Origin of the sequence: Streptomyces sp. NPDC050564 (assembly GCF_044457265.1) — a bacterium.
GTDB lineage: Bacteria > Actinomycetota > Actinomycetes > Streptomycetales > Streptomycetaceae > Streptomyces.
The window spans coordinates 55541-110985 of the sequence record NZ_JBITGS010000019.1 but is presented as its reverse complement, the minus strand read 5'-3'; the positions used below and the strand labels follow the sequence as shown (position 1 = coordinate 110985).

51 protein-coding genes, 1 tRNA gene and 3 pseudogenes (2 of these 55 running past the window's edge) are annotated in these 55445 nt (G+C 70.2%); 27 read left to right on the top strand and 28 right to left on the bottom strand.

Annotation, left to right across the window (positions count from 1 at the left end; all coding sequences use genetic code 11):
• Together ACIBK0_RS28675 and ACIBK0_RS28670 are read left to right on the top strand one after the other, a co-directional pair.
• On the top strand, window positions 1-448 hold the 3' portion of the coding sequence (locus ACIBK0_RS28675; RefSeq protein WP_399086041.1) for a YbjN domain-containing protein. The gene continues 53 nt to the left of window position 1, outside the view; 448 of the gene's 501 nt are visible here — the last part of the coding sequence; the start codon falls outside the window, past its left edge; it ends in the stop codon at window positions 446-448.
• Window positions 449-574: 126 nt separating this feature from the next.
• Window positions 575-2308, top strand: a complete 1734-nt coding sequence (locus ACIBK0_RS28670) for a glycosyl hydrolase family 28-related protein (protein ID WP_399086038.1) — start codon at window positions 575-577, stop codon at window positions 2306-2308.
• On the opposite strand, the gene ACIBK0_RS28665 is transcribed toward ACIBK0_RS28670, so the two are convergent.
• Window positions 2287-3099, bottom strand: coding sequence for an AraC family transcriptional regulator (locus ACIBK0_RS28665; protein ID WP_399086035.1), 813 nt, complete (start codon window positions 3097-3099; stop codon window positions 2287-2289). The genes ACIBK0_RS28670 and ACIBK0_RS28665 overlap by 22 nt on opposite strands.
• Before the next feature lie 49 nt (window positions 3100-3148).
• Here ACIBK0_RS28665 and ACIBK0_RS28660 point away from each other — a divergent pair, with 49 nt between their 5' ends.
• A complete protein-coding gene (locus ACIBK0_RS28660; protein WP_399086032.1) occupies window positions 3149-3583 on the top strand; it encodes a DUF2000 family protein in 435 nt (144 codons plus the stop codon).
• Here the strand turns inward: ACIBK0_RS28660 and ACIBK0_RS28655 are convergent.
• Window positions 3580-4872 carry an MDR family MFS transporter gene (locus ACIBK0_RS28655; protein WP_399086029.1) on the bottom strand — a complete coding sequence of 431 codons (1293 nt, stop codon included), beginning with the start codon at window positions 4870-4872 and terminating at the stop codon, window positions 3580-3582. The two genes, ACIBK0_RS28660 and ACIBK0_RS28655, sit on opposite strands and share 4 nt — an antisense overlap.
• A 194-nt stretch (window positions 4873-5066) precedes the next feature.
• On the opposite strand from ACIBK0_RS28655, the gene ACIBK0_RS28650 reads away from it, so the two are divergent.
• Complete coding sequence (locus ACIBK0_RS28650; RefSeq protein WP_399086026.1) at window positions 5067-5828, top strand: phosphoglyceromutase; 762 nt, start codon at window positions 5067-5069, stop codon at window positions 5826-5828.
• 113 nt (window positions 5829-5941) lie between these two features.
• Here the strand turns inward: ACIBK0_RS28650 and ACIBK0_RS28645 are convergent, their stop codons facing one another.
• Complete coding sequence (locus ACIBK0_RS28645) at window positions 5942-6349, bottom strand: DUF5959 family protein (RefSeq protein ID WP_399086023.1); 408 nt, start codon at window positions 6347-6349, stop codon at window positions 5942-5944.
• 381 nt (window positions 6350-6730) lie between these two features.
• Between ACIBK0_RS28645 and ACIBK0_RS28640 the strand changes: the two genes are divergently transcribed.
• Both ACIBK0_RS28640 and ACIBK0_RS28635 read left to right on the top strand, forming a co-directional pair.
• Window positions 6731-7309: a GNAT family N-acetyltransferase gene (locus tag ACIBK0_RS28640; protein ID WP_399086020.1), complete on the top strand. Its 579-nt coding sequence runs from the start codon at window positions 6731-6733 to the stop codon at window positions 7307-7309.
• An 851-nt stretch (window positions 7310-8160) separates the two neighbouring features.
• On the top strand, window positions 8161-8949 hold the full coding sequence (locus tag ACIBK0_RS28635; protein ID WP_399086017.1) for an NAD-dependent epimerase/dehydratase family protein: 789 nt from the start codon (window positions 8161-8163) through the stop codon (window positions 8947-8949).
• 169 nt (window positions 8950-9118) lie between these two features.
• Here ACIBK0_RS28635 and ACIBK0_RS28630 read toward each other — a convergent pair whose 3' ends face one another.
• A complete protein-coding gene (locus ACIBK0_RS28630; RefSeq protein WP_399086014.1) occupies window positions 9119-9271 on the bottom strand; it encodes a hypothetical protein in 153 nt (50 codons plus the stop codon).
• Between the two features lie 142 nt (window positions 9272-9413).
• Window positions 9414-10103 (bottom strand): phosphate signaling complex protein PhoU, encoded by a 690-nt coding sequence (gene phoU / locus ACIBK0_RS28625; RefSeq protein WP_399086011.1) that lies wholly within the window; start codon window positions 10101-10103, stop codon window positions 9414-9416.
• Window positions 10104-10372: 269 nt separating this feature from the next.
• Here phoU and ACIBK0_RS28620 point away from each other — a divergent pair, with 269 nt between their 5' ends.
• Entirely contained in the window at window positions 10373-11650 is a 1278-nt protein-coding gene (locus ACIBK0_RS28620) for a sensor histidine kinase (RefSeq protein WP_399086008.1), read from the top strand.
• Window positions 11647-12327: a response regulator transcription factor gene (locus ACIBK0_RS28615; protein WP_009340348.1), complete on the top strand. Its 681-nt coding sequence runs from the start codon at window positions 11647-11649 to the stop codon at window positions 12325-12327. Before ACIBK0_RS28620 ends, ACIBK0_RS28615 begins: the two co-directional genes overlap by 4 nt.
• A gap of 97 nt (window positions 12328-12424) precedes the next feature.
• Here ACIBK0_RS28615 and ACIBK0_RS28610 read toward each other — a convergent pair whose 3' ends face one another.
• Window positions 12425-13102, bottom strand: coding sequence for a DUF461 domain-containing protein (locus ACIBK0_RS28610; protein ID WP_399086005.1), 678 nt, complete (start codon window positions 13100-13102; stop codon window positions 12425-12427).
• Window positions 13103-13889: 787 nt separating this feature from the next.
• Between ACIBK0_RS28610 and ACIBK0_RS28605 the strand changes: the two genes are divergently transcribed.
• From ACIBK0_RS28605 to ACIBK0_RS28580, 6 genes are all read left to right on the top strand, one after another.
• Window positions 13890-14372 (top strand): CarD family transcriptional regulator, encoded by a 483-nt coding sequence (locus ACIBK0_RS28605; protein ID WP_003953493.1) that lies wholly within the window; start codon window positions 13890-13892, stop codon window positions 14370-14372.
• A gap of 377 nt (window positions 14373-14749) precedes the next feature.
• Entirely contained in the window at window positions 14750-15502 is a 753-nt protein-coding gene (gene ispD, locus ACIBK0_RS28600; protein ID WP_399086002.1) for a 2-C-methyl-D-erythritol 4-phosphate cytidylyltransferase, read from the top strand.
• The gene (gene ispF / locus ACIBK0_RS28595; protein WP_399085999.1) at window positions 15492-15995 is read left to right on the top strand and encodes a 2-C-methyl-D-erythritol 2,4-cyclodiphosphate synthase; all 504 of its coding nucleotides are present in this window, start codon (window positions 15492-15494) and stop codon (window positions 15993-15995) included. Before ispD ends, ispF begins: the two co-directional genes overlap by 11 nt.
• Before the next feature lie 133 nt (window positions 15996-16128).
• Window positions 16129-17529 (top strand): cysteine--tRNA ligase, encoded by a 1401-nt coding sequence (gene cysS / locus ACIBK0_RS28590; RefSeq protein ID WP_399085996.1) that lies wholly within the window; start codon window positions 16129-16131, stop codon window positions 17527-17529.
• 101 nt (window positions 17530-17630) lie between these two features.
• A complete protein-coding gene (gene rlmB / locus ACIBK0_RS28585; protein ID WP_399085993.1) occupies window positions 17631-18572 on the top strand; it encodes a 23S rRNA (guanosine(2251)-2'-O)-methyltransferase RlmB in 942 nt (313 codons plus the stop codon).
• Window positions 18573-18730: 158 nt separating this feature from the next.
• Window positions 18731-20383, top strand: a complete 1653-nt coding sequence (locus tag ACIBK0_RS28580; RefSeq protein ID WP_399085990.1) for a DoxX family protein — start codon at window positions 18731-18733, stop codon at window positions 20381-20383.
• A gap of 264 nt (window positions 20384-20647) precedes the next feature.
• Here ACIBK0_RS28580 and ACIBK0_RS28575 read toward each other — a convergent pair whose 3' ends face one another.
• From ACIBK0_RS28575 to ACIBK0_RS28565, 3 genes are all read right to left on the bottom strand, one after another.
• The gene (locus ACIBK0_RS28575; RefSeq protein WP_399085987.1) at window positions 20648-21379 is read right to left on the bottom strand and encodes an NDP-sugar synthase; all 732 of its coding nucleotides are present in this window, start codon (window positions 21377-21379) and stop codon (window positions 20648-20650) included.
• A gap of 127 nt (window positions 21380-21506) precedes the next feature.
• Complete coding sequence (locus ACIBK0_RS28570; RefSeq protein ID WP_399085984.1) at window positions 21507-21956, bottom strand: hypothetical protein; 450 nt, start codon at window positions 21954-21956, stop codon at window positions 21507-21509.
• 264 nt (window positions 21957-22220) lie between these two features.
• Entirely contained in the window at window positions 22221-23357 is a 1137-nt protein-coding gene (locus tag ACIBK0_RS28565) for an ABC transporter ATP-binding protein (protein ID WP_399085981.1), read from the bottom strand.
• A 225-nt stretch (window positions 23358-23582) separates the two neighbouring features.
• Here ACIBK0_RS28565 and ACIBK0_RS28560 point away from each other — a divergent pair.
• Window positions 23583-23656 (top strand) — tRNA-Thr (locus ACIBK0_RS28560).
• Window positions 23657-23737: 81 nt separating this feature from the next.
• Here ACIBK0_RS28560 and ACIBK0_RS28555 read toward each other — a convergent pair.
• From ACIBK0_RS28555 to ACIBK0_RS28535, 5 genes and pseudogenes are all read right to left on the bottom strand, one after another.
• Window positions 23738-24194: pseudogene (locus tag ACIBK0_RS28555) on the bottom strand (tyrosine-type recombinase/integrase); the annotation flags it as partial.
• Between the two features lie 87 nt (window positions 24195-24281).
• Entirely contained in the window at window positions 24282-24788 is a 507-nt protein-coding gene (locus tag ACIBK0_RS28550) for a GNAT family N-acetyltransferase (protein WP_399085978.1), read from the bottom strand.
• A pseudogene (locus ACIBK0_RS28545) lies at window positions 24785-24919 on the bottom strand (phosphotyrosine protein phosphatase); the annotation flags it as partial. The gene ACIBK0_RS28550 and the pseudogene ACIBK0_RS28545, both read right to left, overlap by 4 nt.
• Window positions 24920-25055: 136 nt before the next feature.
• A complete protein-coding gene (locus tag ACIBK0_RS28540) occupies window positions 25056-25547 on the bottom strand; it encodes a GNAT family N-acetyltransferase (protein WP_399085975.1) in 492 nt (163 codons plus the stop codon).
• A gap of 9 nt (window positions 25548-25556) precedes the next feature.
• The gene (locus ACIBK0_RS28535; protein ID WP_399085972.1) at window positions 25557-26438 is read right to left on the bottom strand and encodes an aminoglycoside phosphotransferase family protein; all 882 of its coding nucleotides are present in this window, start codon (window positions 26436-26438) and stop codon (window positions 25557-25559) included.
• Window positions 26439-26472: 34 nt separating this feature from the next.
• Between ACIBK0_RS28535 and ACIBK0_RS28530 the strand changes: the two genes are divergently transcribed.
• The 3 genes from ACIBK0_RS28530 (at window position 26473) to ACIBK0_RS28520 (ending at window position 31292) form a co-directional block, all read left to right on the top strand.
• Window positions 26473-27126, top strand: coding sequence for a rhomboid-like protein (locus tag ACIBK0_RS28530; protein WP_399085969.1), 654 nt, complete (start codon window positions 26473-26475; stop codon window positions 27124-27126).
• 10 nt (window positions 27127-27136) lie between these two features.
• On the top strand, window positions 27137-28543 hold the full coding sequence (locus ACIBK0_RS28525; protein WP_399085966.1) for an NAD(P)/FAD-dependent oxidoreductase: 1407 nt from the start codon (window positions 27137-27139) through the stop codon (window positions 28541-28543).
• A gap of 115 nt (window positions 28544-28658) precedes the next feature.
• The gene (locus ACIBK0_RS28520) at window positions 28659-31292 is read left to right on the top strand and encodes a glycosyl hydrolase (protein WP_399085963.1); all 2634 of its coding nucleotides are present in this window, start codon (window positions 28659-28661) and stop codon (window positions 31290-31292) included.
• Between the two features lie 70 nt (window positions 31293-31362).
• Here the strand turns inward: ACIBK0_RS28520 and ACIBK0_RS28515 are convergent, their stop codons facing one another.
• The 3 genes from ACIBK0_RS28515 to ACIBK0_RS28505 are packed head-to-tail and all read right to left on the bottom strand — an operon-like array spanning window position 31363 to window position 35116.
• A complete protein-coding gene (locus tag ACIBK0_RS28515; protein ID WP_399085960.1) occupies window positions 31363-32862 on the bottom strand; it encodes an MFS transporter in 1500 nt (499 codons plus the stop codon).
• A gap of 41 nt (window positions 32863-32903) precedes the next feature.
• On the bottom strand, window positions 32904-33899 hold the full coding sequence (locus ACIBK0_RS28510) for a zinc-binding dehydrogenase (protein ID WP_399085956.1): 996 nt from the start codon (window positions 33897-33899) through the stop codon (window positions 32904-32906).
• Between the two features lie 50 nt (window positions 33900-33949).
• Complete coding sequence (locus ACIBK0_RS28505) at window positions 33950-35116, bottom strand: FAD-dependent oxidoreductase (protein WP_399085953.1); 1167 nt, start codon at window positions 35114-35116, stop codon at window positions 33950-33952.
• Window positions 35117-35239: 123 nt separating this feature from the next.
• On the opposite strand from ACIBK0_RS28505, the gene ACIBK0_RS28500 reads away from it, so the two are divergent.
• Complete coding sequence (locus tag ACIBK0_RS28500; protein WP_399085950.1) at window positions 35240-35959, top strand: pentapeptide repeat-containing protein; 720 nt, start codon at window positions 35240-35242, stop codon at window positions 35957-35959.
• Between the two features lie 306 nt (window positions 35960-36265).
• Here the strand turns inward: ACIBK0_RS28500 and ACIBK0_RS28495 are convergent, their stop codons facing one another.
• Entirely contained in the window at window positions 36266-36766 is a 501-nt protein-coding gene (locus ACIBK0_RS28495) for a hypothetical protein (protein WP_399085947.1), read from the bottom strand.
• An 88-nt stretch (window positions 36767-36854) separates the two neighbouring features.
• On the opposite strand from ACIBK0_RS28495, the gene ACIBK0_RS28490 reads away from it, so the two are divergent.
• Complete coding sequence (locus tag ACIBK0_RS28490; protein ID WP_399085944.1) at window positions 36855-38270, top strand: M1 family metallopeptidase; 1416 nt, start codon at window positions 36855-36857, stop codon at window positions 38268-38270.
• A gap of 34 nt (window positions 38271-38304) precedes the next feature.
• Here the strand turns inward: ACIBK0_RS28490 and ACIBK0_RS28485 are convergent, their stop codons facing one another.
• The 3 genes and pseudogenes from ACIBK0_RS28485 to ACIBK0_RS28475 form a co-directional block, all read right to left on the bottom strand.
• Window positions 38305-39864: a M4 family metallopeptidase gene (locus tag ACIBK0_RS28485; protein WP_399086341.1), complete on the bottom strand. Its 1560-nt coding sequence runs from the start codon at window positions 39862-39864 to the stop codon at window positions 38305-38307.
• A 463-nt stretch (window positions 39865-40327) separates the two neighbouring features.
• A pseudogene (locus ACIBK0_RS28480) lies at window positions 40328-40491 on the bottom strand (DNA mismatch repair protein MutT); the annotation flags it as partial.
• Window positions 40492-40775: 284 nt separating this feature from the next.
• The gene (locus ACIBK0_RS28475) at window positions 40776-41351 is read right to left on the bottom strand and encodes a TerD family protein (RefSeq protein WP_399085941.1); all 576 of its coding nucleotides are present in this window, start codon (window positions 41349-41351) and stop codon (window positions 40776-40778) included.
• A gap of 227 nt (window positions 41352-41578) precedes the next feature.
• On the opposite strand from ACIBK0_RS28475, the gene arfB reads away from it, so the two are divergent.
• On the top strand, window positions 41579-42007 hold the full coding sequence (arfB, locus tag ACIBK0_RS28470; protein WP_399085939.1) for an alternative ribosome rescue aminoacyl-tRNA hydrolase ArfB: 429 nt from the start codon (window positions 41579-41581) through the stop codon (window positions 42005-42007).
• A gap of 118 nt (window positions 42008-42125) precedes the next feature.
• Window positions 42126-43031: a sigma-70 family RNA polymerase sigma factor gene (locus tag ACIBK0_RS28465; protein WP_399086338.1), complete on the top strand. Its 906-nt coding sequence runs from the start codon at window positions 42126-42128 to the stop codon at window positions 43029-43031.
• 6 nt (window positions 43032-43037) lie between these two features.
• Here ACIBK0_RS28465 and ACIBK0_RS28460 read toward each other — a convergent pair whose 3' ends face one another.
• Window positions 43038-43520, bottom strand: a complete 483-nt coding sequence (locus tag ACIBK0_RS28460; RefSeq protein ID WP_399086335.1) for a flavin reductase family protein — start codon at window positions 43518-43520, stop codon at window positions 43038-43040.
• Between the two features lie 448 nt (window positions 43521-43968).
• Here ACIBK0_RS28460 and cdgB point away from each other — a divergent pair, with 448 nt between their 5' ends.
• Complete coding sequence (gene cdgB, locus ACIBK0_RS28455) at window positions 43969-45675, top strand: diguanylate cyclase CdgB (RefSeq protein ID WP_399085936.1); 1707 nt, start codon at window positions 43969-43971, stop codon at window positions 45673-45675.
• 117 nt (window positions 45676-45792) lie between these two features.
• Window positions 45793-46779: a carbohydrate-binding protein gene (locus ACIBK0_RS28450; protein WP_399085933.1), complete on the top strand. Its 987-nt coding sequence runs from the start codon at window positions 45793-45795 to the stop codon at window positions 46777-46779.
• A 15-nt stretch (window positions 46780-46794) separates the two neighbouring features.
• On the opposite strand, the gene ACIBK0_RS28445 is transcribed toward ACIBK0_RS28450, so the two are convergent.
• From ACIBK0_RS28445 to ACIBK0_RS28435, 3 genes are all read right to left on the bottom strand, one after another.
• Window positions 46795-47724, bottom strand: coding sequence for a 1-phosphofructokinase family hexose kinase (locus ACIBK0_RS28445; RefSeq protein WP_399085930.1), 930 nt, complete (start codon window positions 47722-47724; stop codon window positions 46795-46797).
• A 185-nt stretch (window positions 47725-47909) separates the two neighbouring features.
• The gene (gene nagA, locus ACIBK0_RS28440; protein WP_399085926.1) at window positions 47910-49055 is read right to left on the bottom strand and encodes an N-acetylglucosamine-6-phosphate deacetylase; all 1146 of its coding nucleotides are present in this window, start codon (window positions 49053-49055) and stop codon (window positions 47910-47912) included.
• A complete protein-coding gene (locus ACIBK0_RS28435; protein WP_399085923.1) occupies window positions 49055-50005 on the bottom strand; it encodes an ROK family protein in 951 nt (316 codons plus the stop codon). The genes nagA and ACIBK0_RS28435 overlap by 1 nt, the downstream gene beginning before the upstream one ends.
• A gap of 167 nt (window positions 50006-50172) precedes the next feature.
• On the opposite strand from ACIBK0_RS28435, the gene ACIBK0_RS28430 reads away from it, so the two are divergent.
• The 3 genes from ACIBK0_RS28430 to otsB all read left to right on the top strand — a co-directional run bounded on the left by ACIBK0_RS28430 (window position 50173) and on the right by otsB (window position 52822).
• Window positions 50173-51438 carry an ABC transporter substrate-binding protein gene (locus ACIBK0_RS28430; protein WP_399085920.1) on the top strand — a complete coding sequence of 422 codons (1266 nt, stop codon included), beginning with the start codon at window positions 50173-50175 and terminating at the stop codon, window positions 51436-51438.
• A gap of 32 nt (window positions 51439-51470) precedes the next feature.
• Window positions 51471-51698 (top strand): DUF3263 domain-containing protein, encoded by a 228-nt coding sequence (locus ACIBK0_RS28425; RefSeq protein WP_399085917.1) that lies wholly within the window; start codon window positions 51471-51473, stop codon window positions 51696-51698.
• Between the two features lie 260 nt (window positions 51699-51958).
• Window positions 51959-52822 (top strand): trehalose-phosphatase, encoded by an 864-nt coding sequence (otsB, locus tag ACIBK0_RS28420; protein ID WP_399085914.1) that lies wholly within the window; start codon window positions 51959-51961, stop codon window positions 52820-52822.
• Here otsB and ACIBK0_RS28415 read toward each other — a convergent pair.
• The 3 genes from ACIBK0_RS28415 to ACIBK0_RS28405 form a co-directional block, all read right to left on the bottom strand.
• Window positions 52810-52980 carry a hypothetical protein gene (locus tag ACIBK0_RS28415; RefSeq protein ID WP_399085911.1) on the bottom strand — a complete coding sequence of 57 codons (171 nt, stop codon included), beginning with the start codon at window positions 52978-52980 and terminating at the stop codon, window positions 52810-52812. The genes otsB and ACIBK0_RS28415 overlap by 13 nt on opposite strands.
• A 103-nt stretch (window positions 52981-53083) precedes the next feature.
• Window positions 53084-54472 carry a trehalose-6-phosphate synthase gene (locus ACIBK0_RS28410; RefSeq protein WP_399085908.1) on the bottom strand — a complete coding sequence of 463 codons (1389 nt, stop codon included), beginning with the start codon at window positions 54470-54472 and terminating at the stop codon, window positions 53084-53086.
• Window positions 54473-54602: 130 nt separating this feature from the next.
• On the bottom strand, window positions 54603-55445 hold the 3' portion of the coding sequence (locus tag ACIBK0_RS28405; protein ID WP_399085905.1) for a glucosyl-3-phosphoglycerate synthase. The gene runs 102 nt beyond the window's last position; only the last 843 of its 945 coding nucleotides appear in the window; its start codon lies beyond the right edge, outside the window — the gene reads right to left on this strand; it ends in the stop codon at window positions 54603-54605.

Genomic DNA, 55445 nt, shown 5'->3' with positions numbered 1-55445 from the left:
CGAACTCGAATGGGAAAGCCCTGAGCCCGGCAACTACGTGGTGAAGCTCCCCGGCACCCGGAAGCTGTCGACGACCGTCTCACTGATCGTCGGCAGGCACTCGCTGTCGCTGAACGCGTTCGTGGTCCGGCACCCGGACGAGAACCAGGAAGCGGTCCACCGCTGGCTACTGGAGCGCAATCTCAAGCTCTACGGGGTCAGTTACGCGATCGACTCCCTCGGGGACGTCTATCTGGTCGGCAAGCTGCCGCTGGCCGCGGTCGCGCCGGACGAGATCGACCGCCTCCTCGGCTCGGTCCTCGAAGCCGCCGACGGCTCTTTCAACACCCTCCTCGAGCTCGGCTTCGCCTCCGCGATCCGCAAGGAGTACGCCTGGCGGGTGTCCCGCGGCGAGTCGACCCGCAATCTGGACGCGTTCACTCACCTGACTCAGCCTCCCGCCAACTGACCTCCCTCGGTCACTAATTAGCCGCTGCGCGACCCCTTCCCTGCCTGCGGCGCTCGTGGCATGCTCACCGCCGACGCAGATCTGAACGTCGTTCACATCCATGGAAACGATGGAAGGCGGACGGGTATGAGCACGGGCAGGGGTACGGGGATGGGCAACGGGCCTAGGGGCATCACCAGACGGCGCCTGCTCGGCAGCGCCACAGCCGTGGCGGCCGTCGCCGTGACCGGCGGAACGGCGACGGCCGCCGCATCACCCGCACAAGCCGCAGAGGCCGCGCAAGCGGCACAACAGGGTCAAGTCCCGGCCCTCTGGCACGAGTTCACCGGCACCCCCTTCACCCACCCGCAGATCCCGTACATCGGCAGGTCCGGCCGCGGTGGCGGAGCGGCGCGCTTCCCCCGCCGCCCCGTCGTGGCCGACGTACGCGACTACGGAGCCGTGGCGGACGACGGCACAACGGACAGCGCCCCCGCGATCAACCGTGCCATCGCTGCTGCCGGGAGGGCCGGCGGTGGCACGGTTCTCGTCCCACCCGGCACCTTCCGCATCGACGACCTGATCCGCATCGGGCACTCGAACGTCGTCCTGCGCGGCGCCGGCAGCGAACGTACGAAGCTGTACGCGACCAAGAACCTCACCGAGCTGATCGGCGTCTACGGATCCCGTTACGGCGGCGACAAGTCGTCCTGGTCCTGGGCGGGCGGGCTCGTCTGGCTCTGCCCGGCGGACCGTTTCGCGACGCTGACGACCGCCATCAAGGCCAAGGCCTGGCCCTTCGAGGGCTGGACCGGCAACAAGCGGGACGAGTGGGAGACGCTGACGACGGTCGCGCCCGCGCGTCAGGGCTCCTGGACGGTGACCGTCGCGGACGCCGAGAGGCTGCGGCCCGGCACACTCGTCCTCCTCCGCCTCGCCGACGACGCCGACCACACGCTCCTGGAGCACATGGCGGGTGGCGGTCCGGGCCCCGAGGCGTACTACTGGGACGACAAGACGAAACTGACGTCGTACGTCCCCTACGAGTGGCCCGTGCGCATCGCGCAGGTCCACGGCCGCAAGGTCACCCTCGAACGCCCGCTCCCGCTCGACATACGCCCCGAATGGGACCCGCGCCTGACCACCCACGTACGGGAGTTGACCGGCTCGGGGGTCGAGGGACTCACCCTGGAAGCGGTCGAGACGCCGCAGTCCCCGCACCTCCTGGACAAGGGATACAACGGGGTCGTGTTCCAGTGCGCGTACGACTGCTGGGCCGACGACATCGTCGTACGCCATGTGGACAACGGATTCGGTCTCGTCGCGGCCTCCGCCTGCACCCTGCGCCGTACGACGGTCGCGGGCCGCGGCTCGCACCACCCGTACTTCTGCCGCGAGGGCTCGCACGACAACCTCGTCGAGGACTTCACGATCGAGCAGCGCACGGTGCCGGCCCCCGCCGGCACCCAACTCCACGGCATCAACGTCGAGGGCCTGTCCTCCTACAACGTCTGGTCGCGCGGCGACATGCGGATGGGAACCTTCGACTCCCACCGCGGGCTGCCCTTCGCCAACGTCCGCACGGACATCACCGTCGACAACAACGGCCGTCACGGCGGAGACGCCAGTGCCGGCCCCCTCTTCGGCGCCCGCTTCACCCACTGGAACATCCGGGTGACCAACGGCCGCGCGGGCCTGATGAAGATCGACGGCCTCGCGCCCTACTCCGCCACCGTCGGCATCGACGAGGTGGCGGAGTTCGACCAGATCGACGTACCCGACTTCACCGGAGACCTGCGCTCCCGCCTGGAGCTGTACGGGACCACGGACGTCGTACGCCCGCGCAACCTGTACGACGCTCAGCGCGAGCTGGAGCGGTAGCGACCGGGGGAGACCCCCACCAGCCGCCTGAAGTGGCGCGTCAGATGGGACTGGTCGTAGAAGCCGGTCGCGGTGGCCACCTCGGCCGGTTTTCCGCCCTCCAGGAGGAGTCGGCGGGCGCGGTCGACGCGGCGGGACATCAGGTACTGGTGCGGTGCGATGCCGTACGCGCCGCTGAACGCCCGTACCAGGTGGGCGGGGTGGGCGTGCACGAGCGCGGCCGCCTCGTCGAGGGCGATGCCCTGGACGAGGCGCTCGTCGAGGAGTTCGCGCAGGCGGTGGGCGAGCGGGCGGTCGGCCCGCGTCTCCTCGGCGAGCCGAGGCCGCAGGTGCCCCCGCAGCCGCTCGGCGATCAGCGTCAGCCTGCTCTCGGCCTCCAGCTCGTCCCCGGGATGCGCGAGCACCGAGTGCAACTGCCCGACGCGGCGCCGCAGTACGGGATCCACCAGATCCGGACCGTCCACCGCGGGTCCGATGAGACTCTCGTCGAGCCGGCTCAGGTCGAGATACAGGACCCGCTTGCGAAAGCCGTGTTCGGTGACCGGCGACCCGTTGTGCGGGACGTACGGCGGCAGCAGCGACACCGTGTCGTGCGGCGTGCCGTGCTCATGCCGGTCGAGGTCGTACCGCACGGCGCCGTCGTCGACGATCAGCAGCGTCCACGCCTCGTGCACGTGCATGGGGTACGCGTACTCGGTGTAGTGGGCGTGAAAGACCTCCACGACACCCGGAACGCGCGGGCGCCACGCGGTGATCTCCCGCTGAGCGGCCTGATGGGCCTGAGGGGCCATGCAAAGAACGTACAAGACGACGTCGTACGGCGTTCGAGAGTCTCGACGCATGAACACCTCGACCCCTGAACCCATCCGCTTCGACACCAAGATCGCCGTCCTGCTGCGGGACGACCTGGAGCCCTGGCAGCGACTCAATGTGACCGCTTTTCTGGTCAGCGGGCTCGGGACGGTCCTTCCTGAGGTGATCGGCGAGCCGTACGAGGATGCCGACGGCACCCCGTATCTGCCGATGTTCCGCCAGCCCGTGCTGATCTTCGAGGGCGTGAAGGAGACCTTGACCGCCGCGTACGGCCGCGCGCTGTCCAGGGCGCTGCCGCGCGCGGTCTTCACGTCCGATCTGTTCGCCACGGGCAACGACCGTGACAACCGGGCGGCCGTACGGGCCGTGCCGACGGGGGAGCTGGATCTGGTCGGGCTCGCGGTGTACGGGCCGCGGAACGCGGTGGACAAGGTGCTGAAGGGGGCGCGGATGCATCCCTAGGGGGTGGCGGTGCCGACCTCGGTCTGCGCGGAGGCGGGGGCGGGGGTGGAGACGATGGCGGTGGCCGGCGCGGCCGTCGGCGTCGGCTCCTCCGCCGGAAGCCGTCGCATCAGCATGCCGTAGCCGAGGCCCGCCGCAGTGCCGACCACCGCGCACAGCCCCCACAGCCACTCCGCGCCGAACCGGTCGATGACCAGGCCGGACATCAGAGGCGCGATGAGTGCGGCGAGCGACCAGGACAGGGTGTACATGCCCTGGTAGCGGCCGCGGCCGTGCACGGGGGAGAGGCGGACCACCAGACCCGTCTGGGTCGGCGCGTTGACGATCTCGGCCAGGGTCCACACGCAGACGGTGAGGGCGAAGACGCCGACCGAGCCGGCGAAGGCGGTGAGCCCGAAGCCGTATCCGGCGAGCAGCGACGAGACGACCAGCAGTCGTCGCGGGTCCCGGTGCTCGATGAAACGGGTGACCGGGATCTGGAGCGCGACGATCAGGACGCCGTTGACGGCGATCGCCATGCCGTAGTCGGCCGGGGTGAAGCCCGCCTCGCCCATCGCGACCGGGAGTCCGACGGAGCCCTGCTGGAAGACGAGGGCGACCAGGAAGGACAGCCCGACGACGCTCATGAAGCGGCCGTCGCGCAGGACGGTGCCGAGGCCGACGGCGGGTTCGGAGGCGGCCCTGGCCGTGAGGGACGGCCTGGACTCGGGCAGCTTCGCGAAGACGACGAGCGCGCAGACGAGGGTCATGCCGGCCTCGATGAGGAATCCGGCGAGGTAGCTGAACTCGGCGATGAAACCGGCTGCCATGGAGGAGACGGCGAAGCCGAGGTTGATGGCCCAGTAGTTGAGGGAGAAGGCGCGGACGCGATCCTCGGGCCGGACGATGTCGGCCATCATCGCCTGCACGGCGGGCCGCGAGGCGTTCGAGGCCATACCCACCAGGAAGGCGACCGCGGCGATCGCCACCGGGTGGTGCATGAAGCCGAGCAGCGCGACCGAGGCGGCCGTCGACAACTGCGCGATGAGCAGGGTGGGCCGCCGTCCGAGCCGGTCGGTCATCACACCGGCGCCGAGCGAGGAGACGACACCGCCGAGCCCGTGCAAGGAGGCCACCAGGCCGGCGTACGAGGCGGAGTACCCGCGGTCGAGCGTCAGGTACAAAGCCATGAAAGTAGCGACAAACGCCCCAAGTCGGTTGACCAGGGTGCTGGTCCACAGCCACCAGAACTCGCGGGGGAGCCCCGAGACGGTCTCTCGGGCGGCGCGTCTCATGACGGTGAGTGGCATGGCTGGTCCCCCACGGGTGTCTTGCGGCCTTACGGGTGTAAGTGGCTCAGGCGGTGAGCACAACTTACGAGCCGGAGAGGCCGGGGAGCCACTCAATTAACAGAAGCCGTCAACCGACGGGCTTCCAGGGGGGCAAGTGTCCGGCTTCCGGGCAGGCGAGCGGCGGGACGAAGGCTTCCATTACGCTCGGACGTATGGCCGACGCACCGTACAAGCTGATCCTCCTCCGCCACGGCGAGAGCGAATGGAACGCGAAGAACCTGTTCACCGGTTGGGTGGACGTCAATCTCAACGAGAAGGGCGAGAAGGAGGCAGTCCGCGGCGGTGAGCTGCTCAAGGACGCCGGCCTGCTGCCCGACGTGGTCCACACCTCGCTCCAGAAGCGCGCGATCCGCACCGCGCAGCTCTCCCTCGAGGCCGCCGACCGCCACTGGATCCCGGTCCACCGCTCCTGGCGCCTGAACGAGCGGCACTACGGTGCCCTGCAGGGCAAGGACAAGGCGCAGACGCTCGCCGAGTTCGGCGAGGAGCAGTTCATGCTGTGGCGCCGCTCCTACGACACCCCGCCGCCGCCCCTTGAGGACGGCACGGAGTTCTCCCAGTCCGACGACCCGCGCTACGCCTCCATCCCGCCGGAGCTGCGCCCCCGCACGGAGTGCCTGAAAGACGTCGTCGTCCGCATGCTCCCGTACTGGTACGACGGCATCGTCCCCGACCTCCTCGCCGGCCGCACGGTCCTGGTCGCGGCTCACGGCAACTCGCTGCGCGCCCTGGTCAAGCACCTGGACGGCATCTCCGACGCCGACATCGCGGGCCTGAACATCCCCACCGGCATCCCCCTCTCCTACGAGCTCGACGCCGACTTCAAGCCCCTCAACCCGGGCGGCACCTACCTCGACCCGGAGGCCGCGGCGGCCGCCATCGAGGCGGTCAAGAACCAGGGCAAGAAGAAGTAACACGAAACGATCAGGCCCCCCACCTGCTGCTTTGCGGCGGGTGGGGGGCCTTTCGATGCCCTGGGGTCGTCTGTGGGCCGTCAGTTGCCTGGCCGGGCCGTCAGACATCGCTCTCACGCCGCCACTCGTAGGCACCGGGTGACGTCTCGACGACTTCGCGGGGGGTAGACCTCGCGCACCTGGGCGAGCAGGTCGCGCTGCTCGCTGACCCACGCCGGCGGAGGTACGAACAACGGGACGGTGACAGTGGCTCCTGACGACGGCCCGGCATGCACGGATGCCCAGAGCCCGCCGCTTTCGTCGGCCTTGAACTTCATGGACGGAGTCCGCCCGGATTCGAGCCACATGGCGAACCGACCGGACTCCAGGGCTGCCAAGGAGTCCTCCCAGTCCTCAAGATCTTCAGGGAGGAGGATCACCGAGAAAGTGGCGCTGACGGATTCCGCCTTGATGACGATCTCGCAATCGAGGAAGTCGTGGCCGGTCAGGATTCCGGGTTGAAAGCGACCCAGGACGCGCACGGTCCTTGTTCGCTTGCCTGGGAGGGTGCGAGGACGTGTACGTCACGCCCTTCCTCAGTTCCCCGTGCCACAGCCGTGCCGGATCGGGCGGGGAGTCACGGGGAACTGCGGTCCCCGACGGCGCGTTTGGTGCGCACGCGCCGAAGTCGACATGTCGCAGGTCAACGGCCAAGCCGCCCCACCTCGCTCCCAAAGCGGGTGCCGCAGGTGCTGACAGCAGGTTCGAATCCTGCCGAGGGCGCACCTTCTGACCTGGCGCACAGCAGGGAACGGCGCCTCGCCCAGCACCGTGTCACTGCCCTTGGTGGGTAAGATCCGGGAGTTTCAGCGGCCGCGAGTGCGCGGCGAGCGCATTTGCGAGACCGTTCGAGGGGGCAGCACATGACGCAGCGAGTGACCATCGCGACAGAGCGCATGGATGGATCGGCCGCGGTGCAGGCCGAGGACGCGTTCAGGCTGATCTACGCCGAAGCGTTCTCCGAGCCTCCTTACAACGAGACCGAGGACGATGTCGCCGCTGCCTTCCGCCGCTTCCCTGTACAGGCTCGCCACCGCGCCTTTCGCGCTGCCTTGGCCCGTACCGAGGGCGGCGAGCCGATCGGCATGGCGTACGGCCACCCGCTCGGGCCCGACACGAGGTGGTGGGACGAACTGACCGAGCCCGTGCCCGACGACATGCGGCGCGAGGACGGGCACCGCACCTTCGGCCTCATGGAACTCGCCGTGCGCGGACCGTGGCGCGGACAGGGTGTGGCGCGGCGTCTGCACAAGACGCTGCTCGACACCATCGGAGCCGAGCGGGTGCTGTTGAACGTCCACCCGGCGAGCAAGGCGGCGTCGGCCGCTTACCGTGCGTGGGGATACCGCAAGATCGGCGAGGCGCGGCCCTGGGGCGAGGGCGCGGACCTCCATGACGTGATGCTGCTCGATCTGCGCCGAAAGCAGTCTGTGAACTCGTAGAGCGAGGTGCCGGGTTGCGGTACAGCAGTGAAGTACAGCCACCCCGCGGTGAACTCGACCTCGGCCTCGCCGGCGATCCGGGTGATCAGCTCTTTCCGCATTCGGCGATGCTCGTATCGATCCTCGGACGGGGCAACCACGCGCTCGCCACCGATGCGCGCCCGCGGCGTGCCCTGTACGGCCGGCGACTCGCGGGGGACAGCGGGAACCACCCTCAGTATGATCGGCGCATGACGTCACAAAGGGGCAATGCCGCGTAGGCCCCCGCATGCGCTTCGGGTCGGATCGCCCGATCAAAGTCGCTGTCCCATCAGCAAGTTGCACATCGGCACTTGTCCTGGACCTCCTGCATGCACTGCCGTCCATACGTACCTCTTCGTCGACGGCCTCGACTTGATTACGCGCAGCGACAGCCGCCTCGTAGGCGTGCATCCGGAGCAGCTTCTCCGGCCGGGCGGGCCGCTCTACCCGACGGATGCCGCCCGTAGCGTTGACCTGGCTGCCGAGGGGCGCCCCGAGTCAGGCTCTTCGGGGCTCAGCATCCAAGTGCGACTACGTGGCGAGACGGTCGTGTGGAGCAATCTGATGTATCCGGACCTCCACAGCCGGGTGATCGAGGAGGTCCGCTTCCACCTGGGGCAGTACGTGGGCGAGATCGAGCGAGCATATTCCCTGCGACCTCGGGCAGCCCGGCCGCCGGCGTGAAGCTGCAAAGAACCAAAGCCTGTCGTGGAAGTCGATAACGGGCCGCGCGTCGCGCCCTGGTTTCCAAACCCTTTGATACGTCGCGCACCGGCAGCGATGATGCACGGGTTGTCGAAAATCCGGGGGGCGCGGTGAGTCTGGGGACAGTGGCGGTAACAGGCGCGGCGGGGAACATCGGTGGCGTGGTGCGGGAGGCGCTGCGGGGCGAGGCGGCGCGGTTGATCCTGCTCGACCGTGTGCCGCTTCGGCCGGAGGCCGAGAACGAGGACGTGCACACCGTGGACCTGAGGGACGCGGCCGCCGTGGAGGCGGCGCTCGCGGGGGCTGACAGCGTGCTGCATCTGGGCGGTCTGCCGGACGAGGCACCTCTTCCGGACCTGCTCGAAGCCAACGTGCTCGGCACCCACCACGTCCTGGAGGCGGCGCGGCGCACAGGGATCGAACGAGTGGTGCTGGCCGGCAGCAACCGTGTGACCGGCTTCCATCCGGCCGGACACCTCACCGGTCCGCACGAACCGGCACGCCCCGACGGTCTCTACGGGGTGAGCAAGGTGGCCGTCGAGGCCCTCGGGCGGCTGTACTCCGACAAGTTCGGGCTGTCCGTGATCTGCCTGCGGATCGGCAGCTTCGAGCGTGTGCCCTCCGAACCACGGCATCTGGCGACCTGGCTGAGCCCGCGCGACGCCGTCGGCTACATCCGGGCCGCGCTGACCGCTCCGCCCTCCACCCGCTTCGCCACGGCCTACGCCGTCTCCGCCAACACCCGCCGCTTCTGGGAGCTCCCCGAACCGGCGCTGCTCGACTACGCACCCGTCGACGACGCCGAACTCCATGCGGGAGACATCCCTGGGGCAGACCTCCCGGCCGACCCGGCCGCACCCCAGGCCGGCCCCTACGCCTTGCCCGAGTTCACCCTCGAGCACCTCCGCCCCTGACGCACGCACAGATCGCCAGGCCACCCCTTGTGCGCCTGCATCAGCTGGTCGGCCCTGATGTCCGCCCTTTCGTGGCGCAAGTCGCCGGGACGTAGAACGGCACGTTCAAGGTCATGCAGAAGGGCCCCGCCGTGATGACGACGGAGCCCTTCTGTATGCGCCTATGCGATCAGCCGCACTGGCAAGGATTGCCGGACTGGCAGCCGCACCCGCAGCCGGAGCCGCAGCCGCAGGCGCCGAACAAGGGGAGGCTTTTGATGTCGGCGGGCTGCTCGGTGTCGCGGTCCTGCGTCGGGTCGGGCGTGCTGGGGGATTCGGTCATGGGTCCCTCCTTCAGGCACGAAGGTGTGCGAGGCACACTGCGCCGCACAGCTCCTGTCGCCCATTTGATGCCCACTGAGGCAGGCGCATCAACGGCGCACACTCGGCGCACTGAGGCTTCCACGCGCCCCCGGGGGCGGGGGTCAGGCCCCCTCCACCCCCGTCACCGGCTGGATGTCCGGCTGCAGATCGTCCGCGTGCTCGCCCGTCACCAGGAACACGACCCGCTTGGCGACCGCCACCGCGTGGTCGGCGAAGCGCTCGTAGTAGCGGCCGAGCAGAGTGACGTCGACGGCCGTCTCGATGCCGTGCTTCCAGCGGTCGTCCAGCAGGTGCTGGAAGAGCGTGCGATGCAGCAGGTCCATCTCGTCGTCGTCCTGCTCCAGCTGGAGGGCGAGGTCGACGTCCTTGGTGATGACGACCTCGGCCGCCTTGGCCATCAGGCGCTGGGCGAGCTGGCCCATCTCCAGAATCGTGGCGTGCAGGTCGTGCGGGACCGCACGCTCGGGGAAGCGCAGCCGGGCCAGCTTCGCGACATGCTGAGCCAGGTCGCCGGAGCGCTCCAGGTCGGCGGACATACGCAGCGAGGTGACGACGATACGCAGATCCGTCGCCACCGGCTGCTGGCGGGCCAGCAGGGCTATCGCCCGGGCCTCCAGTTCGTGCTGAAGATCGTCGACCTTCTGGTCGGCCGCGATGACGCTCTCGGCCAGCTTCAGGTCGCCGTCGAGGATGGCCGTCGTGGCGCGTCCGATCGCCGACCCGACAAGCCGGGCCATCTCGACCAGGCCCTCGCCGATCGAGTCCAGTTCCTCGTGGTACGCGTCCCGCATCAGGTTGTCCCTCTCTTACGTCAGCTTCGGGGGTTCCGGGGGCCGGGTCCCGCCATGACCATGGGACATGCGCCACTGGACATGACCACCGGACATGAGCTCCGGACAGGCCCGTTAACCCCACGCTCCCACGTTCCGGCCCGTACGCGTCCGTTTCCGTCACCCCAAATGAACCATCCCTAGCTCCTAGGTGAACTCTGGGCGACGAGTGTTCGAGGTCGCACCCGGATGGCTGTGGCCAGCGGTGACGACATGCCTAACCTGGATGCATGGACGTGAACGCGGCGGTCGCCGCAGCGGCAGCGATCGCCGGAGTGCTCACCGGTGTCATCGCCATGCTGGCGTTCCGCTGGAGCGAGCGCGACCAGAAACGCCCGACCCGCACTTCGCTGCATACGGACCCGGTGCTTCCGCCGGGTGTCGACACTGTGCTGTCCGTGCTCCGGTCCTCGGCCGTCGTGCTCGACGAGGCGGACGCCGTGGTCAAGGCCAGCTCGGCCGCGTACGCCCTCGGGCTGGTGCGCGGCGGCAAGCTGGCCGTCGAGCCGATGCTCCAGATGGCGCGTGACACCCGTCGAGACGGTGAGATACGTCAGGTGGAGCTGGATCTGCCGAGGAGGGGGACGGGGAGGGGAGAAGCCCTCGCGGTCTCCGCGCGCGTGGCGCCGCTGGGCTCCCGGCTCGTGCTGCTCCTCGTGGAGGACCTGACGGAAGCGCGGCGCATCGAGGCCGTACGACGCGACTTCGTCGCGAACGTCAGCCATGAGCTCAAGACACCCGTCGGCGCGCTCTCCCTGCTCTCCGAGGCCGTCATGGACGCCTCGGACGACCCGGAGGCCGTCGAGCGCTTCGCCGGACGTATGCAGATAGAGGCCACCCGCCTCACCAACCTCGTACAGGAGCTCATCGACCTCTCCCGGGTCCAGAACGACGACCCCCTCGAGGACGCCGAGCCCGTACGGGTCGACGAACTCGTCGCCGAGGCGATCGACCGCTGCCGCCACCAGGCCGGCACCAAGCAGATCACCATGGCCGCGGGCGGCACCGCCGACCTGAGCATCTGGGGGAACAGGGGCCAGCTGGCCGCCGCCCTCGGAAACCTCGTCGAGAACGCCGTCAACTACTCGCCGGCTCGCACCCGCGTGGGCATAGCCGCGCGCCGGGTGACCGCCCCCGGCGGAGACCTCATCGAGATCGCCGTGACCGACCAGGGCATCGGCATCTCGGACAAGGACAAGGAGCGCATCTTCGAGCGCTTCTACCGCGTCGACCCGGCCCGTTCCCGCCAGACCGGCGGTACGGGCCTCGGCCTCGCGATCGTCAAGCACGTGGCCGCCTCGCACGCCGGGGAGGTCACGGTATGGAGCTCCGAGGGTCAGGGCTCCACTTTCACCCTGCGGCTGCCGGAGGCGGGCGCGGCCCGCGACCGCGCGAACGAACACCACATGCCCGGACTCGACGAAGAGGACGAGACCGAGCAGCCCGACGGGACGACCACCGTCTCATCCCCGTACGAACCGCTTCCTGCTCCGGAGGTCCTTCCGTGACCCGTGTGCTCGTCGTCGAGGACGAGGAGTCCTTCTCCGACGCCCTGTCGTACATGCTCCGCAAGGAGGGCTTCGAGGTCGCCATCGCGACCACCGGGCCCGACGGACTCGACGAGTTCGAGCGCAACGGCGCCGACCTCGTCCTCCTCGACCTGATGCTGCCGGGGCTGCCCGGTACGGAGGTGTGCCGTCAGCTGCGCGGCCGCTCCAACGTCCCGGTGATCATGGTCACCGCCAAGGACAGCGAGATCGACAAGGTCGTCGGGCTGGAAATAGGAGCCGACGACTACGTCACCAAGCCCTTCTCCTCCCGCGAGCTGGTCGCCCGTATCCGGGCCGTCCTGCGCCGCCGCGGGGAGCCGGAGGAGGTCACTCCGGCCGCTCTGGAGGCCGGGCCCGTCCGCATGGACGTCGACCGCCACGTGGTCACCGTCTCCGGCTCCAAGGTCGACCTCCCCCTGAAGGAGTTCGACCTCCTGGAGATGCTGCTGCGCAACGCGGGCCGTGTGCTGACCCGCATGCAGCTCATCGACCGGGTGTGGGGCGCCGACTACGTCGGCGACACCAAGACCCTCGACGTCCACGTCAAGCGCCTGCGCGCCAAGATCGAGCCGGACCCGGGCGCGCCGCGCTACCTGGTGACGGTGCGAGGCCTCGGCTACAAGTTCGAGCCGTAAACCGCGGGACGGCTGTGAATGCACGACGAAGGGCGGTACCCCCTGGAGGGGTCCCGCCCTTGGTGCGTGGTACGAGGATGATCTCGGCGTAGGCCGCTCAGTGCCCGGAAGCCGACTCCGAGGCGTTCGCCGAGGCCGTGGCGCTCGACGACGCCGCGTCCGTGGGCGTGCCCGACACGGACTGGGACGGGGAGCCCGAGGCCGACTCGGACGGCTTGGTGCTCGCGGACCCGGTCGCGGAAGCCCCCGGCGCCGCCGGGATGTTGCTCGGGCCCCACTTGGAGAAGTAACTCTCGGCCGGGACCACGAAGGCGCTCAGCTTCACGTCGCCGGCCTTGCTGAACGCGAACGCGACCTGGCGCACGCTGCCGTCCTGGACGGCCTCGTGACCGTTGGGCAGCACGGCGGAGGCGTTGCCCTTGCCGCCGATCAGGAGCGAGCCGCCGGCCGGGACGACGAGCTTGCCGGTGCCCTTGGCCGGCTTGAGCTGGGCGGCCATGCCGCTGCTCGTGAGGGTGATCGAGTCCAGGGTCTCGTCGGTGCGCCCGTTGTTGAAGAGGGTCGCGGAGACCACGGCCGGACCGGTCGACTGCAGGTCGGGCTGGGTGATGACCAGGGCGTTCTGGATCTTGATGTCGCCGACGGTGGTCGCCGCGTTGTCCGGCTTGACCTCCAGCGTCTGTGCGTCGTTGCCGGCACCGCACGCGGCGAGCGAGGCGATCGAGAACGCGATGGCGGCGGCGGCGAGAGCGCCGCGTCGAAGGCTGCTGCTCACGGCGGCGGCAACTCCTTGAACGTGGGCGAAGCAGGGCGACTTCGTTGTAAAGCCGCCCTAAGGGTCTGTCAGCGGCCTTAGGTTACCGAGCCGTTCCCGTGCCGCCGCACCCGACCCGCCTCTAAGAGCCTGTGTCACGTCCCCGGCCGGGTGCACGCCGCCCGACACGCGCACTCGCCGCGTTGCCGAAACGCCCTGGTCGGTCCGCTGTGCGGACGCTCCGGCGCCTTGCGATCGCACGCACCGGACGACGTGCGCTGATCCGGCCGGGGATGTGACACGGGCTCTGAGCGCCGACGGGCATCGTTGCGCCGGGTGTGCGCCCCGTCCGGCGCGTGCTTCGCCGCCGCTTCATGAACTACTTTGGCGACATGCTGGTCCGCCATTCACATAAGTACTCCCGGCATCCGCTTGCGGATTTCGCGTAGGGAATGCGTGGCGGTGCAGAAAATCGATCTTCGGCCCCAGATCGGTGACCGTGATCAATTCCGGATTCGTCTCGTACTCGACTCCGGTCACCGAACGGAGTAGCGGAAGTCTCGCTCTTGGAGCCGGACAAACCGGTACGTTCGGACCCTGGTCAGCGGCTTCCGTTGTCTGTAACGTGCGCGTTTCGCTTCCCCTGGACAGCCGCTCCGACCTGCGAATACCCTCTTCCGCTCACCCCTCGCAGCACGTTCCTGTTGCGGTTGTCAAGCCCCGAGATATGCCCTGACCTGCGAAAACGCCATTCAGAAGACGCCGTTTCCGTGTTACCCTGGATAGCCACGGAAGGGGTACCTGTCACATGACGTTCAAGGTTGGCGACACCGTGGTCTATCCCCATCACGGGGCCGCGCTGATCGAGGCCATCGAAACTCGCCAGATCAAAGGCGTGGACAAGACCTACTTGGTGCTGAAGGTCGCCCAGGGCGACCTGACGGTGCGTGTGCCAGCGGACAATGCGGAGTTCGTCGGCGTGCGTGATGTGGTCGGTCAGGACGGGCTGGACCGGGTCTTCGAGGTGCTGCGCGCGCCGTACGCCGAGGAGCCCACGAACTGGTCGCGTCGTTACAAGGCAAATCTGGAGAAGCTCGCCTCCGGCGATGTCATCAAGGTCGCGGAAGTCGTGCGTGACCTGTGGCGTCGTGAGCGTGAGCGTGGACTCTCCGCCGGTGAGAAGCGCATGCTCGCCAAGGCCCGCCAGATCCTGGTGAGCGAGCTCGCCCTCGCGGAGAACACGAACGAGGACAAGGCCGAGGCCCTGCTCGACGAGGTTCTCGCGTCCTGACGCAGGCAGTCGCCGAGGCGGTCGTCGTCCCGGCGCACACAGGCGCCGAGACGGCAGTCGTCTTGACGTACGCACAAGCCCGCGCAGCTGCGCAATGAAATGCCGCGGTGCCCGATGACGCAATTGTGTCGCCGGGCGCTGCGGCATGTTCGTACCCACTTCGTACTCGCGCCCACTCGGAATACCGGATGTTCACTCGGTATACGTATACCGGTGTATCCAATACCTGGCGTACCGGGCCCGGGTTCGGCTCGACCGGATGTCACGGAAGGGTCCCCGGTCAAGGCGTCGCGCCCGGCACTCCCCCAGCTCCCCGAGCAGGGGGTACCCCCAGGCCATACCCACCCCGGCCGAGCACACAAACCTGACAGGAACCGATGTCTGACGATTCGCGCCCCTCGCCTTCGGGATCGCGTACGGCGGCCGTGATTCCGGCCGCCGGCCGGGGCGTGCGCCTCGGCCCCGGCGCCCCCAAGGCGCTCCGCTCGCTGAACGGCACCCCGATGCTCATTCACGCGGTCCGCGCGATGGCCGCGTCCCGCGCCGTCTCGCTGGTCGTCGTCGTGGCCCCGCCCGACGGCGCGGCCGAGGTGAAGACCCTGCTCGACGCGCACGCGCTGCCCGAGCGCACCGACTTCCTGGTCGTCCCCGGCGGGGACAGCCGCCAGGAGTCCGTGAAATACGGACTCGACGCGCTGCCGCCCGGCATCGACATCGTTCTCGTGCACGACGCGGCCCGCCCGCTCGTGCCCGTCGACACCGTGGACGGCGTCATCGAGGCCGTACGGGAGGGGGCCCCCGCCGTCGTTCCGGCGCTGCCCCTCGCCGACACCGTCAAGGAGGTCGAGCCCGCGGCCGTCACCGGTGCGCCGGAGCGCGTCGTGGCCACGCCCGAGCGGGCGCGGCTGCGCGCCGTGCAGACGCCGCAGGGGTTCGACCGCGAGACGCTCGTACGCGCCCACGAGACCGTCACCGACAACGTGACCGACGACGCGAGCATGGTCGAGCAGCTGGGGCTGCCGGTGGTCGTGGTGCCCGGGCACGAGGAGGCGTTCAAGGTGACGCGCCCGCTGGATCTCGTACTCGCGGAGGCCGTTCTGGCACGGCGGAGGCTGAACGATGGGTTCTGAGCGGCCTGATGTGCCCGTACTTCCGCAGGTCGGCATCGGTACCGACATCCACGCCTTCGAGGAAGGCCGGGAGCTGTGGTGTGCCGGGTTGCTGTGGGAGGGGGAGGGGCCCGGGCTCGCGGGGCACTCCGACGCGGATGTCGTCGCGCATGCCGCGTGCAACGCGCTGTTCTCCGCTGCCGGGCTCGGTGACCTCGGCGCCCACTTCGGGACCGGGCGGCCCGAGTGGTCCGGTGCCTCGGGCGTCACGCTGCTGACGGAGGCGGCGCGGATCGTGCGGGCGGCGGGGTTCCTCATCGGCAATGTCGCCGTGCAGGTCGTCGGGCCGCGTCCGAAGATCGGGAAGCGGCGGGACGAGGCGCAGAAGATTCTGTCGGACGCGGTGGGGGCGCCGGTGTCGGTCTCCGGCGCCACGACGGACGGTCTCGGTTTCCCCGGGCGGGACGAGGGGCTGATGGCGGTGGCCACGGCACTGGTGGCACGGGCGACCTGAGCGGGGGTTCGTCCGCCCCCACCGGCCGCCCCACACGCCTTTGACGTCAGCGGCGGCCCCCGTATGTCACGAATACGTGCCCCTTGCGGTGGAGGGTCGCGGGGCACTGCCCGGGGGCCACTACCCTGGAGTGGTGACTATTCGCCTGTACGACACCAGCGCCCGGCAGATCCGTGACTTCACCCCGCTCGTGCCGGGTTGTGTCTCGATCTACCTGTGTGGCGCCACCGTGCAGGCCGCACCGCACATCGGGCACATCCGCTCGGGCCTCAACTTCGACATCATGCGCCGCTGGTTCGAGTACCGCGGCTATGACGTGACGTTCATCAGGAACGTCACGGACATCGACGACAAGATCATCACCAAGTCGGCCGACCAGGGCCGCCCTTGGTGGGCGATCGGGTACGAGAACGAGCGGGCGTTCAACGACGGTTACGACGTGCTCGGCTGCCTCCCGCCGTCGTACGAGCCGCGCGCCACCGGGCACATCACCGAGATGATCGAGATGATGCGCGGTCTCATCGAGCGCGGTCACGCGTACGAGGCCGACGGGAACGTCTACTTCGACGTGCGGTCCTTCCCCGAATACCTCCGGCTGTCCAACCAGGAGCTGGACAACCTGCTCCAGCCGTCCGGCGAGGGCGAGACCGGCAAGCGGGACCCGCGCGACTTCGCGATGTGGAAGGCCGCCAAGCCGGGGGAGCCGAGTTGGGAGACGCCGTGGGGACGCGGGCGCCCCGGCTGGCACCTGGAGTGCTCCGCCATGGCGCACAAGTACCTGGGCTCCGCCTTCGACATTCACGGCGGCGGGCTCGATCTGATCTTCCCGCACCACGAGAACGAGATCGCGCAGGCCAAGGCCTTCGGCGACGAGTTCGCCAAGTACTGGGTGCACAACGCCTGGGTCACCATGAGCGGCGAGAAGATGTCCAAGTCCCTGGGCAACTCCGTCCTCGTGAGCGAGATGGTCAAGACGTGGCGGCCGATCGTGCTGCGGTACTACCTCGGCACGCCGCACTACCGCTCGATGATCGAGTACAGCGAAGAGGCCCTGCGCGAGGCCGAGTCGGCGTTCGCGCGGATCGAGGGCTTCGTGCAGCGGGTGGTGGAGAAGGCCGGGGGAGTCGTCGAGCCCGCGCCTGAGGTGCCGCCGGCCTTCGCCGAGGCCATGGACGACGACCTGGGTGTGCCGCAGGCGCTCGCCGTGGTGCACACGACCGTGCGACAGGGGAACTCCGCCCTCGCCGCCGACGACAAGGAAGCCGCCGTCGCCCGCCTCGCCGAGGTCCGGGCCATGCTCGGCGTCCTCGGACTCGACCCGCTCGAACCGCACTGGGCCGGTGAGGGCGACCGGGGCGAGGATCTGCACGGCGTCGTCGACACCCTCGTACGCCTTGTGCTCCAGCAGCGGGAGGCGGCGCGCAGCCGTAAGGACTGGGCGACCGCCGACGCCATCCGGGACCAGCTCAACCAGTCCGGTCTCGTCATCGAGGACGGCCCGCAGGGGCCGCGCTGGACGCTCGGGCCGCGCTGAGCTTTTCTTGATCGATTGTGCCGCCCGGCTCTCCGGGCGGCACACTCATATACGACACTCGAAATACGTACGTACGCACGCTTCACACAGACAGGTAGGTCATGGCCGCTAACAACCGCCGCATGTCCGGCAAGAAGGGCGCGCAGGTCGGCAGTGGCGGCCAGCGACGCCGGGGCCTCGAAGGCAAGGGCCCGACCCCGCCCGCCGAGATGCGCAAGGGGCACAAGAAGAACCGCATCGCCACCGCCAAGGCCAAGCAGACCGCGCGCCGTCCCGCGCCGCGCGGCCGCGGCGGCAAGGGCACGTCCGAGATGGTCGTCGGGCGCAACCCGGTCGTCGAGGCGCTGCGCGAGGGCGTGCCCGCCGTCACGCTCTACGTGCAGCAGTTCATCGACAACGACGAGCGGGTACGGGAAGCTCTTCAGCTCGTCGGTGAGCGTGGTGGCATCCACCTCATGGAGGCGCCGCGCCCCGAGCTCGACCGTATGACCAACGGGCTCAACCACCAGGGCCTCGTCCTCCAGGTCCCGCCGTACGAGTACGCGCACCCGGAGGACCTCGCCGCCGCCGCGTACGACGAGGGCCAGGACCCGCTGATCGTCGCCCTCGACGGTGTGACCGACCCGCGCAACCTCGGTGCCGTCGTCCGGTCCGTCTCCGCCTTCGGCGGCCACGGTGTCGTCGTGCCCGAGCGGCGCGCGGCGGGCATGACCGCCGGCGCCTGGAAGACGTCCGCCGGCACCGCGGCCCGTACGCCCGTCGCCCGGGCGGCCAATCTGACGCGGGCCCTTCAGGCGTACAAGAAGGCGGGCCTCATGGTGGTCGGTCTCGCCGCGGACGGTGAGGTCGAACTCGGCGAGCTGGAGGCCCTGGGCGGCCCCGTCGTCATCGTCGTCGGCAGCGAGGGCAAGGGCCTGTCGCGGCTCGTCGGTGAGACCTGCGACTTCCGGGTGCGGATTCCGATGCCGGGTGGCGCGGAGTCGCTGAACGCCGGTGTGGCGGCGGGAGTTGTGCTGTACGAGGCAGCGCGCCGCCGCGCCTGAAGCGCCTGAACAGCCGCGCCGGGTGGGCCCGGCGCGGCTGAACGGATGTGTACTGAGCCACCCGCGTGGGGCGATCCGGACGACCGTGATGACCTTGACGCGGTCCGGACAGATCGACGCGGTCAAAGCAGTGTCCTAAGCACACGTCACTCGGTTAGATGAGTGTGGACACCAGAACACCCCGCACACCCACGGGGGACCGCTCGTCGGGATTCGACGACGCTCCCGCGCTGAGCATGGTGAAGGTGCCGAGCGATCCGGCGCAGGTCATCGTCAATCATGCGAGCTTCCGCGTGCAGCTAGGCGCCGCACAGCGGAACCAATCCTCGCGTCTCGCACGGCACTTGAGCTCCACCGACGACACCGCGCGGATCCCCGCGGTCGGTACGGCGGGCAGAGCGGGCGCGGCCGGTTCGGCCCGCCGCCGCGCCCCCGTCGTCTGGAGCGGGAAGTCCGCGCCGGACGACACGGGCGCCCACCGGCTGCTGCAGGCCGTACGGAGTACCAGCCTGCGCCACGGTGCGGTCGACCCGATGGGCGACGCCGGCGCGACCCAGGTCATCCCGCGCATCGACGAGCACGGCTACGACGTGGACCTGACCGTCGAGACGGTCGAGACACCCCTCGTCGGCAGCCAGCGCACCCGTTCCCCCGAAACCGGCCAGGCGCCTCTGCTGCCCCACATGCGCACGGTGGGCAGCACGTACGACGAACCGGCCTACACGGGCGGGGAGTTCGAGGAGGAGGCCTTCGAGGAGGACGAGGAAGGCGAGGCGCGCGGCAGGCGCCACGGCGCGGACCCTGTCCGGCATGCCTACTACCCCGGCCGCCGCATGAACCTCGGGGTCGTGCTGCTTCCGCTGCGCGTCTTCCTCGGGTTCATCTCCATCTACGCCGGCATGGGCAAGCTCTGCGACCCGCTCTACTTCGACGGCGGCAAACGCGGCTCCATGGTGAAGTGGCTGAACACCCTGCACCCCTGGGACGTCGCCGAGCCGCTGCGGCAGTTCGCGCTCCATCACCCCGTCGGTGCCGGGCTCGTCATCGCCTTCTTCCAGGTCATCGTGGGCGTCCTCACGGTGCTCGGCCTGTGGCAGCGGGTCGCCGCCGTCGTCGGCGCGATGCTGTCGGCCGCGCTCATCGTCACCGTCAGCTGGAAGACCGTGCCCGCGTACGACGCGCCGGACATCATCTACCTCGCCGCCTGGTCGCCGCTGATCATCGCGGGTGCCCCCGTCTACTCCGTCGACGGGCGCCTGGCGAGCGAGGCCTGGCGCAGGCTCGGGCCGCGCGCCGACATCTGGGAGCTGCGGTACCGAGTACTGCGCCGCGGCACGCTCGTCTCGGCCGTCGCCGTGGGCCTCACACTGCTCATCGGCTCGCTCCTCGGCGGCGCCGTCCGCGACGCCGACCGGGTCGTCGTTCCAGGACCCGGCGAGGCCCCGCGCAACGAACTGCCCGGCTCACCGCTCCCCGAGACGCCCGGCAGGCGCCACCACACGGTCACCCCGTCGGCCTCCGAGGCGCCCACCCACGGCGGCACCTCGTCCCCGTCGGGCGCGGCCACCACGCCCGGCGCGGTTCGCGAGACCGGCGGCGCGGCCAGCAGCGGTCCCAGCCAGACCCAGGGCAGCGGCCAGGCCCCGCCCCAGCGGTCCGCACCGGTGGAGCAGGCCCCGAGCACCAGCGCGGGCCCGACGTCCAGCGGCGGCACGTCGAGCGGCGGCTCCACAGGCGGCTCTTCGGGTGGCGGCTCCGGCAGCGGCGGCTCTTCGGGGCAGCCGGGGCTGGTGGGTGGTCTGTTGGGGTAGGCGGGCCGGTGGGCGGCATCCTGAAGCAGCCCACCGGCTGATACGACGACGAAGGGGTCCCGCACGGTCGTTGTGCGGGACCCCTCAGACGTACCGGAAGGGTGGCTGAGCGGCCTAGGGGAAGTGGGGCACGCCCGCCCGGCACAGCACCTCGCCGCACTGCCACATCGCCCACGTACATCCAGTACGAGGCCGACGCGGCAGCATGCCGACGCACCGCATCGGACGACGCGGAAACGCACCACCCCACTTCCCCGAGGCCGCTCAGCGCCCCAGCGCCGCGAGCTCCTTCGCTGCTTCCCGCAGATCCTTCGCCGTGTCGATGGCGCGCCAGTACGCGCCCTGGGGAATCGGGAAGCCGGCCAGGCGGCGCTCGCGGGCCAGCCGGGGGAACGTGGTGCGCTCGTGGTCGCCGCGCTCGGGGAGCATGTCCGCGAACTCGGGGGAGAAGACGTAGACGCCCGCGTTGATCTCGTACGTGGTGGGCGGGGACTCGATGAAGTCCGTCACGCGGCCGAAGCCGTCCGTCTTGACTGCGCCCCACGGGATGCGGGGGCGGGCGAGGGCGAGGGTCGCGGCCGCGTCGCGCTCGGTGTGGAAGTCCGCCATGTCGCGCAGCGAGAAACGGGTCCAGATGTCGCCGTTCGTCGCGTACCACGGCTGGTCGGGGTGGGGGAGGTGGGCGGCGGCGTACTTGAGGCCGCCGCCGCGGCCGAGGGGCTCCGTCTCGACGACCGTCGTGACGTTGACGGGCAGGTCGGCCGAGTCCAGCCACTTCTGGAGGACCTCGGCGAGGTGGCCGCAGGAGACGACGACATCGGTCACGCCCTCTTCGGCGAGCCAGGTCAGCTGGTGGCCGATGATCGGGGTCCCGGTGCCAGGGATCTCGACCATCGGCTTGGGCCGGTCGTCGGTGTAGGGACGCAGCCGGGAGCCTTGGCCGCCGGCCAGGACAACGGCTTGAACGGGGCGCGACGCGGCGTTCGGATCGGTCATGACCGAACTGTACGTCGCGCCCCGCTCGCGGCTTCTGGCGGCAACCGTTCCTTGATCAGCCGTTACCTGACGGTCCCGAATCGGCCGTTTCATGCCGGTCGGAGGTAAGCGGCCCGCAAGTGCGAGGTCAGAAGTGTGTGGCCGAGACCCCCGAGGCGAAGGACGTGTCGCAGACGGGGCGGGCGAAGGACTGGGCGCGCGTCGGGCCGTAAGCGCGGACCGCGGCGCGGCCCAGGGCGCGGGCGATGGCGACGCAGTGCTTCGCGAGCGACGGGCGCTCGTTCACCGCCTCCTGGAGGTGGGTGAGCGCGGCGCCCGGGTCCTTCTCCTGGAGCTCCAGCAGCAGCTTGTCCCGCAGGACCTCCTGCGGGGCGCGGTTGACGGCTCGCGTGGAGACATCTTCGGAGGACGCGGTGAGCACCGAGTTCGAGGGATTCCCCGACCAGTTGACTCGGGTGACCGCGAGGGTCCCGGAGAGCACCAGGACGACAGGCAGAACGAGGGCGAGGGTGCGGCCGATCCGGCGGGCGGGGCCACGGCCACGCCGGGTCCGTTGGTTAGTGGTGGAGTGCTTCACGCGAGTGAGGGTAGCGCGGGGTGATGATTTGGCGACATTTAGTCACCGGTTCGGGGGATAAGGAGACGGCGTTTTTTGGGTAGTGCGTTGACGCACACGTATCGAAATGACCGGTCTGCCGGGGTATTTGTCGACAACGAAGAGGGCCCCGCGGCAGGCTGCGGGGCCCTCTTCGTCAACTTGGGTGAATTCCACCCCTACGGGGTGTGGGAGCGACCTCGGGATGTTGATGCCGCCCTGGTCGCGTCAGACGCGTCAGACGCGTCAGTCGGAGAGACGCTCGCCCGTCGAGGTGGAGAACACGTGGGTCTCGCCCGGACGCGGCACGACGTGCAGCGTGGCGCCCTTCTCCGGGACCGCGCGGCCGCTGACGCGGACGACGAGGTCCTTGAGGTCGTCGCCGACCTTGGCGCTGCCGTAGACGTAGCCGTCGGCGCCGAGCTCCTCGACGACGTTCACCGAGACGGCGAGGCCGGCCGGAGCGTCCTCGGCGTCCTTGGAGAGGGACTTGGCGGCCTCGCCGTTGTGCTCGACGATGTCGAAGTGCTCCGGGCGGACACCGACGGTGACCGTGCGGTCGCCCTTGTCGGCGGCGGCCTTGAGCGCCTCACGGTTGACCGGGACGACGCTGTTGCCGAACTTCACGCCGCCGTCGGTGATCGGGACCTCGACCAGGTTCATGGCCGGGGAGCCGATGAAGCCTGCGACGAAGAGGTTGGCCGGGCGGTCGTACATGTTGCGCGGCGAGTCGACCTGCTGGAGCAGACCGTCCTTGAGCACCGCCACGCGGTCGCCCATGGTCATGGCCTCGACCTGGTCGTGGGTGACGTACACGGTGGTGATGCCGAGGCGGCGCTGCAGCGAGGCGATCTGCGTACGGGTGGAGACGCGGAGCTTGGCGTCGAGGTTCGACAGCGGCTCGTCCATGAGGAAGACCTGGGGCTCACGCACGATGGCGCGGCCCATGGCGACACGCTGGCGCTGACCGCCGGAGAGCGCCTTCGGCTTGCGGCCGAGGTACTCGGTGAGGTCGAGGATCTTCGCCGCGTCCTCGACCTTCTGGCGGATGTCGGCCTTCGGGACACCGGCGATCTTGAGCGCGAAGCCCATGTTGTCGGCGACCGTCATGTGCGGGTAGAGCGCGTAGTTCTGGAACACCATGGCGATGTCCCGGTCCTTGGGCGGCAGGTGGGTGACGTCGCGGTCACCGATGTGGATCGAGCCGGCGTTGACGTCCTCGAGACCCGCGAGCATGCGCAGGGAGGTGGACTTTCCGCAGCCGGAGGGACCGACGAGGACGAGGAACTCGCCGTCCGCGACGTCGAGCTCAAGCTGGTCGACGGCGGGCTTGTCGCCACCCGGGTAGATGCGGGTCGCCTTGTTGAACGAGACAGTGGCCATGGTGATGGGCCCCCTTCACCGGCAGGAACGTGCCGGACGATCCGTTGTAAAGGTGGTGGTGTAGTCCACAAGGGTGAACTGGGTCAGGACGGTACCTGGCGTTCACTCGGTCTGTCAGTACCTGCGGCCCTGTGAACTTCGCGGAAATTTTCGACAGGACGCGGCTGGGACCTGGGTACACTGCACGGGCGTGCATGCGTGCACGCCGGGCACGCACGCGTGCAGGCCTCCTTAGCTCAGCTGGTCAGAGCGCCGCTCTTGTAAAGCGAAGGTCGTCGGTTCGAATCCGACAGGGGGCTCCCCTGCTGAGCAGCATCAACGCCCCGGCCGGTGATCGGTCCGGGGCGTTTGACATCTACGGGTGACGTCAACCGGGGCGGTCACTCACGATCGAGGCGGCGCCTGAGCAGGCGGTCCATGTGATTGATGGCCTCGCGCTGTGTGTCCGAGGTCACGTGCGTGTAGACGTCGATCGTGATGCTGATCTGGCTGTGGCCGAGGATCTCCCAACGACGCGGGGCGCGACGCCGGCTGCGGTGAGGAGCGTGGCGCAGCCGTGCCGGGCGTCGTGGAGACGAATGCGCCGAAGGCCGGCAGCAGCCGTGATGCGGAAGAACGACCGGTTCACGTTCTGCGGGTCGATCGGGCGGCCGGTGCGAGTGGTGAAGATGTACGACGACGGGGAGAGCTCGTCACCCTTGCGCCGCGCCGCATCGGTCTGTCGCATCCGGTGCCGGCGGAGTGCCGCAAGGCAGATCAGCGGGAGGGCACGGGCCGCGCCCGGCCGCTCTTGGTGGTGTCCTCGTAGAGCTCCCCGCCCACGCGCTGCACCTGCTTGCAATGGCTCAGGTTGAGGCGCTCCTTGCGCGCCGCCGCGCTCAACAGACGGCAGGGTGACGCCACGTCCAGTTGACAGACCACAGGCTATGGGACGGCGGGACTTCGGCGTTCGATCAAGACGACGTCGCGCCATTCGCCGTGGTGTTTGCCGATGCGTTCACGGGTGCCGATGATGCGAAAGCCCGCCCTGCGGTGCAGAGCAAGACTGCTCAGGTTCTCGGGGAAGATGCCGGACTGTATCGTCCAGACCCCCGCTGCCTCAGTCGACGCGATCAGCGCGCGCAGTAGGGCTGCCCCGATTCCTCGGCCGCGGGCGTCGGGGTGGACGTACACCGAGTTCTCCACGACGCCCGCGTACGCACATCGGTCGGACACCGGCACCGAAGCGACCCAGCCCAGCACCTTGCCCGACTCGTCAACGGTGACATGCCGATGGTCGGGCAGCTTTGTGGCGTCGAAGTGTTCCCATGCGGGGGCTGCCGTTTCGAAGGTGGCGTTGCCCTCGTCGATGCCGAGTTGGTAGATCGTCAGAACCTCGTCGGCGTGTTCCGGACCCATGGCCACGATGCGAACGCCGGTTGGGGCAGTCATGCCTGCTCCGCCCGGGCGATCTCGTCATGGATGGGGCGGACGGCGTCGACTCCCTGTCCGGCGGGGTCGGTGAGCTCCCAGTCGAGGTACCGCTTGCCGGGGAAGACGGGGCAGGTGTCGCCGCACCCGCGGGGCGCAGAGGAGGCAGAAGGGGAAGGGGCGTCGTCCATCCGAGGAGAGTTGACCTGCTCGTACGCGAGGCCGTCTCCGGATGGCAGGCGTACAGCAGCGAAGTACCGCAACCCCAAACCGACCCCGACCGGCAGCTCACGAACCCGGCCGGCGCGCGTCACCCAGCGCCCGCAGTGCGTCGTCCGTCAGCCGGTACACCGTCCACTCGTCCTGCGGACGGGCGCCCAGCGACTCGTAGAAGTCGATGGACGGGCGGTTCCAGTTCAGGACGGACCACTCCAGGCGCTGGTATCCGCGCTCCACGCAGATCTGCGCCAGCTCCGTCAGCAGCGCCCTGCCATGGCCGGATCCGCGGGCCCCGGGGCGTACGTACAGGTCTTCCAGGTAGATGCCGTGGACACCGCGCCACGTCGAGAAGTTCAGGAACCACAGGGCGAAGCCGACCGGCTCGCCGGTCGTGTCGTCCACCGCGATGTGCGCGTACGCCGCCGGGCGCTCGCCGAAGAGTGCCTCGCGCAGCTGCTCCGGTGTCGCCCTCGCCTCCTCCAGGGCCTTCTCGTACTCGGCCAGTTCACGGACCAGGGCGTGGATGACGGGGATGTCGGCGGGGGTCGCGGTACGAATCATGCGGCGAGGCTAGGGCCTGCGGAGCCGGCGGGCGATCTCCAGCTGTTCGGCCCCCAGGGGGCGGCCGTCCTCGATATCCCAGAGGGCGTTCTGCAGGACGCGGGCGAGGGTCCAGGCCCGGGCCCGTTGCCGGTCCAGTCCCATGACGTCCGTCATGGCGTCGAAGCGCCGGCGGATCTCGTCCGCGTCGAAGCGGTTGGCGAGGGCGGGGCACAGGTCGAAGCCGGGGTCGCCGGCCAGCGGCTTCGGGTCGATGGCGAGCCACGGGGCGCGTTCGGAGGCGAGGACGTTCTCGTAGTGGAGGTCCCAGTGCAGGAGGCGGTCGCCGGGTTCGGCGACGACCTCGCGTACGGCGGCCGCGCAGTCGGCGAGGAGACGGCGGGCGTCCGGGTCCGCAATCCGCTCCAGCGCCTGCGGCAGCTGCTCCGGCATCGCCCGCGCGATGTCGCCGAGCCGCCGCATGCCCGGCGGTGCCGGCAGGGAGGTGAGGTGGGCCAGCAGGCGGGCGACGACCAGGACGGCCTCGCGGCTGCCGGGCTCGTGCGACAGCATGCGGCCCGCGTCGAGGCGTTCCAGGAGCATGGTGCCGGTGGCCGCGTCGTGTTCGAGGAGCCGCACCGCTCCGTCGCCGTCCCAGGCGCGCAGAGCGACCGGCTCACCCTCGCTCTCCTCGTCGAGGAGCTGGAGCTTGAGGACGGCCGGAGTTCCGTCGGGGCGGCGCACGGGGAGGACCAGGGCCGTCACACCGTGCAGGGAGGGGCCGTCGGGGCGCAGCTCCCAGCGGTCGAGGAAGTCCGCTGCCCGCCGCGGGAGCGCGGCGATGAACGCGCGACCGGCCTCTCCGTTGTATTTGAGCTGAGAGGCGGCCAACTCATCCGGAACGTCGATCACCTATGGGACCCTACTGGCGTGCGTGAATCGGCTCATGCGAATTGACCGGGTCCTCCACAGGGCGTGGAGGCATGTGTGCGGCGCCCCCGGTACCTACGTCTGGCTGGGGATCCTCTTCGTCACCACGGTGGCCGTGCACCAGATGTCGCCGGAGTTCGAGCAGCAGTTCCTGCGTCAGCGCTCGACCAACATCCACGAGCTGTCGAACACCCCGGTGCGGGTGCTGATCGCCAGCGCCATGTGGATCGACGGCGGACACTGGCTGCCGTACGCCGTCCTGTACACCGTCTTCCACGCCCCGGCGGAGCGCTGGCTGGGCACCGCGCGCTGGCTGCTGGTGTGCGTGGCCGCGCACGTGCTGGCCTCGCTCATCAGTGAGGGTGCGCTGTTGCTGGCCATCCGGCACGGGGTGGCGCCGCTCTCGGCGGTCAACACGCTCGACATCGGGGTGAGTTACGCGCTCGCGGGGGTGATCGCGGTGCTCACGTACCGGATCGCCTTGCCGTGGCGGTATCCGTATCTGCTGGCCGTCCTCGCTGTGTACGGGGTGCCGCTCGCGACCGGTCGCACCTTCACCGATCTCGGACATTTCATCTCGGTGCTGATCGGTCTGGCCTGCTATCCGCTGGTCAGGGGCCGCGGAAAAGCACGGAATCCGAAGGAGACAGTGGCCGCTCCGAGGGGTTAACGTCCCGGCCATGAGCAGCTCGGCAAGCAATGTCGTGAACGGCGGCATCTCCTTCTGGTACGCGGACGACGGCCTCCCCGAGACGCGGGAGCCGCTGCCCGGCGACGCGTCCGCCGACGTCGTCATCGTGGGCGGCGGCTACACGGGACTGTGGACCGCGTACTACCTGAAGAAGGCGGCCCCCTTCCTCCGCATCACCGTCCTGGAGCAGAAGTTCTGCGGCTACGGCGCCTCGGGGCGCAATGGCGGCTGGCTCTACAACGGCATCGCGGGCCGCGACCGGTACGCGAAGCTGCACGGCCACGAGGCGGCCGTGCGCCTTCAACAGGCGATGAACGAGACGGTGGACGAGGTCGTCCGGGTGGCCGCAGAGGAGGGCATCGAAGCCGACATCCATCAGGGTGGCGTCCTCGAAGTGGCGTACACGCCCGCCCAGTTGGCCAGGCTCAAGGCCTTCCACGCGCACGAGCTGTCGTACGGCGAGAAGGACCGCGAGTTGTACGGGGCCCGGGAGACCGCCGAGCGGATCCGGGTCGCGGACGCGGTGGGCTCGACCTGGACGCCGCACGGGGCGCGGCTGCACCCGGTGAAGCTGGTCAAGGGGCTCGCGGCGGCCGTCGAGGCGCTCGGCGTCACCATCCACGAGCAGACGCCGGTCACGGAGATCCGCCCGAAGCACGCGGTCACGCCGTACGGCACGGTCCGCGCGCCGTACGTGCTGCGCTGCACGGAGGGCTTCACGGCCTCCCTGAAAGGGCAGAGGCGCACCTGGCTGCCCATGAACTCGTCGATGATCGCGACGGAGCCCCTGTCGGCGGAGCAGTGGGAGTCGATCGGCTGGGAGGGCCGCGAGACGCTCGGCGACATGGCGCACGCGTACATGTACGCGCAGCGCACCGCCGACGACCGGATCGCGCTCGGCGGCCGCGGCGTCCCGTACCGCTTCGGTTCGCGCACCGACAACGACGGCCGTACGCAGCAGGCGACCATCGAGGCGCTGCACGAGATCCTCGTCCGCTTCTTCCCGTCCCTGGCGGGCGTGCGGGTGGCGCACGCCTGGTCGGGTGTCCTCGGCGTCCCGCGCGACTGGTGCGCCACGGTGACCCTGGACCGCGCGACGGGCCTCGGCTGGGCGGGCGGTTACGTCGGCGCTGGCGTCGCCACCACCAACCTCGCCGCGCGCACGCTGCGGGACCTCGTCCAGCAGGACTCGGGGCAGGCGGGCGCGACCGACCTGACCGGGCTTCCGTGGGTCGACCACAAGGTCCGCAAGTGGGAGCCGGAGCCCTTCCGTTGGATCGGCGTCCACGGCATGTACGCCACCTACCGCACGGCCGACCGCCGCGAACTGACCACACACAGCGCCCAGTCGTCGCGCCTGGCTCAGGTGGCGGACCGGGTGGCCGGGCGGCACTGAGGAAACTTTGCCCTCTGATTGCCGTCCCACAGCTCTCTCATAACTCCCTTCCCCTCAAAGCTGTTTGGCAGCTTGTGTCATGTACGCCACGGCTTCCTCAGGGGAGGGCACTTTCATGGCAGCCAACGGCTTCCGAAGAAGAAGACGAGTGTGGGCGGTTCTCGCCGCGAGCGCCGCTCTGGGCCTGACGGTTACGCAGGCCCAGGCGGCGTCGGGCGGTGACGCCGACCCCTTCGGTGTGCGAGCGCTACAGCGACAGGCCCTTCTGAACCAGCAGAAGGGCCTGTCGGCTTTCGCGGAGGACCCGGGGGACGAGGACGAGGACGAATCGGGGAACATCGCCGAGCAGGCCGACCAGTACGCGGAGGCGCGTACCTCGCCGGGGATCGTGGCGCCGGGCGCGTACGGGGCCGCGTACGACGAGCTCTCCGATCTGCCGCACACGGGCGGCAGTTGGAGCGATGCGACCCGGCTGCCGTACGACTCCGACGACGCGCGCTACCGCGACATCAACTCCAACTCCAGCGGCGGCGCGGGCCGGGTCACCGGACGCGTGACCGGGCTCGCGGCCGACAGCCACGGGTATGTGTACGCGGGTGCCGCCAACGGCGGTGTCTTCCGGTCGAGCCGTGGGGGCGGCCACTGGAAGAACATCTCCGACCGGCTGCCCGCCCTGTCCACCGGCGATCTGCAGCTCGATCCGCGCGGCCGTCTCTGGTACGCGACCGGCGAGGCCAACACCAGCGCGACCTCCTTCCTGGGGACCGGCGTCTACGTCCTCGACGATCCGCGCAAGGGCAGCTTCGGCCCGCGCGACCGGGTCGGCGGGGACGAACTGGAGTCCACGTCCATCAACGCGCTGCGGTTCGGCGGCGACAAGGTGTGGGCCGCCACCACGCGCGGGGTGTGGAGCCACTCCACCACGTCCCTGAAGGGCGCCTGGAAGCTGGAGTTCGCGCCCAACCCGGACTATCTGCCGGGTGGCTCGAAGGCGTCCGACCCGTCGGCCGCGTACAAGAACATCACCAGCGACATCGCCATCGACCCGAAGGACCCGCGCAAGGTCGTGCTGGCCGTCGGCTGGCGCGGCGGCGACACGTACAACGGCTTCTACGCGAAGGGCGGCCGGGGTTGGGAGCGGCTGACCGGCTTGGGCGACCTGCCGGCCAACAGCGAGGACGTCGGCAATGTGACCTTCGCGCGCAGCGCGGACGGGTCACGGTACTACGCCATCGACCAGTCGCCCGAGATGACCGCCGAGAACCCGGACAGCGGACTGGAGGGCGTCTTCGTCTCCAAGTCCGGTTCACCGACCGGGCCCTGGACGAGGATCGCCGGATACGAGCAGCTGCGGGACTCGGGTTCCGCGCTCACCGGTGACGGATACCAGCCCGGGATCCAGGCCTGGTACGACCAGTTCCTCCAGGTCGACCCGAAGGACCCCGACCATGTGTACGCGGGCCTTGAGGAGGTCTTCGAAACCAAGGACGGCGGGGCGAGCTGGAGCGTGCCCGGGCCGTACTGGAACTTCGGCTTCGCCTGCTGGTCCATCGACCCGGCGAAACAGAGCGGTGACTGCCCGGCGACCACCCATCCCGACCAGCACTCGGTCGCGATCGGGAGCGACGGGGGTGCGCCCTACGTGGTCGTGGGCGACGACGGCGGTGTCTACAGGCGGCCCGTGAAGGGAAGCGCCGACGTCTCGGGGCACGCCACCGACTGGAAGTCCCTGAACGACGGCACGATGGACGCGCTGCAGTACTACTCGGTGGGCGTGGGGACCGACTCCCGCGGCCTCGCCGTCACCGGCGGCCTGCAGGACAACGGGCAGTCGATCCTGCGTCCCGGCGACCGTGTGATGGGCTCCAACTTCGGCGGTGACGGCGGCGACACGATCGCCGACCCGGACAACGGGTGCAACATCGCGGCGGAGTACGTCTACCTGGCGGTCTCGGTCACCAACAACTGCGCGGTGAACGACGGGAGCTGGGTCACCGACCCGTCGAAGGCGACCTCGTACTCCGTGGCCCCGCCCGACAACGCCACCGGTGAGGCCCGCTTCATCGCCCCGCTGAACGCCGACGTGAAGGACAAGAACACCTGGGTCGCGGGCGGCCGCCATGTCTGGATCAACACCCACGGGTACGCGATCCGCAGTGGCGGTGAGTGGTTCGGCGCGTACGACCTCGGGGAAGGCCACACGGCCACCGCCGTCGCCTCCTCCGGCGGCAAGGTGTACGCCGCCTGGTGCGGCCCCTGCAACAACGAGGGCTTCACCCGGGGCATCGCGGTGGGCAACGCCGACGGCACGGGCTGGCACCAGCTGACCCTCCCGGTCGACGGCACGGTCCCCAACCGCTACCTCTCCGGCCTCGCCATCGACCCCGTCGACTCCGACCATGTGCTGCTCGCCGTCAACGGCTTCTCGCGCAAGTGGACCGAGGGGCCCGGCGCAGGTGTCGGGCATCTGTTCGAGACAAAGGACGGCGGGGTGACCTGGAAGGACGTCTCCGGGAACCTGCCGGACGTGCCCGCCAACTCGGTGGCCCTGCTGAAGGGCGGCGTCGTCGCGGTCGGGACGGACCTCGGCGTGCTGGTGCGGACCTCCCGGTCCTCCGGCTGGAAGGTCGCCGGGGACAATCTGCCCACGACGGCCGTGCTCCAGCTGCGCACCGGGCCCGACGGGCGGCTGTACGCGGCCACGCACGGGCGCGGGATCTGGGCGATCGACGTACGGCGACTGCGCTGATCCCCTGACGCGTACGGCAGCGGGGCGGGACCGGACCGGGTCCCGCCCCGCTGCCGTGCACACGGCCGGTTCAGGCCACCGACTGGGGTACGGGCGCCCCCGCGGGCGCGCGCTTCGGGGGCTTCGCCGTGACCATGAGGCCCGCGACCAGGGCGGCCAGGAGCATGATGCCGACGGCCCACCAGATGGCGACGGTGTAGCCGTGCACGATGCCCTCCCTGGTGACCAGGGCCTGCTGGGCGGGGTCGTGGAGATGAGCGGCGATGTACGCCGCGCCGCTGGTGGTGGCGATGGTGTTCAGCAGGGCCGTACCGATCGAACCGCCCACCTGCTGGGAGGTGTTGACCGTCGCCGACGTCACGCCCGAGTCCTGCGGGGCGACCCCGGCGGTGGCGGTGGCGAAGACCGGCATGAAGGTCAGGCCCATGCCGAGGCCCATCAGGATCAGGCCGGGCAGCAGCCGGCCCGCGTAGTCGGAGTCGACCGTCAGCCGAGTGAAGATCAGCATGCCGCCGGCCGCGAGGATCATGCCGGGGACCATCAGCATGCGCGGCGCCACGTGCTGCAGCAGCCGGGCCGAGATCTGGGTGGAACCGACGATGATCGCGGCCGTCAGGGGCAGGAAGGCCAGGCCGGTCTTCACGGGCGAGTAGCCGAGGACGACCTGCAGGTAGTAGGTCAGGAACAGGAACATTCCGAACAGGCCGATGACGGCGAGGGCCATGGTCAGGAAGCAGCCGGCGCGGTTGCGGTCCTTGACGATGTGCAGGGGGAGCAGCGGGCTCGGGGCCTTCGTCTGCCACAGGACGAAGGCGGTCAGCAGGGCGACGCCGACCGCGAACAGGGACAGCACCAGCGGGTCCGTCCAGCCGCGCGGCTCCGCCTCGCTGAAGCCGTAGACGAGCGCGACCAGGCCGCCGCAGCCCAGCACCACGCCGGGTAGGTCGAGCCGGGCGCCCTTGTTGCCCGGGCGGTCGCGCAACAGTGCGAATGCGCCGAAGACGGCGATGATCGCGATGGGGATGTTGACGTACAGGCACCAACGCCAGTTCAGGTACTCGGTCAGCAGCCCGCCCGCGATGAGGCCGATCGCCGAACCGCTGCCCGCGAGGGCGCCGTAGACGCCGAACGCCTTTCCGCGCTCCTTCGGGTCGGTGAAGCTGGTGGTGAGCAGTGACAGCGCGGAGGGCGCCAGTACGGCGGCGAAGGCGCCCTGGAGCGCGCGGGCGCCGAAGAGCATGCCCGGGCCGGTGGCCGCGCCGCCGATCGCGGAGGCGACGGCGAACCCGACGAGCCCGAAGACGAAGGTGCGCTTGCGGCCGACGAGGTCGGCGATCCGGCCGCCGAGCAGGAGAAGACCACCAAAGGCCAGCGTGTACGCCGTGATGACCCACTGCCGGTTGCCGTCGGAGATGCCCAGGTCGTGCTGCGCGGAGGGGAGAGCGATGTTCACGATCGTCGCGTCCAGGACGACCATCAGCTGTGCGAGGGCGATGATCACCAGGCCCCACCAGCGGTGGAGGTCGACGCCTGCGGGAGCCTTGGGTTCACCTGTTCGGGTGACGCTCACTCGGCCAGAAGACCATGAATCGGGATGTATCGCATCTCTTGTCACATGACCGTCGCTCGCGGCTCCAGCACCACTTTTCCGATCGTGCCCCGGGTTTCCAGCGCCCGGTGGGCGGCGGCCGCCTCGGCGAGCGGGAAGCGCGTCACGGCGGGGGCGAGGCGACCGGCGGCTGCCTCGGCGAGGGCGCGCAGTTCCAGGGTTCGTACGGGGTTGGGGCCGCCCGCCTTCCGCAGCATCACCGGGCCGAGCACCTGCTCCGTCACACCCTCGACGACGAGCGGCTCCCCGCCCTGGATGCCCTCGCCGGACCAGCCGAAGACGATGTGCTTGCCGCCGGGTCCGAGGAGGCCGACGGCGGCGCGGGCGACCTCGCCGCCGACACCGTCGAAGACGACCGTCGCCGTGCGCGGGCCCAGCTGCGCACGGACCTCCTCCGGCCAGGTGGGGGCCTTGTAGTCGACGGCCAGGTCGGCGCCGTTCCTGCGCACTCGGGCCACCTTCTCCGGGCCGCCCGCCAGGCCGATCACGGTGGCGCCCGTGTGCTTCGCGTACTGCACGAGGAGGGTGCCGATGCCGCCCGCTGCGGCGGGCACGACCGTCACGGAATCGGGGCCGAGCTCGGCGAACTGCAGGACCCCCAGGGCCGTACGGCCTGTTCCGATCATGGCGACGGCCTGGGCGAAGTCCAGGTTCGCGGGGATCTCGTGGAGGCGGTCGACATCGGTCACGGCCAACTCGGCGTAGCCCCCGGGTGCGAAGCCGAGGTGGGCGACGACGCGCTTGCCGAGCCAGAGACCGGCGACGCCCTCGCCGAGGGACTCGACGGTTCCGGCGACCTCGCGGCCGGGGATCGTCGGCAGTGGAGTGGGCTCGGGGGCCGGGCCCCGCATGCCTTCGCGCAGGGCCGCGTCCAGGAGGTGGACGCCCGCCGCGGCCACGGCGATACGGACCTGGCCGGGGCCCGCCTCGGGGTCCTCGGTCTTCTCGTGGAGGAGGTTCTCGGCCGGGCCGAAGGCGTGCAGGCGGATGGCGTGCATGGTGGGTTCCCCAATCATCCCAATCATTCAGAGAAACCCAGCGTTCAACCTCAAGCATGCTTGAGGTCAAGGCGTTCCCGGATCCTGAAGGCCAGCGCGACGGCTTCGAGGGCGCTGTTGAAGGAGACCTCCGAGAGGACCCCGGGGGCGGCGACCTGGTCTCCCGCCAGGTAGACGCCGTCGCCCCGGTCGATGGACGGCCGGTCCCGCCAGCTCGTGCCGGGCAGGTCGACCGCGCCGGTACGGCCGCCTGCGACGGCCTCCCGTCGCCAGACGACGCGCTCGCGCCAGCCCTCGAAGGCGAGATCGAGCAGGTGCTCGGCGCGGGCGATGCCGTCCCGCCCGGACTCGTGCGGGGCGATCGGGATCTGGCCCTGGATGAGCTGCTCCCCGGCCGGGGCGAGGGTGCGGTCCTGGGCGGTGAACCGTTCGATCCAGCCGGGCGCGTCCAGGTCGGAGACGGCGAACGCGTCCCCGCGGCGGGTGCGCACGGCCAGGTCGACCAGCGCGGTCCGCCCGCTGTGCCAGGTCAGCGAGTCGTCCTTGAGGAGGCGGCGGGCGGAGGCGAGGGAGGTGGCGACGACGACCGGCCCCTGACCCACGGGCACGGTGTCGATACGGGCCAGGGTCTCCATGCGCACGCCGAGATTCCATGCCCGGGCGGCCATCCGGTCGATGACGCTCGCCCATCCGCCCCGCGGGTAGTGCGCCTCCGGGGGCAGCTTGGTGGCCCGGCGCAGCCGTTCCTGCACGAACGCGGCGGAGAGCGAACCGGGGTCGTGGTGGAAGAGGGCGACGGCGGAGTAGTGCGCGGCGGCCCGCGCTCCTTCCTCTCCGGCCTGTTCGGTCGCCCACGTCATGAAGTCGACGTCCACCGGCGCCTGTTGGGAGGAACGGCGCAGCAGCTTGAGCATCGCGAAGGGCGGGGTGCGGCGCAGGGCGCCCTTGTGGTGCAGCCGCAGCCGGGCGGCTTCCAGGGGTGGGATCGGGGCGAGCGGCCCGATCAGGTCCCGCTGCTTGAGCCAGGTCCAGTGCGGGCCGCCGCTGTAGAGGGCGTGCGGGCCTTCGTTCGTCCGGTACGGGCCCTCGGCGGTGCGGGCCCGGCCGCCGAGCGTGTGGTGCGCCTCGTACACGGTGACCCTGGCACCGGCCTCGGCGGCGGTGATGGCTGCGGTGAGTCCGGCGAAACCGCCGCCGATGACGGTGATGTGCTGCATGGTTGGCCTCTCCCTGCTGTGGGGCGTCTTGCTGATACGACTGGTCGAGGGCCCCGGAATGTGACATGGGTGGCGTCTTCGCAGGTCAGGAGAATTGTCAGTGGCGGCGTGCACGATGGGGGAATGGCGAGGCGAGCGGCGGGTGGGAGCAGCGGTTCGGGTGCGAAGGCGTCCGGGACCGGGGTGAAGACGGCACGGCGGCCCGAGGTGCGGCTGCCGGCGCTGGAGCCGTACGGCGGCGGGGAGTTGGAGCCGGACGGGGATTACGACGGGCTGGAGTTCCAGGAGCTGGACTTCGTCGGGCAGGACGGCGGGGGCGCCCGCTTCATGGACTGCGCGCTGACGGGCTGCGCGCTGGACGAGACGTCACTGCATCACGCGCGCGTGCTGGACTCGGTCCTGACGGGCATACGGGGCGTGGGCACCGATCTCGCCGAGTCGACCCTGCGCGACGTCGAATTGATCGACGCCCGCCTCGGTGGAGTGCAGCTGCACGGGTCCGTACTGGAGCGTGTCCTGATCCGCGGCGGCAAGATCGACTACCTGAACCTGCGCAAGGCCCACCTCAAGGACGTCGTCTTCGAGGGCTGCGTGCTGGTCGAGCCGGACTTCGGGGGCGCCCGGCTGGAGCGCGTGGAGTTCGTGGACTGCGTCCTCAAGGGCGCGGACCTCACGTCGGCGACCCTCACGGACGTGGACCTGCGCGCGGCGGCGGAGATTGACATCGCGCGGGGGGTGGACCGGCTGGCGGGGGCGGTGATCAGCCCGGTCCAGCTGATGGATCTGGCGCCGGTGCTGGCGGCGGAGATGGGGGTGCGGGTGGTGGGGGTCGGCCAGGACTGAGCGGCCAGCGGTGAGCGACCGTGCTGTTCGAGCCGGGTGAGCGACCGTGCTGATCGGTGCGGGGTGAGCGGCACTGTGGGAAATCTCGGACTGATCGGTCCGGATTGAAGAAGCCGGGGCCGGTGCGCTGGTCGTAGCGTGCACCTCGTGGTGTGCGGTCCGTGCGGCGGCCGTGCGCCGTCAAGGAGGCCGCGAGGCCGACTTCCGGCGGCTCGTCGGCGGGTTCTTCGCGCAGACCGAGGCCAAGTTCCTGCAGCGTGGGTCTTCTCTTGCGGACCGGGCCGACGCGCCGGCGTGGGGGCGCGGTCAGCTCACCCGGGGGAAGCGGGCCTGGAGGGTCCAGATCGCCGGGTTCTCGGCGAGGTCGTCGTGCAGGTCGGTGAGGTCGGCGATCAGGTCGTGCAGGAAGTCGCGTGCCTCGCGGCGGAGTTCGGAGTGGGAGAAGGTCAGTGGTTCCTCCTCGCCCGGCATCCAGTCGGCTTCGATGTCCACCCATCCGAAGCGGCGCTCGAAGAGCATGCGGTCGGTCGACTCGGTGAAGTCCAGCTCCGCGTGCTGCGGCCGGGAGGCCCGGCTGCCGCGCGGGTCCTGGTCGACCTGCTCCACGATGTCGCACAGCGCCCACGCGAAGTCGAGCACCGGCACCCATCCCCAGGCTGTGGACAGCTCCCGGTCCGCCTTGGTGTCGGCGAGGTAGACGTCTCCGCAGAACAGGTCGTGCCGCAGTGCGTGGACGTCCGCGCGGCGGTAGTCGGTCTGCGGGGGGTCGGGGAAGCGGTTGGAGAGGGCGTAGCCGATGTCGAGCACGTAAGTGATGGTGTCACGGCCGACCGGACGGCTCCGCCGGCCACGGGGCGTCGGTGCCAGGGCGCCGGAGGGCGGCAGCCCCCATAGGATGACGCATGTGCACCGATCTTTCGTCGCCGTCCCCTTTGCCCTGGCGCTCGTCGTCGCCCTTGCCGGGTGCAGTGGAGGCGGAGTGCGGGGAAAGCCCGGCGCGTCCGGTGTCCGCGACCCGTACTTCCCGAAGATGGGCAACGTCGGCTATGACGTCACCCACTACGGACTGACGGTCGCCTACGACCCCAAGGCGCGGCATCTCGTCGGCACGGCGGAGATCACGGCCAGGGCCACCCAGGACCTCACTGCGTTCAACCTCGACCTCAAGGGGCTGGACGTCGACGGCGTCACCGTCGAAGGCAAGGTCGCCCGCTGGAATCGCGCCGGACAGGAGCTGACCGTGCGTCCGCACGACGACCTCGACAAGGGGGAGACGTTCCGTGCGACGGTCCGTTACTCGGGCGACCCCGAGACGATCACCGACGCGGACGGCTCGAAGGAGGGCTGGCTGCGCACGGCCGACGGCTCCCTCGCCCTCGGCGAGCCCACCGGCTCGATGGCGTGGTTCCCCGGCAACCACCATCCCTCCGACAAGGCGTCGTACGACATCGAGATCACGGTTCCGGAGGTCCTGCAGGCCGTCTCCAACGGTGAGTTGAAGAGCAAGACGACCAAGAACGGCCGTACGACCTTCGCCTGGCACACTGCCGAGCCGATGGCGAGCTATCTCGCCACGGTCGCGATCGGGCCGTTCAGGATCACGCGCTCGACGACGAAGGACGGCCTGCCCGTGTATGTCGCCGTCGACCCGACGCAGGTCGAGCCGAGCAAGAAGGTGCTCGCGCGTATCCCCGAGATCATGGAGTGGGCGGAGTACAACTTCGGTCCGTATCCCTTCTCCTCGACGGGCGCGATCGTCGACCGCCCGGAAGACGCGGACTACGCCCTGGAGACCCAGACCCGCCCCGTGTTCCCGGGCGCCCCCGGGACCGAGCTCCTCGTCCACGAACTAGCCCATCAGTGGTACGGCGATTCCGTCTCCCCCAAGTCCTGGCGGGACATGTGGCTCAACGAGGGCTTCGCCACCTACGCGGCGTGGCTGTGGCAGGAGGACCACGGCGGCGACACGGCCGACGAGATCTTCCACTCCCTCTACAAGGGCGACTACTACGAGAACCAGGAGGAAAGCGACGAGGTCTGGGCCTTCCCGCCCGCCAAGCCCTCCGGACCCGCGAACATCTCCGACAGCCCCGTCTACGACCGCGGCGCGATGGTTCTCCACAAGATCCGGCAGACCGTCGGCGACGACACGTTCTACGACATCATCCAGGGCTGGGCCGCCACCCACCGCCACGGCAACGCGGACACCGAAGACTTCACGGCGTACGTCGAGAAGAAGGCGCCGGACAAGGATTTCAGCGAGATCTGGAAGGACTGGCTGTACGGGGAGGGCAAGCCGGACCGCCCATGAGGGACGGGGTGGCCCGACTGCCCGTCTCCGGCCGCTAGTTCACGTTGACCGCGGTCCAGGCCGAGGCCACCGCCGCGTACTCCGGGCTGCTCGTGCCGTACAGGTCGCCGGCCGCCTTGAGAGTGCCGACGCGTGCGGCGGCGTAGTCGGTCGAGGACGTGAAGTACGTGGTCAGGGCCTTGTACCAGATCTGGTAGGCCTTGGTGCGGCCGATGCCGGTGACCGTGGAGCCGTTGAAGGTCGGGGAGTTGTAACTGACCCCGTTGATGGTCTTCGCTCCGCTGCCCTCGCTGAGCAGGTAGAAGAAGTGGTTGGCGACGCCCGAGGAGTAGTGCACGTCGAGGCGGCCGACCGTGCGGGACCAGTAGTCGGCGGAGCCGCCGTCCTTGCTGGGCTTGTCCATGTAGCGCAGCGGGGTGCCGTCTCCGTTGATGTCGATCTTCTCGCCGATGAGGTAGTCGCCGACGTCGGAGGAGTTGTTCGCGAAGAACTCGACCGAGGTGCCGAAGATGTCGGACGTCGCCTCGTTCAGACCGCCGGACTCGCGGGTGTACTTCAGCCCCGCCGTGGCGGCGGTCAGGCCGTGGCTCATCTCGTGCCCGGCCACGTCGAGCGAGGTGAGCGGGTGCGTGTTGCCGGACCCGTCGCCGTACGTCATGCAGAAGCAGCTGTCGGACCAGAAGGCGTTGACGTAGGCGTTGCCGTAGTGGACGCGGGAGTAGGCGGCCTTGCCGTCACCGGCGATGCCGTTGCGATTGAACGCGGACTTGTAGAAGTCCCACGTCACGGCGGCACCGTAGGCGGCGTCGACGGCCGCAGTCTGCCGGTTGGCTGGTGTGCCGTCGCCCCAGCTGTCGTCCGCGTCGTGGAAGAGGGTGCCCGTGCCGGACGTACCGCCGTTCAGGTCGTACGTCTTGTGGCCGCCGCGGCCGCCGTCGATCAGGTCGTAGCCGCCGGACGAGGAGGCGGTGGTGCCGAGGGCGACGGTGCCGCTGTACTCGGCGGCGCCTGTGCCGGTGTCGATCGCCTCGTAGCTGTAAAGCTTCTTGCCGGTGGCGGCGTCGGTGATGACGTGCAGCTCGCTGGGCGTGCCGTCGTGCTGCAGGCCCGTGACGACGGACTCGTACGCGAGGACCGGCGTGCTGTGCACGGCCCAGACGACCTTGCGCGTCGTCGCGGCGGTGTTCTTCTCCGAACCGGCCGCGCTGAGCGCGGACTTCTTCGCGGTGGCCGCGGATATTCCGGCGTCGGTGGACGCCACGGATATGCGGGCCTTGGTGGCCTTGCTGACGCTCTTGAGCGACCCGCTCTTCGTGGTGTGCGTGACGAGGTCGCCGCCCAGGACGGGAAGTCCGGCGTACGTCCGTTCGTAACGGGTGTGGACGGTCCCGTTCGCGTCCTTCACCACGTCCCGGACGACGAGCTTCTCCTTGGCGCCGAGGCCGAGCTTCTCGGCGGTCGAACCGGCGTCTGCCTGGGCCGACGTGAGGGCTGCGGCGCGGGCGGATGCGCTGAGGGTGACGGGTGCCGCACCCTGTGGGGCCTGCTTCCCGGCCGCGGTGGCGGATCCGTTCTGCACGGCGAGCACGACCATGGCGGCCGACGCGGCAAGGGCGGCGGCGCGGAGGGCGGTCTGGCGGGTGGCGCGGGACTGGTGTCTCACTCAGTCTCCTTGGGGAGGTGTGACGTCCGTCGGGGTGTGACGAGCCGTCACATGCCGTGAGGGGGGTGGCATGGGGGAGAGAGTGACACCTGTGAGGCCCTCTTTGACAGAGGGCAGTCAACCTTTTACGTGTTTGTGTCCGGAGGGTGGAGTGGGGTGTTCGGTATGCGGGCGCATGGAATGGGCGTGGTCGCGCCTCGGGGGACTCCGGCGTGTCCGGTCGGCGACGACGTCGAACCGACCCGACGCGCGTCCCGAGCCCGGTTTCCCGTCGAGGTCATCCGCTCAACTCACCCTCCAGCTCGGCCAGCAAGTGGGGAAGCCGGGGCGGCCAGAAGGCGTCCGTCGTGTCGGCCAGCTCCTGCCGGGTCCACCAGCGCGAGTTCAGAATGGCGTCCTCGGCGAGTGCGGCCGCGACCTGCTCCGGACGGATGTCGTCGGGGTCCGGGAAGTCCCCGCTCAGGGCGTGGAAGTCGCGGTGGGAGGCGTAGAGCGCGGTGAGTTCGGCGAGGAGGGGGCCGGGATGCCATGGTCGGCGGTGAGGGCTTCGAGGATCACGCGTGGCAGGCCTAGTGCCCCGGCAGGCAATGTTCGCCCCGTCGCGACGCCCGGCACGCACTCTCCCCGCACCGGCCGAAAGCCCAAGTACGTCCAGTGCGAGGACTTCCGGCCGGCACACCGAGAGCACGCACCGGACGCCGCTCCTTAACGGCGCAAACGTTGCCTGCCGGGGCACTAGCGCCGCGGCCGTACGGCCGAGTGCGAAAACGGCACGTCCGCCTGGCCGGGAGACCTTCCCCGGACAGGCGGACGTCGGGTGTGCGGCGTGCCGCGGGTGAACGTCAGACGTTCACGCCGAAGTCCTGGGCGATGCCCACCAGGCCCGAGGCGTAGCCCTGGCCGACCGCGCGGAACTTCCACTCCGCGCCATTGCGGTAGAGCTCGCCGAAGACCATGGCCGTCTCCGTCGCCGCGTCCTCGGAGAGGTCATAGCGGGCGATCTCGGTGCCGCCGGCCTGGTTGATGATGCGGATGTAGGCGTTGCGGACCTGGCCGAAGTTCTGCGAGCGGGTCTCGGCGTCGTAGATGGAGACCGGGAAGACGATCTTGTCGACGTCGGCGGGGAGGCCCGCCAGGTTGACGTTGATCGCCTCGTCGTCGCCCGCGCCCTCGCCCGTGCGGTTGTCGCCGGTGTGGACGATGGTCTGGTCCGGGGTCTGCTTGTTGTTGAAGAAGACGAAGTGGGCGTCCGAGTAGACCTTGCCCTGGGTGTTCACCGCGATGGCCGAGGCGTCGAGGTCGAAGTCGGTGCCCGTGGTGGTGCGGACGTCCCAGCCGAGGCCCACGGTGACGGCCGTCAGGCCCGGAGCCTCCTTGGTGAGCGAGACGTTGCCACCCTTGGACAGGCTTACAGCCATTGGGAGTCCTTCCCTCGTTGCGTACGGGCTTCGTACTGGGGACGAAGCTACCGGTACCCCTATGAACGCAGAGAGGGGTACCCGAGGTTCCGGGTCTCTTTACTTTCTTTACCGAGTCGGAAACGAGGCCGAGGCCGGGACCGGGGGCGCAGTCCCGTACGGCCTTGAACCCGTACGGCCTTGAAAACGAGGTGACGTGGGCCCGTCACGCACGCGACCATGGACCCATGTCCGGTCCTTACGTCATCCGCGGCTCCGTCTCCCTGCCCGAGGCCGAGCTCATGTGGCGTTTCTCGCGGTCCAGCGGGCCCGGCGGACAGCACGTCAACACCAGCGACTCGCAGGTCGAGCTGCGGTTCGACCTCGCGAAGACCGAGGCGCTGCCGCCCGTCTGGAAGGAGCGCGCCCTCGCCAAGCTCGCGGGGCGCCTCGTCGACGGCGTCATCAGCGTCAAGGCCTCCGAGCACCGCTCCCAGTGGCGCAACCGCGAGACCGCGGCCGTACGACTCGCCTCCCTGCTCGCCGAGGCTTCCGCGCCCCCGCCCAAGCCCCGCCGGGCCACCCGTATACCGCGCGGGATCAACGAACGCCGACTGCGCGAGAAGAAGCAGCGCTCCGACACCAAGCGCGGCCGCTCCGGGCGCGACTGGGGCTGAGCGGCTCCAGGGCCCTGTCACATTCCTTCCGCGCGATCCGTCGAAGAACTGACGGGACGGACCGTGACGAGGAGATGTGACCGACATGAGCGACAGCGAATTCCCGGGTGCGCCGGGTATGCCGGATGCGTCGGGTGCGCCCGGCAGGAGTGAGGCCGAATTCCTCGCCGAGCGGTTCGAGTCGCACCGGAGTCATCTGCGCGCCGTCGCCTACCGCATGCTCGGATCGCTCACCGAGGCCGATGACGCCGTGCAGGAGGCCTGGCTCAAGCTCAGCCGGACCGATGCGAGCCGGGTCGACAACCTCGGCGGCTGGCTGACGACCGTCGTGGGGCGGGTCTGTCTGGACATGCTGCGTTCGCGCAGGACGCGCGGCGAGGAGCCGCTGGCGGAGCCCGGTGATGCCGTCGTGCGGATGCCGGATCCCGTCATCAGTCCCGCCGAGGGCATCGACCCCGAGCAGCAGGCGCTGCTGGCCGACTCGGTGGGTCTCGCCCTGCTCGTCGTACTGGAGACACTGACGCCGGCCGAGCGGCTCGCCTTTGTGCTGCACGATCTGTTCGCCGTGCCGTTCGAGGAGATCGCGCCCATCGTGGGCCGTACGCCGGCGGCGTCCCGTCAGCTCGCCAGCCGGGCCCGGCGCCGGGTCCAGGGCGGGGCGCCCGCGCCGGATCCCGACCTCGCCCAGCAGCGGGAGGTCGTCGACGCGTTCCTGGCGGCGGCGCGCGAGGGCGACTTCGACGCGCTCGTGGCGGTGCTCGATCCGGATGTGGTGGCGCGCTCGGAGGGCGGCGTGACGGCCGGGGCGATCGCCGTGGCCTCGGGGGCGAGCAGCTTCGCCCACCTCGCCCGTGTCGCGCGGCCCGCCCTCGTCAACGGCGCCGCGGGTGTCGTGGTGGTCGCCGAGGGCCGCACGGTCGGCGTTCTCGCCTTCACGGTCGTGCACGGCAGGATCGCCGTGATCGACATCCTCAACGACCCGGAGCGGCTGGCCGGGCTGGACCTGACGCTCCTGGACGGTTAGGAGCCGCTACCCCAACTGCCGGTAGCGGCCCTTGAAGTACGTCAGCGGTCCGCCGTCCGCGCTCGGCACCTGCGCCGTCAGTACGCGGCCGATGACGAGCGTGTGGTCGCCGGCGGCCACCCGCTGCTCCGTGCGGCACTCCAGGGTCGCCAGGGCGCCGCCCACCAGTGGCGCCCCGGCGATCTCGCCGCGGACGTACGGGATGTCCTCGAAGAGCAGCCGGTCGCTGATGCGGCCCTTCATGGCGAAGCGGCCGGCGATGTGGCGCTGGCTCTCGGAGAGCACGGAGACGGCCCACAGGGGCTGTTCGGCGAGCAGGTCGTCCATGCGGGAGCCCTCACGCAGGCTGACCAGGACCAGAGGCGGGTCCAGGGAGACGGACATGAACGCCGTCGCGGTCATGCCGACGTCCTCGCCGTCGGGGCCGTCCAGGTCCAGCGCGTCCTCGCGCGCGGTCACCAGGACCACACCCGCGGCCAGCCGGGACATGGCGTCGCGGAACTCGTCGTTGCTCACCCCCTCAGCATGCACGGACGGGGAGGGCACAGCGGCAGGGGAAGTCTTCAGCACGCCAAGACGCTAGTCTCCGCCCTCGGGCCGGCGCATCGGACCTCGGCCCGAACCCGGTCCTAGGACCAACGACGGACACAATCAGTCACAGCCCCTGCACAGGTCCGCAATATGCGTTCAGTAAACGTATGAGGAAAATGCAGAAACCCCACTCAATTGTTCACGTTCACTTGTGACTTGAGTCACAGGGGCCATAAATTGTTGACCCTGTGTACCGAGTGGGCAGCGCGCTGTGATTCAGTGGCGGAGAAGCCAAGCACGAAGCTACCAAGCAGTACGCGGAAGAGCATCGAAGAGCACGCACCGAAAAGCACCTAGTACGCCGAGAGAACCCTGGAGTTGCTGCGAGGTCTCGAGGGGAGGGCGAATGGAGACCGAGTCGGAGCCCTACGTCCGTCTTGCGACCCTGCGGCAGCTGCATCAGGTGATGGCGGACATGAACACCGCTCGCAGCCTGGCCGACACGCTGCAGACCGTCGCCGACGGCGTGGTCACCGGCCTCGGCTACGAGCTGGCGTGTGTCAACCTCGTACGCCCGGACGGTGACCTCGTGGTCGCCGCGTTCGCCGGCAACTCCGCCGCCGAGGCCCTGATCACCGGCCGCGTCGGCTCCCGTACCTCCTGGGACCGCCGGCTGAACATGGGCGAGGCCTGGGGCGACCTCAGGTTCATACCGCATACCGAGGGCTGGGTCCTCGACGAGGACGACGTGCCGCAGTGGTACACCGACGGTCCCGCGCCCCGCTTCGAGGACGAGTGGCACCCCTCCGACCGTCTCTTCGCGCCCATGTACACCCCGGGTGTCTCCGGCGCCGCCTGCGGCGAGCTGATCGGCGTGCTGTCCGTCGACCGGCCGCGCAACGGCCGGCGGCCGGGCGCGTGGGGCCGTGAGGCGCTCCAGATGTACGCCTTCCAGGCCGCCATCGCGATCAGCAACGCGCGTCTACGCGCGAACATGCAGCGCGCCCTGGTCCGCCTGGAGCGCGAGCAGCAGGCTCTTCGCGCCAGCGAGGAGAGCTTCCGCCAGGCCTTCGAGTACGCCCCGTCCGGCATGGCGATCGCCGAGATGGGCGGCGACCAGCACGGCCGGATCCTGCGGACGAACGACGCCCTGTGCCGCCTGCTGGGCCGCCCCGCCTCCGCGATGCGCCGCTACTCCTTCTCCGACCTCGTGCACCCCGAGGACATCGGCACCCTGCTCAGAACGTCCGCCGAGGGCGGGCGGGCCGAGCTGCGGCTCGGCCGCCGCGACGGCACGTACGTCTGGGTCCACCTGCGCAACTCCGTCGTCGCGGACGCCGCCGACGGCCCCCGCTTCCTGCTCACCCACGTCGAGGACATCGAGGAGCGCAAGCGCCGCGAGCTGCAGCTCGCCCACCGCGCCTCGCACGACGCGCTCACCGGCCTGCCGAACTCGGCCGAGCTGCGCTCCCGGCTCAGCTCCCGCCTCTGTCAGCGCCCGCAGTCCCTGCCGCCCGGCGCGGTCGCCTCGCTGGACGCGGCGTACGCGCACGGGCAGTACGCGGAGCTGCCGGGCGCGGCGTACGAGGGGAACGGTCATCCCGCGTACGACGGCAACGGCCACGGTTTCGACTTCCGGTCCGACTCCGAGGCGTACGACGCCTTCGACCACCATGTGCACACGATCGCGCCCGAGGGCGAGACGGACGACGGCACCAAGGGGCTCGCGGTGCTCTTCTGCGACCTCGACGGCTTCAAGTCGATCAACGACCGGTTCGGGCACAACGCGGGTGACGCGGTTCTCATCGAGGTGGCCAGGCGGCTCACCAACGGTGTCCGGGACGGCGACACGGTCGCCAGGCTCGGCGGTGACGAGTTCGTGGTGCTCGCCGACGGGCTCGGCCGCGCGGACGCCCAGGACCTCGCCGTACGGCTGCGGAACGCGATCATTCCGCCCATCCGGGTCGACGGACGGGCGGTCCGCGTGGGCGCCAGTTTCGGCATCGGATGGGCACACTGCGGCATGACGGCGGACGAGGTGTTGAAATCCGCTGACGAACGGATGTACGTCGAGAAACGGTCTCGTCCCAAAGCGCACAGGCGAGCGGGATAAAGAGCAGGTCAGTGGGTTGATGCGGTGAAGGCCACCTGTTTGGCCCCGCTGGAGCGGGTAGGCTCGCCATTCATCCGTGTACCGCATTTGAACCGCACCTGTTGAGGAGACCAAGGGATGACGCCCGGCAACAACGGCGCGAGCACGCCCGAGGACGACGACCCGTTCGGCTATCTCTATGCCGATGGTCAGGCCAACGGAGCCACCCCGCCCAGTGGAGGTGGCGGCTACGGCTATCCCGGCTCGGTCAACCGGGTGCGGGCGGTCGGTGAGCGCCAGTACGGCGGCCAGCAGGCCCCGACGGCGCAGTACGGCCAGCAGGCCCCGACGGCGCAGTACGGCCAGGTCCCGCAGCAGCAGGCGTACGGCCAGCAGCCCGGCTACGGCCAGCCGAACGCGCACTACGCCGCCCCCGAGACGATGGGCGGCCAGCCCACCACCCGACAGCCGCTGCCCGGCGAGGGCGGCGGCCGCGGCCGCGGCCCCAACACCAAGGGCCTCCTCATCGGCGCGATCGCCGTGGTCGCGGCGGTCGTGATCGGCATCGGGGTGGCGATGCTCGGCGGCGACTCGGACGACAACAAGTCGGACAAGGTGACTGGCTCGACCCCGTCCGCCTCACAGAGCGCGGAGCCGAGCCAGTCGGCATCCCAGAGCGCCGGTGCCGCCGCGGAGCTGCCGAAGATCGACGCGAAGGCGCTGAACCTGGGCACCGGCGTGACGACGGCGTCGGACGTCACGGGCGCGAGCGCCGACGGCGGTGTGTACGTGCAGGGCCTCAACGCCGTCGGCGCCTCGGTCACCTGGACCGTCGACGGCATTCCCAAGGACGGCCTCTACACCCTCTTCGCGGGATACAGCGCGACCGGCGAGAACCAGTCGATGACGCTCACCGTCAACGGCAAGCCGTTCGGCAGCAAGCTGAACCTGGGCAACTTCACGAGCGCCGCCGACGGCGACTTCGCCAAGGGCTGGACCCAGACCTACGCGTGGCCCACCCTCAACAAGGGCACCAACACGATCTCCCTCTCCTGCCAGGACGGCGACAAGTGCAACGTCCTGCTCGACCAGCTGTGGCTGAAGGACGGCAAGGTCAAGAAGTAGCCGGAGCGGCGGCGGTCACGCCGCCGTCGCGTCCCCCGTCACCGCTATCTGGTCCAGCAGGGTCTCGTACGCCGCGTGGTCGAACTCGCCTGCCGTGGGGGTCAGTACGGTCGCTGCGGACAGGGCGACGGCTCGGGTGAGGCGGTCGGGCCAGGGGAGATGTTCGACCAGGCCGGAGAGCAGGCCCGCCACGGCCGAGTCGCCCGCGCCCGTCGGGTTGCCGTGCACGCGGCGCGGTGGGGTGGCGCGCCAGCGGCCGTCCGCGTTGGCGGCGAGGAGGCCCTCGGGGCCCAGGGAGGCCACCACGGTGTGGGCGCCGCGTCTGCGGGCGTCCCGGGTCGCCTGCAACGGGTCGTGGGAGCCGGTGAGTTCGGCGAGTTCGTCGGCGTTCGGCTTGACGATGTCGGGGCGGGCCGCGACCCCACGGCGCAGCGGTTCTCCGCTGGTGTCGAGGAGGACCGGGACGGCCGCCGCGCGGGCCGTGCGGACGAGCCCCGCGTATGCGCCCACCGGAACCCCCGGCGGCAGGCTGCCGCACAGGGCCACGGCCGAGGCGGAGCGGAGGAGGACCTCGTACGCCTCCTGGAAGGCCGCCCACTCGGCAGGGACGATCTCCGGGCCGGGTTCGTTGAGCTGAGTCGTGTCACCCGTCGTCGTGTCGACCACCGCTATCGTGCGGCGCGTCGAGCCTGTCACCGGGACCAGCGCGTCCACCACGCCCGGTGTGCACATGAGTTGCTCCTGCACCGCGCGGCCGGTCGCGCCGCCCGTGAAGCCCGTGACCGTCACCTCGTGGCCGAGGGCGGCGAGCACCCGGGCCACGTTCAGGCCCTTGCCGCCCGGGCGTTCGGTCACCTCGGTCACCCGGTGCGAGGTGTGCGGCCGCAGGGACCGTATGCGGTAGGTGATGTCGAGAGCGGTGTTCAGTGTGACCGTGAGGATCACCTGGGCCGACCTCCCCCGAAGAGAATCATGATGTAGACGCCGCGTACGCGCTTACCGGTTGTTCCGGAGGCTCGATCATGCCAAAGACAACGGCGGTCGGCCCAGTCCCGCGGCCCAACCGCCGTGCTTGAACAGTCAATTGTTGTACGTCGGTAGTCATTCGCCGTGCGCCGGCAGGGGACCAATCATCCCAGTTGCGGATCGACCACCCATTCGCCCTTGCGCATCACGCCCTTGAGCCCGAAGCCGGCGTCGAGGACCACCAGGTCGGCGTCCTTGCCCGGCTCCAGCGAGCCCACCTTGTCGTACACGCCGAGCAGCCGCGCGGGGTTGGCGGACAGGGCCGCCACGACGCCCTCGACCGGCAGCCTGTCGATCGTCACCGCGCGCTGGAAGGCGCGGTCGAGCGTGAGCGTCGAGCCCGCGATCGAACCGCCCTCCACCAGGCGGGCGACACCGTCCGCGACCTCGACCTCCAGCGGGCCGAGCATGTAGCGGCCGTCACCGAAGCCCGCCGCGTCCATCGCGTCCGTGATGAACGCGACCCGGTCCGCGCCCGCGTGATGGAACGCCAGCTTCAGGGAGGCCGGGTGCAGATGCGTCCCGTCGTTGATCAGCTCCACCGTGATCCGCTCGTCCTCCAGGAGGGCGGCGATGGGGCCGGGGGTGCGGTGGCCGAGCGCCGGCATCGCGTTGAACAGGTGCGTCGCCACGGTCGCGCCCGCGTCGATGGCCTCCTGTGTCTGCTCGTACGTCGCGTCGGTGTGCCCGATCGCCGCGATCACCCCGTGGTCGGCCAGCAGGCGTACGGAGTCGATGCCGCCCGGCAGTTCGGTGGCGAGGGTGACCATCTTGGCCCGGCCGCGCGCCGCGTCGATCAGCTTGCGCACCTCCGCCGGGTCCGGGTCGCGCAGCAGCTCCTCGGAGTGCGCGCCCTTGCGGCACGGGGAGATGAACGGGCCCTCGAAGTGGATGCCCGCGATGTCGCCCTGCTCGGCCAGCTCGGACAGCAGCCCGGCGCGCTCGGCCAGACCGTGCATGTCGCCGGTGACGGTCGAGGCGACGACCGTCGTGGTGCCGTGCAGCCGGTGCGTGTGGACGCCCTGGAGGACCTCCTCGACGGTCCCGGAGGTGAAGGACGCGCCTCCGCCGCCGTGGTTGTGCATGTCGACGAAGCCGGGCACCAGCCAGTGGCCGGACAGATCGACCGTCTCCGTCTGAGTGGGGGCGCTTCCAGCGATCCGCGCGCCGTCGACGATCACGCGGCCGCCGTCCACGATCCCGGTGGGCAGGACCACCCGGGCGCCGGCGAGAACCTTGCAAGGGGCCATCAGGTGGTTACCTCCGAGCGGTCGGTGATGTCGGTTTCGAGTAGATCCCAGGCCAGCAGGCCCGCGCCCAGGCAGCCGGCCGTGTCCCCCAGGGCCGCCGGAACGATGGACGGCAGCTTCTGGAAGGTGACGCGCCGCTCGACGGCGGCCCGCAGCGGTGTGAACAAGGTTTCTCCCGCCTCGGCCAGACCGCCACCGATGATCAGGGTGCGCGGGTCCAGCAGGGTGAGCGCGGTGACGAGCCCGTCGGCGAGCGCGTCGACGGCCTCCTGCCAGACGGCTGCCGCTCGCGGATCCCCGGACTCCACGGCCTTGGCGCAGTCCGCCGCGTCCGCCTCCGGATCGCCGGACGCCCCGGCCCAGGCCTGGCTGACCGCGGCCGCGGAGGCGAACCGCTCCAGACAGCCGCGCTGCCCGCACGGACACGGGGTCCCTCCGGGGCGTACGACGATATGGCCGATCTCGCCCGCGAAGCCGTGCGCGCCCTCCTCGACGCCGCCGTCTATGCCGATGGCGCCCGCGATACCGGTACCGAGGGGGACGAACAGGAATCGGTCCGCGCCGCGCCCCGCGCCGATGCGGCCCTCGGCGAGCCCGCCCGTGCGGACGTCGTGGCCGAGTGCGACGGGTACGCCGCCCAGCCGGTCGCCGAGCAGCCGGCGCAGCGGGACGTCGCTCCAGCCGAGGTTGGCCGAGTACACGGCGATGCCCCGCGCGGCGTCGACGATGCCGGGGACGGCGACTCCGGCGGCGGACGCGGGCTCGCCGAAGCGCTGCTCGCCGTAGCCGCGCAGCTCGGCGGCGAAGCCGAGGATCGTCTCGACGACGGCGTCCGGACCGCGCTCCCGGCCGGTCGCCCGGCGGGCCTGATGGAGCAGCTCGCCGTCCGCCCCCACGAGGGCGGCTTTCATCCCGGTGCCGCCCACATCGAGGGCGATGACATGTCTCACGGGGGACAGTGTCGCCCCTTACCCCAGGAGAGGTCTAGTCCACTCACGTGGTGTAGACCTTGTATCCGCATTCCGAGACAGATGCAACGGACGCAGAAGCAAAGAGGGCCAGGGGCCGGCCGGAGGCCGGCCGGAGACCTGTGGCCAGGGGTTGGGAGAAGGACACAGTGCAGCGGCGTAGGACAGGACTGATCGCGGTGGTCTCCGCCCTGGGCATGACGGCGACCCTCGCGGGCTGCGGCGGCTCGGGCGGATCCTCGGAGGTGACCCTCAAGCTGGTGGCCGCCGACTACGGCGACTCCAAGGCCAACAGCTCCCAGAAGTACTGGGACAAGCTGGCCAAGGAGTACGAGGACGACCACCCGGGGGTCAAGGTCGAGGTCAGCGTCTACTCCTGGACCGACGTCGACCGCAAGGTCAAGGAGATGGTCGCGGCGGGCGACGCCCCCGACTTGGCGCAGATCGGCGCGTACGCCGACTACGCGGCGAAGGGCGAGCTCTACAAGGTCGACGACCTGCTCTCCATACCCGTGCAGGCCAACTTCGTCCCGCAGCTCACGGACGCGGGGCAGATGGACCGGACGCAGTACGGCATGCCGTTCGCGTCCTCCACGCGCCTGCTCTTCTACAACAAGACGCTGTTCTCACAGGCCGGGATCACCCCTCCGCAGACCTGGAGCGAGCTCGCGGCCGACGCCAGGGCGCTCAAGTCCGAGGGCGTCAAGTTCCCGTACGCGCTGCCGCTCGGGCCGGAGGAGGCGCAGGCCGAGACGATGCAGTGGCTGCTGAGCGGGGGAGGCGGCTACACCGACGATGTCGGCACCTACTCCATCGACTCGCCGCAGAACATCAAGACGTTCACCTGGCTCAAGGACGAGCTGGTCGGCAAGGGGCTCACCGGGCCCGTCGCGCCCGCGAAGCTGAACCGCGCCGACGCGTTCTCCGCGTTCACTCGCGGCGAGGTCGGAATGCTCGTCGGGCACCCCACGCTGATGCAGACGGCCGCCAAGAAGGGCGTGAAGTTCGGCATGGTGCCGATGCCCGGCATCGACGGCCGGGCCAAGGCCACGATGGGTGTCGCCGACTGGATGATGGCGTTCAAGAAGAACAACCACGGCAAGCAGATCGGCGACTTCCTCAACTTCGTCTACGACGACAAGAACGTGCTCGCCTTCTCCCACGAGTACAACCTGCTGCCGGTCACCGCGTCGGCGTCCGAGGCCATGGCCGCCGACAGGAACGACCAGGACCTCGGCCCGTTCCTGGACCAGCTCCCCTCCTCCGTGCTCTACCCCGTCGGGAAGACCTCCTGGGCCGGGATCAGCGCCGACGTCAAGCAGCAGATCGCCCAGGCCGTGAGTTCGAGCGGAAGCCCGACCGGGGTCCTGAGCAGGCTCCAGATCACGGCGACGACGCAGGACAGCGCGGCGTAGCGCTGTCAGTGCCGGGGGATACCGTGCTGTCCATGGAGGACCTCACCCCGCGGGAACAGGGCATCCTCGCGATGGAGCGCCGCGGCTTTCCGGGCCCCGGGGCCAAGGAGCGGGCGATACGGGAGCAGCTGGGCCTGCCCCCGGTGCGCTACTACCAACTCCTCAACGCCCTCCTCGACGACCCGCGCGCCCTCGCCCACGATCCCGTCACGGTCAACCGCCTCCGACGGGTCAGGGAGGCGCGCCGGGGGGAGCGGTGACGGCGGTGCGGGCGGGTGTTTTTTCGCCCCCTCCGCCCTTGCCCGTCCCGACCAGCCTTTCGGCAGTTCCCCCGCGGCCCTTTCAGGGGCGCGGGGAACTGCGCACTCTTTTGAGCGGGGGTCTGGGGGCGGCAGCCCCCAGGCACGGGACGGGCAGGGGCGGAGGGGGCGAAGAACTCCCCGCCCGCACCCCGGTGGGCGGCCGCGCGTGACGCGATGAGCCATGGGTACGCCCGGCCCCGCGCGGATAGGGTCGGCGTATGGGCAGCCATCCGGAATCCCCGGAGTCCACGGACTCCTCGCCGACGCCAATGACCCCCGCCGGTCGCGAAGGCCGCGATGCCATCCTCGCCCGGCCCACCCGGGCGGTGATCGCGCTCGACTTCGACGGAACCCTCGCGCCGATCGTCGCCGACCCCGAACAGGCCCGCGCCCACCCCGACGCGGTACCCGCCCTCGCGGCCCTCGCCCCGAAGGTCGCCTCCGTAGCCGTGATCACCGGCCGCCCGGCCGGCGTCGCGGTCCGGCACGGCGGCTTCGCGGGCGTCCCGGGCCTGGAGCACCTGGTCGTCCTCGGCCACTACGGCGCCGAACGCTGGGACGCGGTGAGCAGCACGGTCAGCGCCCCCGCCCCGCACCCCGGCGTCGCCGCCGTCCGCGCCGAGCTGCCCGGGTTCCTGGACAAGATCGGCGCCTGGCAGGGCACGTGGATCGAGGAGAAGGGCCGCGCCGTCGCCGTCCACACCCGCCGGGCCAGCGACCCGCAGGCCGCCTTCGAGGCCCTGCGCGAGCCCCTCACCGACCTGGCCACCCGGCACGGCCTGATCGTCGAGCCGGGCCGCATGGTCCTGGAGCTGCGCCCGCCGGGCATGGACAAGGGCGTCGCCCTTCTGGAGTACGTCCGCGAGATCGGTGCCGAAGCCGTCCTGTACGCCGGTGACGACCTGGGCGACCTGCCCGCCTTCGCCGCCGTCGACAAGCTCCGCTCCGACGGCATCCCCGGGCTCCTCGTCTGCAGCGGCAGTTCCGAGGTCGCCGAACTCGCCGACCGGGCCGACCTGGTGGTGGACGGCCCGCCCGGCGTCGTACGACTGCTGTCCGCGCTCGCGGCTCAACTGGACTGATCGGCACCGCTGTTGGAGGGGGCGGAGACCGGGTTCGCGAAGTGGTCCGGTCCGCCCCCGGTCACCGACCCCGCCCCGCAGGCGGGCAAACCGGCATGCAGCCGTACGTCGTACGGGACCACCGGGATCGCGGACACGAACAGCGGATCGGCGTTCACCGCGGCGGTGTCCCGGTCCTGCGAGTTGTGCCGGTACGGCAGGCGCTGTTGGACTGCTCTCCAGCCCTCACCGCTGTGCCCGTCAACGCCGGGTGACCCGCAATCAGGCGTCCAGCTCGTGCAACTGATCGAGGAACCACTGGGCCGGCGGCAAAGCCGTAGCCGCGGCAGCCAGCCGCTTCGTACGCTCGGCCCGCTCGCCGACGGACATGGACAACGCCTCGTGCAACGCCCGGGCGGTACCGATCACGTCGTACGGATTCACCGAGATCGCATCCTCGCCCAGCTCCTCGTAGGCCCCCGCCTCGCGTGACAGCACCAGCACGCAGCCCTCGTCGGAGACGACCGGCACCTCCTTGGCGACGAGGTTCATGCCGTCCCGGATGGGGTTGACGAGGGCCACGTCGGCGAGCCGGTACGCGGCCAGCGACCGTGCGAAGTCGTCCTTGACGTGCAGGACCACCGGAGTCCAGCCGGCCGTCCCGTACTGCGAGTTGATCTGCTCGGCGAGACGCTGCACCGCGGCCGTGTAGTCGCGGTACACGGCGAGGTCCTGCCGGGACGGGTACGCGAAGGCGACGTGCACGACGCGCTCGTGCCACGCCGGGTGGTCGTCGAGGAGCTGCCGGTACGCCAGCAGTCCGCGCACGATGTTCTTCGACAGTTCGGTCCGGTCGACCCGCACGATCGTTTTGCGGCCGTCGCCGATCTGCTCCCGCAGCGTGGCCATCCGCTCCTCGACGTCCGCCTCGTGCGAGCGCCGCCGCAGGAAGTCCGCGTCCGCGCCGAGCCCGTGCACGCCGACCCGGGTGTCTCCGAGCCCGCCGACGAGGTCGGCGGCGCACCTGGTGAACGCGTTCGCCCACCGACTGGTGAGGAAGCCGAGCCGGTCCGCGCCCAGCATCCCGCGCAGCACCTGCTCGGCGATGTCGTCCGGCAGCATCCGGAAGTAGTCCACCGGCGCCCACGGCGTGTGCGAGAAGTGCCCGATCCGCAGATCGGGGCGCAGTTCGCGCAGCATCCCGGGCACGAGGGTCAGGTGGTAGTCCTGCACGACCACCACGGCACCCCGAGCCGCCTCGTCGGCCAGCGCCTCGGCGAACGCGCGGTTGTACGCCTCGTACGACGCCCACTGGCGCCGGAACTCCGCGTCGAAGACCGGCTCCAGCGGCGTCTGGTACAGCATGTGGTGAACGAACCACAGCACGGAGTTCGCGATGCCGTTGTACGCGTCGGCGTGCACCTCGGCATCGATGTCCAGCATCCGTACGCCGTCCTCGCCGACCCCGCGCCGCACTGCCTCGCGGTCCCCGTCGCCGAGTGCCGAGCACACCCACAGGGCGCCCGCGTCCGGCCCGATCGCCGACAGGCCCGAGACCAGCCCGCCGCCACCGCGCTTGGCGTTCAGCGAGCCGTCCTCGCGCACCTCGTAGGTGACCGGGCCGCGGTTGGAGGCGACCAGGATCCGGTGGGCACCGTGCGTTGAAGCCATGCCACGAAACCTAGCCCGGCACCGAAACGCTCAAACGTTCCCCTCGGCTGTATGCAATGCGGCGCCGCGCGGGATCCGCGGGCCGGCGGGGGCCGGCCGCGCAGTTCCCCGCGCCCGTCACGGACACGGCCTACGCGGCCTTCCGTTTCCGGTACTCGGAGATTTCCACCATCGGAGGGCGTTCTTCCGTGTCAACGGAGTGGGTGCGCGGCTCGAAGCCCTCTTCGCCCCGCTCGAACTGCGTGAGCGACGGGCGGATCATGTGGCCGCGGGCCAGGCGCAGCTGGGCGGTGCGGTAGATCGCCGCGGCCATGCGGCCCAGCGCCTGTCCGTCCTGGTGGCGGTGCTTGCGGACGCCCACGTCGACCTGGGCGAGGGCGTCAAGGCCCACCAGGTGCAGGGCGTCGACGAGCATGCCCAGCTCGACGCCGTACCCGACGGGGAACGGCAGCTGTTCGAGCAGCGAGCGGCGGGCCGCGTACTCGCCGCCGAGCGGCTGGACGAAGCCCGCGAGCTGCGGCCAGTGCATGTTCAGCAGGGGGCGGGCCATCAGCTCGGTGACGCGGCCGCCCTGGCCCGCGGCCTGGCCGAGGGGACGGTCGTACATCGCCTTGACCAGGTCCACGCCGGGTTCGGTGAGCAGCGGGCCCACGATCCCGGAGACGAAGTCGGACGAGAATTCCTTCAAGTCCGCGTCGATGAAGCAGATGATGTCCCCGCTCGTCACCAGCAGCGACCGCCACAGGACCTCGCCCTTGCCGGGCACGGTCGGGATGCGCGGCAGGATCGCGTCCCGGTGCACGACGCGCGCGCCCGCGGCGGCGGCGACCTCGGAGGTGCGGTCCGTCGAGCCCGAGTCGACGACGACGATCTCGTCGACGAGGGGCACCTGCTGCATCAGATCGTGGCGGATGATCGCGACGATCTCGCCGACGGTCTCCTCCTCATTGAGCGCGGGCAGGACGACACTGAC

What these genes read in the sequence shown, in the direction of transcription:
- ACIBK0_RS28670 (WP_399086038.1), top strand. Translation starts at nt 575, where the DNA reads ATGAGCACGGGCAGGGGTACGGGGATGGGCAACGGGCCTAGGGGCATC.
- ACIBK0_RS28665 (WP_399086035.1), bottom strand. Translation starts at nt 3,099, where the DNA reads ATGGCCCCTCAGGCCCATCAGGCCGCTCAGCGGGAGATCACCGCGTGG.
- ACIBK0_RS28660 (WP_399086032.1), top strand. Translation starts at nt 3,149, where the DNA reads ATGAACACCTCGACCCCTGAACCCATCCGCTTCGACACCAAGATCGCC.
- ACIBK0_RS28655 (WP_399086029.1), bottom strand. Translation starts at nt 4,872, where the DNA reads ATGCCACTCACCGTCATGAGACGCGCCGCCCGAGAGACCGTCTCGGGG.
- ACIBK0_RS28650 (WP_399086026.1), top strand. Translation starts at nt 5,067, where the DNA reads ATGGCCGACGCACCGTACAAGCTGATCCTCCTCCGCCACGGCGAGAGC.
- ACIBK0_RS28640 (WP_399086020.1), top strand. Translation starts at nt 6,731, where the DNA reads ATGACGCAGCGAGTGACCATCGCGACAGAGCGCATGGATGGATCGGCC.
- ACIBK0_RS28630 (WP_399086014.1), bottom strand. Translation starts at nt 9,271, where the DNA reads ATGACCGAATCCCCCAGCACGCCCGACCCGACGCAGGACCGCGACACC.
- phoU (WP_399086011.1), bottom strand. Translation starts at nt 10,103, where the DNA reads ATGCGGGACGCGTACCACGAGGAACTGGACTCGATCGGCGAGGGCCTG.
- ACIBK0_RS28620 (WP_399086008.1), top strand. Translation starts at nt 10,373, where the DNA reads ATGGACGTGAACGCGGCGGTCGCCGCAGCGGCAGCGATCGCCGGAGTG.
- ACIBK0_RS28605 (WP_003953493.1), top strand. Translation starts at nt 13,890, where the DNA reads ATGACGTTCAAGGTTGGCGACACCGTGGTCTATCCCCATCACGGGGCC.
- ispD (WP_399086002.1), top strand. Translation starts at nt 14,750, where the DNA reads ATGTCTGACGATTCGCGCCCCTCGCCTTCGGGATCGCGTACGGCGGCC.
- ispF (WP_399085999.1), top strand. Translation starts at nt 15,492, where the DNA reads ATGGGTTCTGAGCGGCCTGATGTGCCCGTACTTCCGCAGGTCGGCATC.
- rlmB (WP_399085993.1), top strand. Translation starts at nt 17,631, where the DNA reads ATGGCCGCTAACAACCGCCGCATGTCCGGCAAGAAGGGCGCGCAGGTC.
- ACIBK0_RS28580 (WP_399085990.1), top strand. Translation starts at nt 18,731, where the DNA reads ATGAGTGTGGACACCAGAACACCCCGCACACCCACGGGGGACCGCTCG.
- ACIBK0_RS28575 (WP_399085987.1), bottom strand. Translation starts at nt 21,379, where the DNA reads ATGACCGATCCGAACGCCGCGTCGCGCCCCGTTCAAGCCGTTGTCCTG.
- ACIBK0_RS28565 (WP_399085981.1), bottom strand. Translation starts at nt 23,357, where the DNA reads ATGGCCACTGTCTCGTTCAACAAGGCGACCCGCATCTACCCGGGTGGC.
- ACIBK0_RS28550 (WP_399085978.1), bottom strand. Translation starts at nt 24,788, where the DNA reads ATGACTGCCCCAACCGGCGTTCGCATCGTGGCCATGGGTCCGGAACAC.
- ACIBK0_RS28540 (WP_399085975.1), bottom strand. Translation starts at nt 25,547, where the DNA reads ATGATTCGTACCGCGACCCCCGCCGACATCCCCGTCATCCACGCCCTG.
- ACIBK0_RS28530 (WP_399085969.1), top strand. Translation starts at nt 26,473, where the DNA reads ATGCGAATTGACCGGGTCCTCCACAGGGCGTGGAGGCATGTGTGCGGC.
- ACIBK0_RS28525 (WP_399085966.1), top strand. Translation starts at nt 27,137, where the DNA reads ATGAGCAGCTCGGCAAGCAATGTCGTGAACGGCGGCATCTCCTTCTGG.
- ACIBK0_RS28520 (WP_399085963.1), top strand. Translation starts at nt 28,659, where the DNA reads ATGGCAGCCAACGGCTTCCGAAGAAGAAGACGAGTGTGGGCGGTTCTC.
- ACIBK0_RS28510 (WP_399085956.1), bottom strand. Translation starts at nt 33,899, where the DNA reads ATGCACGCCATCCGCCTGCACGCCTTCGGCCCGGCCGAGAACCTCCTC.
- ACIBK0_RS28505 (WP_399085953.1), bottom strand. Translation starts at nt 35,116, where the DNA reads ATGCAGCACATCACCGTCATCGGCGGCGGTTTCGCCGGACTCACCGCA.
- ACIBK0_RS28500 (WP_399085950.1), top strand. Translation starts at nt 35,240, where the DNA reads ATGGCGAGGCGAGCGGCGGGTGGGAGCAGCGGTTCGGGTGCGAAGGCG.
- ACIBK0_RS28490 (WP_399085944.1), top strand. Translation starts at nt 36,855, where the DNA reads ATGACGCATGTGCACCGATCTTTCGTCGCCGTCCCCTTTGCCCTGGCG.
- ACIBK0_RS28485 (WP_399086341.1), bottom strand. Translation starts at nt 39,864, where the DNA reads ATGGTCGTGCTCGCCGTGCAGAACGGATCCGCCACCGCGGCCGGGAAG.
- ACIBK0_RS28475 (WP_399085941.1), bottom strand. Translation starts at nt 41,351, where the DNA reads ATGGCTGTAAGCCTGTCCAAGGGTGGCAACGTCTCGCTCACCAAGGAG.
- arfB (WP_399085939.1), top strand. Translation starts at nt 41,579, where the DNA reads ATGTCCGGTCCTTACGTCATCCGCGGCTCCGTCTCCCTGCCCGAGGCC.
- ACIBK0_RS28465 (WP_399086338.1), top strand. Translation starts at nt 42,126, where the DNA reads ATGCCGGATGCGTCGGGTGCGCCCGGCAGGAGTGAGGCCGAATTCCTC.
- ACIBK0_RS28460 (WP_399086335.1), bottom strand. Translation starts at nt 43,520, where the DNA reads ATGTCCCGGCTGGCCGCGGGTGTGGTCCTGGTGACCGCGCGCGAGGAC.
- cdgB (WP_399085936.1), top strand. Translation starts at nt 43,969, where the DNA reads ATGGAGACCGAGTCGGAGCCCTACGTCCGTCTTGCGACCCTGCGGCAG.
- ACIBK0_RS28450 (WP_399085933.1), top strand. Translation starts at nt 45,793, where the DNA reads ATGACGCCCGGCAACAACGGCGCGAGCACGCCCGAGGACGACGACCCG.
- nagA (WP_399085926.1), bottom strand. Translation starts at nt 49,055, where the DNA reads ATGGCCCCTTGCAAGGTTCTCGCCGGCGCCCGGGTGGTCCTGCCCACC.
- ACIBK0_RS28425 (WP_399085917.1), top strand. Translation starts at nt 51,471, where the DNA reads ATGGAGGACCTCACCCCGCGGGAACAGGGCATCCTCGCGATGGAGCGC.
- otsB (WP_399085914.1), top strand. Translation starts at nt 51,959, where the DNA reads ATGGGCAGCCATCCGGAATCCCCGGAGTCCACGGACTCCTCGCCGACG.
- ACIBK0_RS28410 (WP_399085908.1), bottom strand. Translation starts at nt 54,472, where the DNA reads ATGGCTTCAACGCACGGTGCCCACCGGATCCTGGTCGCCTCCAACCGC.